The sequence below is a fragment of the Streptomyces sp. NPDC030183 genome, assembly GCF_055573455.1.
In genome coordinates, this window is sequence record NZ_JBVIBK010000020.1 from 1 (window position 1) to 57,671 (window position 57,671).

Here is a 57,671-nt window from a genome sequence, read left to right on the forward strand (position 1 = left end):
TGCGTTTCCGACTCTATCAGATCGTTTTCCGATCCGATTTCCTCGGTGCTTTCCAGGTTCTCGCTTTCGCGTTTCCCTTTCCGGCGGTTCCGACTTTATCAGAAGTTCTGAGTCGGAATTTCCGCCCGGTCCGGGTGGCTCCTGACGCACAGTTGCGCCGGGTTCCCCCCTGGGCGGAGCCGTAAACGTACTGGAGCGGGGCGCCCCGATGCAAATCGAGGGGCCCCGCTCCCAGTCAGGCGCTGACGGAGGGTCAGACCTCAACCACCACAGGCAGGATCATCGGCCTGCGTCGGTAGGTGTCCGACACCCACTTGCCCAGGGTGCGACGGACCAGTTGTTGCAGCTGGTGGGGCTCGACGACCCCGTCCTGGGCCGAGCGCTCCAGGACTTCGGTGATCCGCGGGATGACGTCGCCGAAGGCGGAGTCCTCGATGCCGGAGCCGCGGGCCTGGATGTGCGGACCGCCGGTGATCTTGCCGGTGGAGGCGTCCACGACCACGAAGACCGAGATGATGCCCTCGTCGCCCAGGATCTTGCGGTCCTTCAGGGCCGGCTCGCCGACATCGCCGACCGAGAGGCCGTCGACGTAGACGTAACCCGCCTGGACCTTGCCGGAGATCCTGGCCTTGCCCTCGACGAGGTCGACGGCGACGCCGTCCTCGGCGATGACGATGCGGTCGTGCGGGACGCCGGTCATGGCGCCCAGCTCGGCGTTGGCGCGAAGATGGCGCCATTCGCCGTGGACCGGCATCAGGTTCTTCGGGCGGCAGATGTTGTAGAAGTACAGCAACTCGCCGGCCGAGGCGTGTCCGGAGACATGGACCTTGGCGTTGCCCTTGTGGACGACGTTGGCACCCCAGCGGGTCAGGCCGTTGATGACGCGGTAGACGGCGTTCTCGTTGCCGGGGATCAGTGACGAGGCCAGGATCACCGTGTCGCCCTGGACGATGCGGATCTGGTGGTCCCGGTTGGCCATGCGGGACAGGGCCGCCATCGGCTCGCCCTGGGATCCGGTGCACACGAGGACGATCTCGTGATCGGGCAGGTCGTCGAGGGTCTTGACGTCCACGACCAGGCCCGGCGGGACCCTCAGATAGCCCAGGTCCCTGGCGATGCCCATGTTGCGGACCATCGAGCGGCCGACGAAGGCGACCCGGCGGCCGTACTCGTGGGCCGCGTCCAGGATCTGCTGGATGCGGTGCACATGGCTGGCGAAGCTGGCCACGATGATGCGCTTGCGGGCGCCCGCGAAGACCTGGCGCAGGACGTTGGAGATGTCCCGCTCGTGCGGGGTGAAGCCCGGGACCTCGGCGTTGGTCGAGTCGGAGAGGAGGAGGTCGATGCCTTCCTCGCTCAGCCGGGCGAACGCGTGGAGGTCGGTCAGCCGGTTGTCCAGCGGGAGCTGGTCCATCTTGAAGTCGCCGGTGTGGACCACCATGCCCGCGGGGGTGCGGATGGCCACGGCCAGGGCGTCGGGGATGGAGTGGTTGACCGCGACGAACTCGCAGTCGAAGGGGCCGATGCGCTCGCGGTTCCCCTCCGCCACCTCAAGGGTGTACGGACGGATGCGGTGCTCCTGGAGCTTGGCCTCGATGAGCGCGAGGGTCAGCTTGGAGCCGATCAGCGGGATGTCGGGCTTCTCGCGCAGCAGATACGGGACACCACCGATGTGGTCCTCGTGGCCGTGCGTGAGGACGATGCCCTCGATGTCGTCGAGGCGGTCCCGGATGGACGAGAAGTCCGGCAGGATCAGGTCGATTCCGGGCTGCTCCTCCTCGGGGAAGAGCACTCCGCAGTCGACGATCAGCAGTCGGCCGCCGTACTCGAAGACGGTCATGTTCCGGCCGATCTCGCCGAGGCCGCCGAGCGGGGTGACCCGCAGGCCACCGTCGGGAAGGGGCGGGGGCGAGCCCAGTTCAGGATGCGGATGACTCAAAAGACTCTCCTCACCACGCGCGCCACGTGCCTCCGAGGCACGTGGCGCGCGTGACGTTCGTGCATAAGCAGTTGTGTATGGGGATGCAGGCACTCGCGTCCTGCGTATTCAGTTGTGAAGTCGGTTGCCGCACTGAGCGATGCCAGGTCGCGCCGCGCGAAGTCTGGTGTTAGAGCTGTACCCCGCCGGCAGCAAGATCGATCTTGAGCTGGGCGGTCTCCTCGGGGGAGAGCTCGACCATGGGGGCGCGCAGCGGTCCGGCGGGCAGGCCCTGGAGGGCGAGCGCCGCCTTGGTGGTCATCACGCCCTGGGTGCGGAACATGCCGGTGAAGACCGGGAGCAGCTTCTGGTGGATCTCGGTGGCCTTCTGGACGTCACCGGAGACGTACGCCTCGACGAGGGTGCGCAGCTCCGGGGTGACGACGTGGCCCACGACGGAGACGAAGCCGACCGCGCCCACGGAGAGCAGCGGCAGGTTCAGCATGTCGTCGCCGGAGTACCAGGCGAGGCCCGAGCGGGCGATGGCCCAGCTGGCGCGGCCGAGGTCGCCCTTGGCGTCCTTGTTGGCCACGATCCGCGGGTGCTCGGCGAGGCGGACGATCGTCTCGGTGTCGATGGGGACACCGCTGCGGCCGGGGATGTCGTAGAGCATCACCGGGAGGTCGGTGGCGTCAGCGATGGCCCTGAAGTGGCGGTACAGGCCCTCCTGAGGGGGCTTGTTGTAGTACGGCGTGACGACGAGGAGGCCGTGTGCGCCGACCTGCTCGGCGGCGCGGGCCAGCTCCATGCTGTGGTGGGTGTCGTTCGTGCCGACGCCGGCGATGATGTGGGCGCGGTCGCCCACGGCCTCCAGGACGGCGCGTACCAGGTCCGATTTCTCCGCGTCACTGGTGGTGGGGGACTCGCCGGTGGTCCCGTTGATCACCAGGCCGTCGTTGCCTGCGTCCACCAGGTGGGTGGCGAGCCGCTGCGCGCCGTCGAGGTCGAGTGCGCCGTCCGCCGTGAAGGGCGTGACCATGGCGGTGAGGACCCGCCCGAAGGGGGTCTGCGGAGTCGAGGTCGGAGCCATGGGTAACACGCTACTCGTTGCTCAGGGCGCGGTCTGCCCTAGGGGGCCGGGAAAAGTCAGGACAAATGCGGAGCCCGGCACTGCCTGCTCGGGGGTTCAAGCAGTGCCGGGTCCGTTTGATCAGGCTAGATGAACTTCGCGAAATGCCGCAATACGGACACTTCGCTCGGCTGACCCGTACATCTGTGCCTGGCCGAAACGCGTCTGTCGATCAGGGGGCGACGCGGCCGTTGGCGTTGAAGGCGGCGTACGTCAGCGGCATGAGCTCGGCCCACGCGGCCTCCATCTTCTCGCCGACCATCTCGATCTCCCGCTGCGGGAAGGACGGCACCTTCGCCAGCTCGTGCTGGGTGCGCAGGCCGAGGAAGTGCATCAGCGAGCGAGCGTTGCACGTGGCGTACATCGAGGAGTACAGGCCGACCGGGAGGACCGTACGGGCGACCTCGCGGGCGACGCCGGCGGCGAGCATCTCCTGGTACGCCTCGTAGGCGTGGACGTACGCGTCCTCCGTGATGCGGCCGACCAGCTCCTGCTGCGCCTGGGTGCCCTCGACGAAGACGTACTTGCCGGGGCGCCCCTCCTGGACGAGCTTGCGGGACTCGTCGGGGACGTAGAAGACCGGCTGGAGCTCCCTGTAACGGCCGCTCTCCTCGTTGTAGCTCCAGCCGACCCGGTGGCGCATGAACTCGCGGAAGACGAAGATCGGGGCGCTGATGAAGAAGGTCATCGAGTTGTGCTCGAAGGGACTGCCGTGCCGGTCCCGCATGAGGTAGTTGATGAGGCCCTTGGAGCGCTCCGGGTCCTTCTTCAGCTCGTCCAGGGACTGCTCGCCGGCGGTCGAGACGCGGGCGGCCCACAGCACGTCGGAGTCGGACGCGCTGTGCTTGACCAGCTCGACGGTGACATCGCTGCGGAAGCTGGGCTTGAGATCGTCGGCGGGGGTTTCGGTCACGGCTCGGAGGGTCCTTCCATTGCTGCTCTCGGGCGGCGCCCACTCTACGGCCCGGCACCGACAACGGGCCGGATGGCCTGAGTTGTCCCTGCTTGTGCCGCTCTCGGCCCCTGACGGCCCCCCGAGAGTGGTGGGCCCGGGTCCGGCTCGGTAGCCTCACCCGGCACAACCTCTGCGTGGATTGAGTGAGGATCAGACGTGCCCCTGCCCTTCCTGACCGCCGATCGCGCCTTCGACCAGGCGGTGGACGAGGCGCTGCCGTTCGACGACCGCGACCGCTGGCGGCGGCCCTACCGCCCCGGCCCGTGGCGGGTCGGGGCGGCCGCGCTCCTGCTGCTGCTCGCCTCGTACGTGCTGGTCGCGGCGGTCATCATCACGGCGGCCGGGACACCGCAGGCGGGCGCGGTCTGTTTCGGGGCGGCGCTGTCGATCATCGCCTGTGCGCTGCGGCTGCTGCGGGTCGGCATCTGGGTCAGTGCGCGGGGCGTGCGCCGGGTGGGCTTCTTCCGGACGCGTACGGCGTCCTGGGAGCCGACCGTGTCCGTGCGCACCGTGCAGCAGCCGGTGCGGTGGCTCGGGCTGCCGCGGTCGGTGCAGGGGCAGGCACTGCTCCTTGTGCGCAGGGACCGGGTGCAGGAGTACGTCACACCGCTGATGACCAGCCACAACGCCGACTTCCTGGCACGTACGGAGGCGTTCGACCGGGCGGCCGACACCATCGGGGCGTGGGCGGCGGAGTACCGGCGCGCCGCGTAGTCGACCATACGGGTGAGGGGCCGGTCCGCGGGTGCGGGCCGGCCCCTCGGTCGTGCGCGGGCGGGTCAGGCGGTCCGGATCGGCTTGCCGTCGTGGAGGGCGATGGCACGCTGCATCGCCTTGCGGGCCCGCGGGGTGTCGCGGGCGTCGTGGTAGGCGACGGCGAGACGGAACCAGGTGCGCCAGTCGTCGGGGGCGTCCTCGGTCTCCGCCTTGCGCTGCGCGAAGACCTCGTCGGCCGAGGCACGGTCGATGCGGCCGCTCGGGGTGCGCTTCAACTCGTCGACGGGCAGGCCGCCTTCGGCGTCGAGTTCGGCGGCGAGCTGGTTGGCCTTGCGGACGAACTGGGTGTTCTTCCACAGGAACCAGATGCCGATCGCGGGCAGGACGAGGACGGCGACGCCGAAGGCGATCGTGATCGGCGTGCCGGTCTCGATGAGCATGACCCCGCGGCTGCCGACCAGGACGAAGTAGACGACCAGGACGGCTGCCGTGACGGCGTAGGTGATCTTCGCGCGCATGATGGGTGCCGGCCGATCAGCCCAGGTCGAGGAAGTGCTCGAGGCCGAAGGTGAGGCCCGGGGTCTGCACCACGCGGCGGGCGCCGAGCAGGATGCCCGGCATGAAGCTGCTGTGGTGCAGGGAGTCGTGGCGGACCGTCAGGGTCTCGCCCTCTCCGCCGAGGAGCACCTCCTGGTGGGCGAGCAGACCCCTCAGGCGCACGGCGTGGACGGGGACGCCGTCGACGCTGGCACCCCGCGCGCCGTCCAGGGCGGTCGCGGTGGCGTCCGGCGCCGGGGCGGTGCCGGCGGCGCGGCGGGCCTCCGCGATGAGCTGGGCGGTGCGGGTGGCGGTGCCGCTGGGGGCGTCGACCTTGTTGGGGTGGTGCAGTTCGACGACCTCGACTGACTCGAAGTAGGGCGCGGCGATCTGCGCGAACTTCATGGTGAGGACGGCCCCGATGGAGAAGTTGGGCGCGATGAGCACGCTGGTCTCCGGGGAGCCGTCCAGCCAGCCCTTCAGCTGCGCGAGGCGCTCGTCCGTCCAGCCGGTGGTGCCGACGACCGCGTGGATGCCGTGGCGGACGCAGAAGTCGAGGTTGTCCATGACCGAGGCGGGCGTGGTCAGTTCGACGGCGACCTGGGCGCCCTGTTCGGTGAGGGTCTCCAGCTTGTCGCCCCGGCTCAGGGCGGCGACCAGTTCCATGTCCTCGGCGGCCTCGACGGCCTTGACCGCCTCGGAGCCGATACGGCCCTGGGCACCGAGGACGGCCACGCGCAGCTTGCTCATCTGTCTTGCTTCCTTCTGGGCCTTGTGGGAGGGGTCAGGCGACCGTGTCGTGGAGTCGGGACGCCTGTTTGTCCTTGAGCGGGCCGATCACCGACAGGGAGGGGCGCTGTCCCAGGACGTCGCGGGCCACGGCGCGGACCTCGTCCGGGGTCACCATCGCTATCCGGGTCAGCATCTCGTCGACGGACATCTGCTCGCCCCAGCACAGCTCGCTCTTGCCGATGCGGTTCATGAGCGCGCCGGTGTCCTCCAGGCCGAGGACGGTGGAGCCCTTCAGCTGGCCGATGGCCCGGTCGATCTCGTCGTCGGGCAGACCGTGCTCGGCGACCTGGTCCAGCTCGTCGCGGCAGATCTTGAGCACGTCGTGGACCTGGGAGGGGCGGCAGCCCGCGTACACGCCGAAGAGGCCGCAGTCGGCGAAGCCGGACGTGTACGAGTACACGCTGTAGGCCAGGCCGCGCTTCTCCCTGACCTCCTGGAAGAGGCGGGAGGACATGCCGCCGCCGAGCGCGGTGTTGAGGACGCCGAGGGCCCAGCGGCGCTCGTCGGTGCGGGCGAGGCCGGGCATGCCGAGGACGACATGGGCCTGCTCGGTCTTGCGGCCGATCAGGTCGACGCGGCCCGCCGTGCGGAGGCTGCGGCGGCCCTCGCGCGGGGCGACCGGGGTGGCGTCGGTGCGGGTGAGGGCGCCCGCCTTCTCGAAGGCCGCGCGGACCTGTCGTACGACCTTGTTGTGGTCGACGTTGCCCGCGCAGGCGACCACGAGGTGGGTGGGGTCGTAGTGCTTCTTGTAGAAGCGGCGGATGCGGTCGGCGGTGAGGGCGTTGACCGTGTCGACCGTGCCGAGGACGGGGCGGCCGAGGGGGCTGTCGCCGAACATGGTGTGCGCGAACAGGTCGTGCACGCAGTCGCCCGGGTCGTCCTCGGTCATCGCGATCTCTTCGAGGATGGCGCCGCGTTCGACGTCGACGTCCTCCTCGCGGATGAGCGAGCCGGTGAGCATGTCGCAGACGACGTCTATGGCGAGAGGCAGGTCGGAGTCGAGCACGCGCGCGTAGTAGCACGTGTACTCCTTCGCCGTGAACGCGTTCATCTCGCCGCCGACCGCGTCGATCGCGGACGATATGTCGAGCGCGCTCCGGCGGGAGGTGCCCTTGAAGAGCAGGTGCTCCAGGTAGTGCGTGGCGCCGTTCAGAGCGGGCGTCTCGTCGCGGGAGCCGACGTGGGCCCAGATGCCGAAGGTGGCGGAGCGCACGGACGGCAGGGTCTCGGTGACGATGCGCAGGCCGCCCGGGAGGGTGGTCCTGCGGACGGTGCCGATGCCGCCGGCGCCCTTGATCAGGGTTTGGGTACGGGCGACGGCCCGCGCCTCCGTAGAGGTGCGGGCCGTCGCCTTGGAGCTACGCGACGTCACTTGTCGGCGTCGTCCTTCTCGTCCGAGCCCTCTTCGCCCTCGGTCACGGGGATGAGGGAGAGCTTGCCGCGGGAGTCGATCTCGGCGATCTCGACCTGGACCTTCTGGCCCACGCCGAGGACGTCCTCGACGTTCTCCACGCGCTTGCCGCCGGCGAGCTTGCGGATCTGCGAGATGTGCAGCAGACCGTCCTTGCCCGGGAGCAGCGACACGAACGCGCCGAAGGTCGTCGTCTTCACGACGGTGCCCAGGTAGCGCTCGCCGACCTCCGGCATGGTCGGGTTGGCGATGCCGTTGATCGTGGCGCGGGCGGCCTCGGCGGCCGGGCCGTCGGCGGCACCGATGTAGATGGTGCCGTCGTCCTCGATCGTGATCTCGGCGCCGGTGTCCTCCTGGATCTGGTTGATCATCTTGCCCTTGGGGCCGATGACCTCGCCGATCTTGTCCACGGGGATCTTGACGGTGATGATCCGCGGGGCGTTGGGGGACATCTCGTCCGGCGTGTCGATCGCTTCCATCATCACGTCGAGGATGTGGAGGCGGGCGTCACGGGCCTGCTTGAGGGCGGCGGCCAGGACGGAGGCGGGGATGCCGTCCAGCTTGGTGTCGAGCTGGAGGGCGGTGACGAACTCCTTGGTGCCGGCGACCTTGAAGTCCATGTCGCCGAAGGCGTCCTCCGCACCGAGGATGTCGGTGAGGGTGACGTAGTGCGTCTCGCCGTCGATCTCCTGGGAGATCAGGCCCATGGCGATACCGGCGACGGGGGCCTTCAGCGGCACACCGGCGTTCAGCAGCGACATGGTGGAGGCGCAGACCGAACCCATGGAGGTCGAGCCGTTGGAGCTGAGTGCCTCGGAGACCTGGCGGATCGCGTAGGGGAACTCCTCACGCGTCGGCAGGACCGGGACGAGGGCGCGCTCGGCGAGGGCGCCGTGCCCGATCTCGCGGCGCTTCGGGGAGCCGACGCGGCCCGTCTCGCCGGTGGAGTACGGCGGGAAGTTGTAGTTGTGCATGTAGCGCTTGCGCGTCACCGGCGACAGGGTGTCGAGCTGCTGCTCCATACGGAGCATGTTGAGGGTGGTGACGCCCAGGATCTGGGTCTCGCCACGCTCGAACACGGCGGAGCCGTGCACGCGCGGGATGGCCTCGACCTCGGCGGCGAGCGTACGGATGTCCGTGACGCCACGGCCGTCGATGCGCTTCTTCTCCTTGATGACGCGCTCACGGACCAGGGACTTGGTCAGCGAGCGGTACGCGGCGGAGATCTCCTTCTCGCGGCCCTCGAACTGCGGGAGCAGCTTCTCGGCGGCGAGCGCCTTGACGCGGTCCAGCTCGCTCTCGCGCTCCTGCTTGCCGGCGATGGTGAGCGCCTGGGCGAGCTCGTCCCTGACGGCGGCCGTGAGGGCCTCCAGGACGTCGTCCTGGTAGTCGAGGAAGATCGGGAACTCGCCGGTGGGCTTGGCGGCCTTCGACGCGAGGTCGGACTGGGCCTTGCAGAGGACCTTGATGAAGGGCTTCGCGGCCTCCAGACCGGCGGCGACGACCTCCTCGGTCGGCGCCTCGGCGCCGCCCTTGACCAGCTGGATGGTCTTCTCGGTGGCCTCGGCCTCGACCATCATGATCGCGACGTCGCCGTCCTCCAGGGTGCGGCCCGCGACGACCATGTCGAAGACGGCGTCCTCGAGCTCGGAGTGCGTCGGGAAGGCCACCCACTGGCCGTTGATCAGCGCGACGCGGACGCCGCCGATCGGGCCGGAGAAGGGCAGGCCGGCCAGCTGCGTGGACGCGGAGGCGGCGTTGATCGCCACGACGTCGTACAGGTGGTCGGGGTTGAGCGCCATGATCGTGGCGACGACCTGGATCTCGTTGCGCAGGCCCTTCTTGAAGGACGGGCGCAGCGGGCGGTCGATGAGGCGGCAGGTGAGGATGGCGTCCTCGGAGGGACGGCCCTCACGGCGGAAGAAGCTGCCGGGGATCTTGCCGGCGGCGTACATCCGCTCCTCGACGTCCACCGTGAGGGGGAAGAAGTCGAGCTGGTCCTTGGGGTTCTTGGAGGCGGTGGTGGCCGACAGCACCATGGTGTCGTCGTCCAGGTACGCCACGGCGGAGCCGGCGGCCTGCTTGGCCAGGCGGCCCGTCTCGAAGCGGATGGTGCGGGTGCCGAAGGAACCGTTGTCGATGACGGCCTCGGCGTAGTGGGTCTCGTTCTCCACTAGCGATCTCTCCGTTACTTTGTCGTCTTTTGTCCCGCGCTGTCCGTGTGACAGGGGGACGGTGGCGGAGAAGCGCTCCGTGCGGTGCGGGCCGGTCTTCGATCGAAGCACCCGGGGTTCGCTGCCCCGGGGGCCACTACCGAGGACCGGCGGCGGCGTGGTGCGCTTCTCCTCGTTCGGTCGCGTGCGGTCGTCCGTCGCGGACGGCCTCACACTGAGTCGTACCTATGGCGTTGTGCTACCACACTACAAAGGGGTGGTGACACTCCGCACGTTTCCGCACGTACGGGAAAGTCCGGCACGGGAAAGCCCGGCACGGGAAAGTCCGTACGTACGGCAAAGGGAGCGGCCCCCGATCGTTTCGGGAACCGCTCCCTTCACGGCGTCCTACTTGGCGCCGGCCGCACCGCGGCGGATGCCGAGACGGTCGACCAGCGTACGGAAGCGCTGGATGTCCTTCTTGGCGAGGTACTGCAGCAGGCGGCGGCGCTGACCGACCAGGATCAGCAGACCACGACGGGAGTGGTGGTCGTGCTTGTGGGTCTTGAGGTGCTCGGTCAGGTCCGAGATACGGCGCGAGAGCATCGCGACCTGGACCTCGGGGGAGCCGGTGTCGCCCTCCTTGGTACCGAACTCGGCGATGATCTGCTTCTTCGTAGCGGCGTCGAGCGACACGCGATACTCCTTCTGAGTCTCTTCGGTGCCACCGAGCGCCCCTGGTCTTCGTCTCAGGGGAACTTGTGTGACTCGGGTGGCGGGATCCGTCGGCGCTGCCTCGCGGGGTCCCGGAGGGATGTCCGCAGGGTGCGTACACAGACGGCCGTCACACAGCGTACCAGTGCGGCGGGACGGTCCCTGCCCGGGGCCCGGTCGATGCGAGATGCGTCGATGCGGGTGCGTCGATGCGAGATGCGTCGATGCGGGGTGCGCGGTCAGCCGGTCAGTGACCGGACCTGGGTGAGGACGCCCAGCACCGCCAGGCACAGCGGGATCAGGGTGAGCAGCACGAACGCCTCGGCGATGTCGAGGAGGCGGCCCCAGAAGGGGGAGAGGCCCTTGAGGGGGATGATCAGGCCGATCGCGGTGAGCAGCGCGGCTCCGGCGGTGATGGCGGCCGTGAGCCAGATGGTGCGCAGGTCCAGGGCGCCCCGGTCTGCGTGGAGCGTGAATTCCGTCAGGGCCTCGGCCGGCGGGTTGACCGCGAGGCCGACCAGCAGGAGGGCGAGGGCCGCGACACCGGCGACGAGGGCGCAGACCACCTGCGAGGTGTAGCGGAACAGGCGGGCGCGGATCAGCATGGCGAGCCCGGCGGCGAGGCCGAGCAACCGGCCCCACAGGTCGTCCGAGAAGCCGAGGACGGCGGTGGAGGCGACCACCACGGCGGAGGTGCCGCCGACGAGGCCCAGCAGCATCTCGTGGCCGCGCCGGGCCTGGGCTGCGATCCGCTCGGCGTCCAGGGGCTCGGTGTCCGGGCTCTGGGCGGGGTCGAGGTCGAAGTCCTCGTACGCGGCGGAGCGCGGGGAGGCGTAGCCGATCGGCAGCCGGGCGAAGCGGGCCGACAGGCCGGGGAGGAAGGCGACCAGGCCGATGGCGACCGGGGCGCACACCGCGGCGATGTCGGTCGCGGAGGCGCTGGCGAGGATCGCCACGAAGGTGGCCACGGCACCGACCGCCGCCGCGAAGGTGGTGGCCACGAAGGCCGCGTCCCCGCTGGGGGCGAGCGCGACGAGGGCGACGGAGGCGACCAGCACCGCCACGCAGCCCAGCATGAACTGCAGCTTGCCCGGCCCCTGTCCGGCCGTCGGGTCGACGATTCCCGAGCCCGCGAGGAAGAGCAGGGGCACGGAGGCCAGTCCGATGGCCGCCGCGGCCACCCGGTCGGCGTACACCCGGGCGCGCACGGCCGCGTACGCGGTCAGGAGTACGCCGAGGCCGCCCGCGAGGATCCCGGGCAGGCCGTTCATGTCGTGGCGGACCGGGTCGGCGTACCAGAGCACGAAGGCGGCGAGCAGCAGGAGCAGGGCGCCGCCGATCAGTCCGGCCACGCGCAGCAGGTCGTCGCTCCACAGGTGACGGTCGCGGACCACCGCGGAGGCGACCGCGTCGGAGACGTCGTCGTGGACGGCCGGGGGCAGCGACTCGGCGAAGGGGCGCAGGCTCAACACCTCGCCGTCGAGCACACGTTCGTCAGCGAGCGAGCGGGCGCCGTCGAGGGCGGTGCCGTCGCGGCGCACCAGGTGGTAGCCCGTCGGAGTGCCCACGGGCTGGGTCTGGCGCGTCAGGCGCAGGATTTCCGGATAGATGTCCGCGATGGTGATGTCCACCGGGAGGGCGACGTCGATGCGACTGTCGGGTGCCACGACAGTGACTCGGCAGAACCCGGTCGTCGCGGTCGTACTCACCTTTGCTGACCCCCTGCTTCGCGGATGCGTACGCTGCGGGCGTCACCCTACCGGTAGGTGCCGTCAGTGGTGACAAGTAGGATCCCCGCCTAGCGGAGGGCGACCGTCACCACGGGGGTGTCGGTAGGAAACTGCTCGGCCGCATAGGGGGATTGACTCACCGGTGAGCCAGATCGTCATCAAGCGCCCACCGCGTACCCTGCCGCCTGAAGTGCCCTCCGACGAGCTGCGCCTGGAGGCTCCACCGGAGCTGCCGCGGGGTCAGCAGGAGGGCATGCTGATGCAGATCCTGCCGACGCTCGGCATGGGCTCGTCGGTGGTGTTCTACTTCGCCTCCCCCAACGCCCATCCGTTCATGCGGATCATGGGTGTGGTGATGCTCGTGTCGACGGCCGCGATGGTGATCGCGCAGATCGTCCGGCACCGTCGCGGTACGCAGGGGCAAATGGCCGATGTCCGTCGGGACTATCTCAAATATCTCGCGCAGACCCGGCGTACGGTGCGCAGGACCAGCCTGAAGCAGCGTGACGCCCAGCTGTATCTGCACCCTTCTCCCGAGCAGTTGTGGTCGGTGGTCGCCGAGGGCAGCCGGGTGTGGGAGCGCCGGGTCGGGGACGCGGACTTCGGGCAGGCGCGGATCGGTCTGGGACCGCAGCAGTTGGCCTCTCCCCTGGTGGCTCCCGACACCGCGCCCGTGGACGAACTCGAACCCTTGTGCGCGGGCGCCATGCAGCGGTTCCTCGCCGTGCACGGCCAGTTGGACGGGTTGCCGGTCGCGGTGTCGATGCGGGCGTTCTACCACGTGACGGTGTCCGGGGAGCCGGAGTGCGCCCAGGCCGCGGCGCGCGCGCTGGTCGCCCAGCTCACCACCCTGCACTCCCCCGACGATCTGCTGCTGGCCGTGGTCGCGGCGCCGAGCGCGGTCGGCCGCTGGGACTGGACCAAGTGGCTGCCGCACAGCCAGTTGGACGGGCAGTTCGACGGCGCGGGCACCCGGCGGCTGTTCGGTGACGACCTCGGTGAGCTGGAACAGCTGCTCGCGGCCCGCCTCGAAGGCCGCCCGCGGTTCAGCCGGGACGGCCAGCCGGTCCTGGACCAGCCGCACATCATCGTCGTCCTCGACGGCGGGATCGTGCCCCCGACCTCCGCTTTCGCCGCCGCCGAGGGCCTGCAGGGCGTGACGATCATCGAGGTGGTGCCCGGCGAGCTCGACCAGCCCCGGGGCGGTCTCTCCATCGTCGTACGACCGGACCGGCTGTGGCTGGACACGGGTGCCGAGGTCGCCTACGAGGGCACTCCCGACGGGCTGTCCCTGCCCGCCGCCGAGGCGCTCGCCCGGCAGCTGGCCCCCCTGCGGATGGGTGGCGGGAACGACGACGAGCCGCTGCTCGCCAACCTGGACTTCACCGATCTGCTGGGCCTCGGTGACGCCGCCTCCGTGGATGTCACCCGCACCTGGCGGCCGCGGTCGACACCGGAGCGCCTGCGGGTGCCCATCGGTGTCGGCGAGGACGGCCGGCCCGTGATGCTGGACCTCAAGGAGGCCGCGCAGGACGGTATGGGTCCGCACGGTCTGTGTGTGGGCGCCACCGGCTCCGGCAAGTCTGAGCTGCTGCGCACGCTGGTCCTCGGCCTCGCCGTCACGCACTCCTCCGAGACGCTGAACTTCGTCCTCGCGGACTTCAAGGGCGGCGCCACCTTCGCCGGCATGTCGCAGATGCCGCACGTCGCCGCCGTCATCACCAACCTCTCCGACGACCTGACCCTCGTCGACCGCATGGGCGACGCGATCCGCGGTGAACTCCAGCGGCGCCAGGAGCTGCTGCGCTCGGCGGGCAACTACGCCAACATCCACGACTACGAGAAGGCACGGGCCGCGGGTGCTCCGCTGGAGCCGTTGGCCTCGCTCGTCCTCGTGATCGACGAGTTCAGCGAACTGCTCACGGCCAAGCCGGACTTCATCGACATGTTCATCCAGATCGGCCGCATCGGCCGCTCCCTGGGTGTGCATCTGCTGCTGGCCTCGCAGCGCCTGGAGGAGGGGCGTCTGCGCGGTCTGGACACGTATCTGTCGTACCGGATCGGTCTGCGGACGTTCTCAGCGGCGGAGTCGCGCGCGGCGCTGGGTGTTCCGGACGCCTACCACCTGCCGTCCGTGCCCGGTTCCGGGTATCTGAAGTTCGGCACGGACGAGATGACCCGCTTCAAGGCGGCGTACGTGTCGGGTGCGTACCGCTCCGGTGGTCCCGTGGTCTCCGGGGACCGGACGCCGATCGAGCGCCGTCCCGCGTTGTTCACGGCCGCGCAGGTGCCGGTGACGTACGCGGCTCCGGACCCGGCGGCGCAGAGGCCGGCCCCGGCGCGCCAGGAGGACGACGCCCTGGCGGACACCGTCCTCGACGTCATCGTGCAGCGGCTGGAGGGCCAGGGGGTGCCCGCCCACCAGGTGTGGCTGCCGCCGCTGGACCAGGCTCCGACGCTGGACCAGTTGCTGCCGCCGCTGGCCTCGACGGCCGATCGGGGGCTGCAGGCCGCCGAGTACGCCCGGCTGGGCAGGCTGACGGTCCCCCTCGGTCTGATCGACAAGCCGTTCGAGCAGAAGCGCGAGGTGCTCTACCGGGACTTCTCCGGCGCGGCCGGCCACATGATGGTCGTCGGCGGCCCGCAGTCCGGCAAGTCCACTCTGCTGCGCACGTTGATCGGCTCCTTCGCCGTGACCCACACGCCGCACGAGGTGCAGTTCTACTGCCTAGACTTCGGCGGTGGCGGCCTGTCGTCCCTGTCGGACCTGCCGCACGTCGGCGGGGTCGCCTCCCGGCTGGATCCCGAACGGGTCCGGCGTACGGTCGCGGAGGTCGCGGGCATCCTCAACCGCCGCGAGCAGTTCTTCCGCGCAGGCGGCATCGACTCCATCGGCACCTACCGGCGTCGGCGCGCGGCCGGTGAGCTGCCCGGCGAGGCCTGGGGCGACGTCTTCCTGGTCATCGACGGCTGGGGCAACTTCAAGGGCGACTACGAGGGCCTCGAAGGCATCGTGCACGACATCGCGGGACGCGGCCTCGGCTACGGCATCCACGTCGTCCTCTCCGCCTCGCGCTACATGGAGGTGCGGTCCGCGCTCAAGGACCAGATCCTCGGCCGACTGGAGCTGCGCCTGGGTGACGTCATGGACTCCGAGTTCGACCGCAGGGTCGCGGCGAACGTACCGGCGGGTGTTCCGGGCCGTGGCCAGGTGCCGGAGAAGCTGCACTTCATGACGGCGCTGCCGCGCATCGACTCCTCGTCGGACGCGGACGGCCTGTCGGACGCCACGGCCCAGCTGGTGCAGGCGGTCAAGGGCAACTGGCAGGGTCCCGCGGCGCCGACGGTCCGGTTGCTGCCCCGCCGGCTGCCGGCCGACCAGCTGCCCAAGGGCTTCGAGTTCCCGCAGCACGGCATCGCGATCGGCATCGACGAGGCGAACCTCGAACCGGTCTTCGTCGACTTCGACACGGACCCCTTCTTCCTGGTCTTCGGGGAGAGCGAGTCGGGCAAGACGAACCTGCTGCGTCTGATCGCGAAGCAGGTCGCCGAGCGCTACACGCCCTCGGAGGCCCGGATCGTCGTCGGCGACTACCGCAGGACGATGCTGGAGGCGGTCTCCGAGGAACATTTGCTGGAGTACGCGCCGATGGCGTCCGCGATGAGCGTCCACATGGACGCCATCCGGCAGTTCATGGAGATGCGCGCGCCGAAGCCCGACATCACGCCGCAGCAGTTGCGTGACCGCAGCTGGTGGAACGGGCCGCAGCTGTTCGTCATCGTCGACGACTACGAGCTGGTCGCCACCAACTCCGGGAACCCGTTGTCGGTCCTCGTCGAGCATCTGCCCTTCGCGCGTGACGTGGGCGTCAAGTTCATCATCGCCCGCAACGCGGCGGGGGCCTCGCGCTCCATGTACGAGTCGTTCATGCAGCGGGTGAAGGAGCTCGGCGCGCAGGGGCTCGTCCTGTCCGGCGACCCGATGGAGGGCGACATCCTCGGCAACGTGCGGGCGCGGCCCATGCCTCCGGGGCGGGGCACGTTCGTGTCACGCAAGCGCGGAGCCCCTCTTATCCAGGTGGGCTTGCTTCCGCAACGCCATTAGAGTGGTGAAGAGTGACCAACACTGTTGCGTGAGGCCTTGGTTGACTTGGGTGCGCGAGGCGAACGGGGAGCACGGGGAGGCGGCTGACGTGAGTTCGGACGGGGGCATGGGCGGTGGCGGGGGCGCTCCGGACACCGACAAGTCCTTCGACAGCTTGTACGCCGTGAACCCGCAGATGGCGCTGGACATCCAGCACGACGCCATGAAGCAGTTCAAGAAGCGGGTCGACGACCTGCTGATCGAGCTGGGGAAGTCCGAGGCCGCACCCGACAAGGTCGGTCAGGACCGTCTCACCCGGGCCCAGTTGGGGTCCGCCGAGTTCAAGGAAGCACAGTTCCTCTACGAGTCGTACGCCATCGTCCACGACGAGTTGGAGAACCTCTCCAAGGCGCTCAGCGCGCAGATCGAGGGGGTGGGGCTGGCCGTGCACGCGTCACGGGTGGGCTTCGAGAACCTGGACGAGGACATCAAGGCGCGGATGCGGGAGGTCAACGCGGAGGTCGACAAGTACTACGACGTCGGCCGTGATCCGTATGCCCGGTCGAAGGCGGAGGAGCACGGCACTCAGCAGGGCGATCAGCCGGCCTCGCGGCAGGGAGAGCCGGCCGCGGAGGCAGCGGAGGTCAGCGAAGGGGAGAAGGGCCTGTAATGAGCGAGCAGCCCGAGCGGAAGCAGCCCACGCCCCAGCACACCGACTTCGAGTCCATGACCCACGCGCAGCTCGCTGCGATGCTCGATTCGGCCAACTCCGAGGGCGCCTACGACCTCGCGGCGAAGCTCTCCAAGGCGGCCTCGACGATCACCAAGATCGGCGACGATCTCATGACGTACGTCAAGGGCCTGGAGTGGCAGGGCGAGGCCGGCGACACGTTCCGTGAGTGGGGCGGGCAGACGGCGAGCGCCACGCTCCACCTCGGGGAGTACGCCGAGGTGGCCTCCCGGTGGATGGGCATCGTCTCCCGGGCGATCGCGGAGGCGAAGGCGGTCATGCCGGACACCTCCGAGACCACGGCCGCACAGGCGGACCTCCGCACCGCGCAGAAGTCCCTCGCCGCCACGAAGGCGCCCGGGGCGCGCAACGACCCCGACTCCCGGCAACTGGCCCAGACCGCCCAGTCCGACGCCGCAGCAGCCCAGGGCCGCATCGACGCGGCCCGCTACGAGGCGGCACAGCAGATGCGGAAGCTGGCGCAGACTTATCAGCAGTCGGCGGCGCAGGTTAATTCGGTTACGCCGCCTACGTTTTCGCCGCCGGCGAACCACATGGGCCCGGAGGCATGGGTCGACAATCGCATTCGAGATGAATCGATCACTACCTTCCCCAGTGGAAGTAGCAAGGGGACAGGTTCGTCCGCCTCATCCGGCTTCAACAGCCGGGAACGCGAATTTACTTCGCAGTCGACCCCAACAGTGCCCGGCAATAGGCGAACTTCTCTTTCCGACCCGGTCACCATGGATCTTGACGGCCTGAACACACTCCCGAAATCTACGGGGCCAGACCTCATCCAACCCCCGACTGTTCCCGGCGGCTCAGAACGTCCCGATACACGTATTCCCTCGCAGCCGGTCGGCATCCCGCCCTTCAACAGCAACAGAGGCGGCACTGGTCCGACTGCCCCTGGCCGCGTTCCGTCGGCCACTCGGGCACCGTTCCTGCCTGGCCAGGGCATGGCCAACGGTCCTGCTCGCATGCCGCGAGAGACGGGGATCGTTGGGGGCCGCCCTGTGCCTCCCGTCTCAGGCCGTCCAACTGGGTCCCTTCCGAGGGGAACCGTCATCGGTGAAGGCACTCAGGGACGTACGGCGATGGGGCGTGGCATCACCCCCGGTATGCCTGTCGGAGGCAATTCCGGTGGCGGACACAGCAATGCTGCACCTGGCCGGCGTCTGGCATCTGAGACCGGCGGAATGATCGGCAACCGTCCGACTCAGCCTGGCAACGGCGGAGCGCGTCCCTTCACCCCAGGAGGAACTGGTCTCACTCGGCAAGCTGGCAACACCGCGCCGACGCAGGCCTCCAGGCAGCGTCATGATGGGGCCACTGCGCACGCAGCCAATTCGGCATCACTGCGACGTGATCCTCGTCAAGGTGATCGCCCCGACTATCTCATCGAGGACGAGGAGACCTGGCAGCGAGGAAATCGTGGCCCACTGCCGCCGGTTGTGGACTGACTCCTCGTTCGGTTGCGACCCTGGAAGGCACATGCGAACCAGCAGTAAGCAAACATGGCGACCCGTGTCGGCAGCCGCAGGTGCCCTGGGCCTGCTGCTGGTGGGCATCACCGCAGCTCCTGCGCATGCTGACTCGATTCGCTCCCGGCAATGGCACCTCGATGCCATGCACGCTGATGAGATGTGGAAGACCAGTAACGGGCGTGGAGTGACCGTCGCCGTCATCGACTCCGGCGTCGATGACGGTTTGGCCGACCTCAAGGGCCAGATTCTTGAAGGTAAGGACTACTCGAATCAGTCCGGCGACGAACACACAGACCATGAAGGGCACGGCACCGGCGTGGCCGCCCTCATCGCGGCCACGGGTGCGCGGGGAGCGCTCAACGGCTCCTACGGCCTTGCCCCAGGGGTGAAGATCTTCCCAATGCGTATGAGGTATGCCACCGAAGACTACGGAAAAGTGGATGTAGGAGCCGAGTACTCCAGAAAGATGACGGAGGCGATCCGATTCGCGGCGGACTCCAAGGCTCAGATCATTAACATTTCCATGGCCCGTGCCGACAGTCCAGGGATGCAAAACGTCGGAACCCCAGAACTCGCCGCAGCTGTGAAATACGCCCTCGGTAAAGGAAAGCTGATCTTCGCTGGTGTCGGCAACCGCGGAGACAAGGACAACCTGCCCATGTACCCAGCCGCCACACCTGGCGTCATCGGTGTGGGATCGATCGATGAAAAAATCGAACGAAGCTCCTTCTCGCAATGGGGGTCGCAGGTCGACCTCGCTGCCCCCGGAGAGAAGATGGTCCATGCGTGCCTAGGAAGCACTCAAGTCTGCAACTCCGACGGAACCAGCGACGCCGCTGCCATCGCCTCCGCCTCCGCCGCCCTCATCTGGTCGAAGCACCCCTCCTGGACGAACAACCAGGTTCTGCGGGTCCTGATCAACACGATGAAGGGCAACGAGAAAAAGTGGACCTGGAACAACGCCATCGGTTACGGCATTGTCCGTCCACGCATCGCGCTGCAGAACCCTGGTGACCCCGGGCCCGCCGATGAGTGGCCGCTCCCGGACCTCGCCGCCGCCGAAAAGCCGGCATCTCCCTCGCCTTCTCCCTCGGCTTCGAAGGCCGGCGGTGATGCTTCCGGCGATAAACAGGACAAGACCAGCGAGCCTGCCCCCACCCGTTCCGAATCGGATCAGGACAACATGCTTCTCTGGATCGCCATGGGTGTTGGCGCCGCGGCTGTCCTCGGCGCGGCGATCGCCTTCCTCGTTGCCCGTGGTCGTCGTGGTCGCGGCGCAGTCCCGCCCGCTCACCCACTGCCACCCACGTACAACCAACCTCTCCAGCCCCCTTACCCCGCCTTCGGGCCACCGCAGGGGAACATCGTCGGCCCGCCCTCTGAGAGCGGGGGCAGGCCAGGTCAGCCCTCCTGACCACGGCAGCACGATGGGAACAACGGTGTCATTCGAAGAAGCGTGGTGTCAGGCGCGTACTGCCGCTACCACACGGCAAAACGCAACCATGCGGCTGAACCAGGCAGCCGCCAGCGGCGGAGGGAACAGCGGCGCATCCGACTACAAGGTCACCTCACCAAAACCTCAAAGCGGTCGGTAACGAGGCCACAGGAAATCACCCACCGGCTTGCGGTTGACGGGTTTCATGCCGGAGCCCAAACGGACAGGGCGGCACAGAGCTTGGCCGCGCAGAAGTTCAAGACGGGGTCTGCCCTCTGGACAGCTTGGGACACATGGCGCTGCCAGGTCGAAGCCCTGTTGAGCGCTTGCGCGCACATCCACAATCATCTGGAAGACACGGTCATCAACCACCGGGATCATGAAGAGGAGCTGGCCACCAACCACTCCTCGGCAACGCTCGACAAGCACTTCAGAGGAACGCGCCAAGGCAATCGCCGAAACCACATAATGGGTCAAGTTTGGAACAGGGGCGGTCATCGCAGGTGGCGTAGTGGCATTTACCGGTGGATTCGGCACTGCTGCTGCCCTCGCCCCACTTGCAGTGGAGACAGTGGGTGGCGGCCTCTCCACTTACCTGGGGATGGAGACCGGCGACCTGGACGAGCAGTACGAGAAGGGTGGCCGGGAACTCATCAAGGAGAAGTCGGACAAGCTGAGCGATGAGGCGCTCCTCATGGGGGAAGGCAACGCACAAAAGCCCAAGGAAGCTTATGTCCAGGCTCCTGGATGGAGTCAGGAAAATCGCAACTTCCTGAAAAAGGAACTAACGAAATACATCAAGGATAGTCGTTCACACGCCAGAGACGATATCCTCCCTGACCCCTATGAAAAGGAAGACCGATGAGGTCCACTGCGAGACTCGCGGCGATCACGGCTGCGTTCGTGGCTGCCATCAGTGCCTGCTCGGAAGAAGCAGAAAACACGGCTGGCAGCGGGCTCCAAGTTGAGGGTGTTTGCGACTCGTTCGCCAGCGACTCGACTGCCGCCGCTGCGCTTGCAGAAGTATCTGGCACCGACACCTTCAATCAAGACGGGCCGGAGCCCGAAAAGATCCTGGCATCACTTCGGGCTGCCGACGGCGAACTGCAAAGTGGCGAAATCTCGGGGTCATCCTTCTGCAGACTGCAGTCGCCAGCTGACGGGAAAACAATCCTCTCAGTCAACTTCCGAGAGGCGCTTACTGTCGACCAACCCGATATGGAAGACGAGAAACATTTCACCTTCTACAGGACTGGAGAGTCTGCCCTCGCATCGGACCGTACCGCTTCCCTCTACTTCCGCTGCCGAATGAAAGAATCGAACGATTCCATCATTATCAATGGCAGCCTGGAGCGGGAGAATATGGTGGATGCACCCAAGAAAAATCTCTCCCGCGATCACATAATTCTACTGAACGCGGCCGCGTACAAAGTCGCAACTGAGTTGGGCTGTAAGGATTCGGGGCTAACTACCGGGGCACCGATAGCGACTTCGGGAGTCTACGCCTGGGGCAACGTCCCATTCACGGACGGCGGTCACGGGCCCTAGCCGGACACGCCATTCGCATTCCGCTGGGGACGTAAAGAGTGGTCATACCATGGGAATACCACCGCCCCTCGCACATCCCAGTGGTCTATCACCCTGCTCGGCCTCGTCCGGGGTCGGCCGATCTCCTGGGCAAAGAACACCGACGCGGCCTTATGGCCGTAGCCGCGTACGTCAGCGGCTACGCCGGATCCAGCACGGGCTTCGCGGGGAGCCCGCCGTTCTTCTCGCAGCGTAGTTCCTTGGCCATAGCCAGTGAAAAGGAGTGGGCCACGGTCGCGTAGGCGTCCTTCAACGCCTTGATGTCACCCTCGGGTTCATGAAATGGATCCCGGTGCTCCACGCCGATCACGATATGGGCCGCATCCGACGAGTCACCCAACTTGTCGCTCTTGCATGCGAACTGAACGTACGCCTTGTCCGCCGCCGCCAAGGCCTCCTCCCCCATCTTCAGCACGGTGAACTCCGGGGCCGCCGGCCCGTCCGTCGAGGCGCTGTCGGCCAGCCTCCAAGTGATTCTGAGCTCGAAGTCCGGTGTACCGAGGGGCGTATACACGCGACAGGCGTCCCCGCGATACGTCATGGGGTCCCCGAACGCCATGGCCAGGTTCGACGCGGCCTGCGCGACGGTGTACTGCTCTCCCGACGCCTCGAAGCGCGACGACCCCGTGATCACCTTCAGCGCTCTGGCGGCGTCGGCGGACATGGCCCTGCCACCGCAGAGTTGTGTCCCCGCCACGACCTTGTAGTCCTTCGGAAGGCCGTCGTCATCTTCGTCTCCTCCACAACTGGTGGCCCCGAGATACAACAAGCCGGCTATGGCCGCGGCGAGGAGTCCCCCGCGTACCGACCTGCGATTGATCACTGTCCGCATCCTCACGTGTCCTCGGCCGTCCACCGGCCTCAGCCGGTCTCCGGGTCGTTGCCCTGCTGGTTCTCCCGGTCGTTGCCGACCCCATAGCCGATCACCATCGATTCGCGTAGGTCCCGCGCGAACGGGTTCTTGAGAGGTTCCGCGACGTGACGCTCCAGGAAATCCTCCATCGGAGCTTCGGCCATGCTCTCGCCGCCGGAGTAGATCGCCGTCCTCTCCTCCCTGGTGAGCTCCTCCATCTTCTCCTTGTGCTCATCCACCGACTTCTCGGACATGTCGCCGACCATCTGACCGATGACCTGTTCGGCAGCACCGGCGGCGGTATCCGTCGCCAGCGGGATGAGCACCGCGGCCGTGCCCACGGCCGCGGTCGCGGGTAGGAAGGCGACGCCCGCCGCGATGCCCACCGCAGCCCCGAACTGGACCCAGCCCGCCCGCTTGGCGACCGCCTTCTCGTAGTCCTCATGGGTCTTGAGGTTCGTCGCCTCCACCTGGTCGGCCCGGGACTGGTCGAGCATGCCCTGTACCTCGGCACCCACGAGCACGGCCGCCCTGGCAGCGCCCTCGTTGATCTTTCCGTCCGGGCCGACTGTTCCTTCCAGCACGCTGCGGGTGTAGACCTGCTCCGCGGCCGAGACCGTCGCGTACGCGTCCGGGTGCTGACCCAGGGTGCTGAGGAAGCCCCGGACGATACTCCGCCCGTTCCCGTCCCCGGTGTCCGCGAAGTCGATATGCCCGTCCGGGTTCTTACCCGGCGCGAACACGCTCTCCGGGTGGTTCTTGTCCAGCGCCCAGTTGATGTCGTCGATGTAGCCGCCGCCCATGACGCCCAGGCTGTCGGACAACGCCTCGTGGTGCTCTTTCAGCAGACCGGGGTCCGCGCTGTACTTCTCCATGACCTTCTGCATGATCGCGGCGTTGTCCGCGTCCCGCACCACATCGGCGTCCGGGTGCCCGGCCGGGTAGCCGAGGGTCGCTGCCTCCAGGGCGCGGCCGAAGGCGTCGGGCATGTGGTTGAGTGATTCCTTGAGTTCCTTCTCGTCGAGCGAGTTGACGTCGGGAAAGGACTCCCATTTCTCGTTGCCGAAGAAATCGAAGTAGTTGTCGATCTCCGTGCCGTACTTGTCCTTCCCAAGGTCGGCCGTGGCACCGCGGTCGACCGTGCCGTCCTCGTTGAACGCGGTCGGCGGGTCGGTGAAGAACTTTTTCGCCGCTTCCGGACTGTTGCCGAGCGCTTCCAGCATGGCGGTGGCCGGGTCGTAGCCGGCCCCGTTCACGCCGGAGGGGTTGAACGGGTTCTTCAACGGACTGTTCACCGCCTTGTTCCCGGCGAACATGCCCGGGTCCTTCGCGTGCAACTGCGCCACGTGTTCGGCGATCGGGTTGAGGAACTTCGCTTCGTAGTTCCCGTACCGCATGATCCCGCCGAGCAACTGGTATCCGAACGGGCCGCCGTAGTCGTGCTTGGACAGCGGAATGCGCTCCGTACCCAACTTGCGTAGCTCCGGGCCCCACTTGTCGGCGAACTGCTTGTCCTGGGAGGCGGTGGCCAGGTTGAGTCCGAGATTCTCCTGGAGCTGCTGGACGTCCTTGAGGCGCTGCGAATCGACCTTGTTGTACTCGTACGTGTCCATGGAGAGCTGGCCGAAGAACGCGAGCGACTTCTCAGGGCCGAGCTTCTCGTAGAACCCCTTGGCGAACTCCACCGACTTACTGTTGTCCTTCAGCAGCTCGTTGAGCTCCTGCAGTTCGTCGTGTGTGAGGTCCCGGCCCTTGCCGGCCAGAACGGCGGCGCGGGCGGCTTCCTCCTGGTCCAGCTTCGTGTACGTCGGGGCGCTGAAGTCCTTGCGGTCGGTGACGTTGGCATCAAGCGTGTTCTTGAGGGTGAGGTCGGTGTCGTTGCAGTTGTCGACGATCAGGTCGATCCTCTTCTGCCACGATTCGATGTTCTGCTTCTCCTCGCGCAGAAGGTCGCTGTAGTCGGGGTCGTGCCGCGCCCCGGGAATTCCGGACAACGGGTTCCGCGCCGTCACCTTGCCCTTGCCGTCCACGTGGATACCGGCCGCGGGCCCCTCGTGGTCCCGAATGTTGATCAGGTCGTCCTTGGCCTTCTTGATGGCCGCGTGACCCTCTTCCAGGATCAGCTTCACGCCCCTGGCCTCGGCGGCGGCGTCCGCGAACTCCTTGGCCGTCTTGCCGATGAACGCCTTGGTGACCCCGGCGTTGACGCCCTCCCAGGACGCCTTGTCCGCCTTCGCCTTCATCCCGTCGGTGGCGTCGGTGGCGAGCTGGTCCAGCTTCTTGGCCATCGTCGACCAGTCGTCGACGGCGGTCTTCAGCTTGGCCACCGGGGCGTCGATGATGTCCTCGTACTTCAGCATGCCGCGCGCTCCCCCGAGCCCTATTTCATGTACTTGGTGAGCTCGGCCACCCGCGTCAGATCCCCTTCGATCTTCACCTCGTCCTTGGCGTGCTGGGTTTTGCTGTAATCGAGGTGGTTGGAGATCTGCGAGCAGGCGTCGAGCAGTGTCCTCAGGTGGGTCTGCCAGTAGTCGTGCACCTTCAGCACGGCCGAGCCGCTCACGAAGTTCCCGTTGGTCAGCGCCGTCGCCGCGTCGAACGTGGCGGGACGGGCCAGGTCACCGTCCTTCGCCAGCCTGCCCAGCAGGTCGTACGCCTCGTTGCCGATGGCGCCGAGGTCGTCCCGATTGACCACCAGGTCGGGCCCGCCACCGCCTCCGCCGCCTTCGGCCGCAACCCTGTTGAGCTGCATGGCAGTCCGCTCGGCCGCCGCCGCCCGCAGTTCAGCCCATTCTTGCTCGAACATCACGAATTCCCCCAAGTCCATCCGGGCAGGGCACACCACCATGCTCGCGCGGCCACCGACCTGATCACCTGTCTCTGATCAACCGAGCACTGGCCACAGCACCACAGGGGAGGCAGCGCGTCCCGCCGCCTCCCCACCCCTCAGCCGTGTTTCAGCTCATCAGCATGCGGATGCGCTTCGCGCCGTCCAGGTCCGTGCCCTGGTAGCCGATGACCGACCTGTCCAGGAGGCTGGCGATGACCTGGAGCTGCTGGGCCATGGCCTGCATCTCGGTGGTGTTCTTGCGCTGGATGTCTCCGTACGCCGTCTTCGCCTCACCCTCCCAGGTCTCGGCGACGCGCTTGACCTCCTGCATGAGGACTTCGAGTTCCTGCGTGAGGTCCGTGGCCGTCTTACGGACGTCGCTCGCCGCCTGGGTGACCGTGGCGTAGCTGATCGCTGTGCGGTCGAATCCGGTGCTCATCGTGGGTCTCCTCCGTGGCTCAGGCGAGGCTGGTGATGCTGTTGCGGGTGGTGTAGGTCTGCCCGTGCATGCTGGCGTCGGCCTGGGCCTGGGACTCCGCGGAGTTGTCCACCTTCCGGATTTCCGCGATGCGCTCCTGCTCGTGCTCCTCGAACCCGTTGACGGCCATGCGCATGACCTCTTCCAGGTCGACGAGGTTGTCCTGGAGCTTCTTGAGGTGGACGTTCACCTCGCGCTGCACCCTGTCGTACTCCTGGCTCGCCGCGCCCTGCCAGCCGCCCTGAATCATGTCCACGACGGTGTTGAGTGAGGTCACACGACGGCTCACCTCGACGTGGAAGTTCTGGATCTTGTTGGCAAGCGCGATGAGTTGGTCGTTCTCGCGTTTCTGGTCCGCCGAGATGTCACTCACAGGTTCTGCACCCTCCTCTTGAAGTGACGGCGGTATCGACCGCCGCGACGCGTCCATCGAGGCCGGACGCCCAGATGGTCCAGGCGGGCAAGAATCACCGCGAACGCCACGCGACGCGCGGCCACAGCGTCACACCGCCCCCGTGCCGTACCACCCACGTGATTCCGCATGTGATACCGCATGCCACTTTAGTCACTTGACGTGATGCTTCCAACTGCAAAGGGTCGACAGGGCAGTTCAGACGAGGATGGAGGTGCGAATCGCGGAGGGTGACCCGTTCCTGTTTCGTCTGTCGGTCACAGGTGTGTCACCGCGCAAGTACTGTGAGTCCGTAGTTGGTTCGTACGTCGGGAAGGGACCGCGCCGTCATGGCCGATGGGCTGGACAAGGACGCCGAGAAGGAACTCAGGGAACGTAAGGAGCGCGAGAAGGACGAGTTGTACGCGCTCGACATCTCGGGGGTGGAGTGGCACAGCGCGCCCGGCACCGAGGAGCACGAGGAGCGGGTGGAGATCGCCTACCTGCCCGGGGGTGCCGTGGCCATGAGGTCCTCCCTCGACCCGGACACCGTCCTGCGGTACACCGAGGCCGAGTGGCGTGCCTTCGTACTCGGTGCGCGGGACGGGGAGTTCGACCTGGAGCCGACTCCTCACAACGGCGGGCTCGACCACCTCGGTGAGGCGAGGGGTTAAGGGGTCGAGGCCTCTCCTGCCTCTGCAGCCCGCCGGGCCCGGTGCTCGATGCGCGTCGGGCCCGGCCGGTCATCTCACGCATCGGTCCCCCGGTGCCGACGGCGGCTCACGCGTCGGTCCCCCGGTGCCGACGGCAGCTCACGCGTCGGTCCCCCGGTGCCGACGGCAGCTCACGCGTCGGTCCCCCGGTGCCGACGGCGGCTCACGCGTCGGTCCCCCGGTGCCGACGGCGGCGTAGATCGCGGAGTACGACGGCCGTGCCGGCGATGACCGTGACCACGGCGGCGGTGAGGCCGAGGACGTACGTGGCGTAGCGCTCGTCGCGTTCGTGCGGGGTCTCTGCGAGCGAGAAACGGGCGGTGTCGGGGGCCGGGGCCTTGGAGACGCCGGGGTCGGGGGTGGGTGAGGAGGGCGGATCGGCGAGGTCGGAGTCCTGGACGGCACGCACCGGGTCGACGATGCCCCAGCCGACGAAGTTGTCGTGGCCGTTGACGGCGCGTTCGGCGGTCTGTTCGATCTGGGTCACGATCTGGGCGGTCGTCCAGTCCGGGCGCTTCTCCTTGAGGAGCGCGGCGACTCCGGCGACGAACGGGGCGGAGAAGCTGGTGCCGTTGTCGGTGCACTGGCCGCCGCCCGGGACTGTGGACACGATGTCGACACCGGGGGCCGCTACGCCCACGAACTCTCCCGCCTGGGAGAAGGAGGCCCGTTCGTTGTTGCGGTCGGAGGACGCCACCGCGAGGACGCCGGGGAAGGCGGCCGGGTAGGTGTTCTTGTACGTGCCGTCGAGGCCGTCGTTGCCCGCAGAGGCGACCACGACGACTTTCCGGGCGATGGCGGCGCGCACCGCCTGCGCGAGCCGGGACGTGCCGGACAGGGGTTTCGTCGTGTCCTGGGAGATGTTGATGACGTCCGCGCCCTGGGCCACGGCGTACGTGATCGCCTCCGCCATGGAGTCCGAGTCGCCGCTGTTCTCGGCGTCGTTCTGGCGGATCGGGATGATCGTGGCGTTGGGTGCGAGGCCCACGAAGCCGGTGTCGTCGTGTGGCCGGGCCGCGATGATGCCCGCGACCTTCGTGCCGTGGCCCTCCCGGTCGTTCGTCGGATCGGCGCCCTTGCCCTTGGCCAGGAAGTCGCGTCCGGCCGCCTTGTCGACGGCCCCCTTCAGCTGCGGGTTCCTGTCGTCCACCCCGGTGTCGATGACCGCGACCCGGACACCCTTGCCCTTGTCGGTGCCCTGCCACAGCTCGTCGAGGAGCACCCGCTGCAACGCCCAGGGGGTGCCCTTGACCGGCTTGGCGGGGAACGTGCACTCACCGCTGCCGTCCAACCGCACGGGGGGCGCCACCGCGGCGGGCGGGCCGAGTCCGGGCCCAGCCGACTCGGTCACCGCGCCGGACAGGCCGACCGGCCCGGAATCGGGCGGTGCGGTGGTGCTCAGCACGGCCAAGGGCATGGCCAGGAGCACGGCCGCCGCGGCCGGCAGGGTTGTCTTCTTCGGCGACACCTGTACGTCGCTCCTGTCCTTCTGTCGTGTGAAGCCGCTGCGAGGGGGGGTGCGTCGCGGGTGTGGTACGTCGCGGGCACGCGGTGCGATGGGGACGGGGTCGCCCTCAGGAGCCCTGCGGCTGGCGTGCGCTGTTGGTGTCGAGTCGAGGGCCCTTGGCCAGGAACTCCGACCAGACCAGCGGGACCTTCGCCGGGCGGACGTTCTGGTAACCGAGCTTCACCTGGGCCTCGCTCGGCTCCGGCGTACCGTCCGACGTCTTCTGCTTGCCGTCCGCGCCGACGCCTGACCGCTCGCTGTCGCTGTCCCCGTTCGCCTGGACGGCGTACCTCAGGCCGGTGTCCGTCACCAGGAAGAGCGAACCCGAGTCGCTGTCGGTGCCCTGGATCTGCGTGTAGAGGAGTCCCGTTCCCGGGGTGACGTACGTGCTCGTGCCGCCCTCGGCGATCTCGGCGGGGTACTCGGTGCCCGCCCAGGTCTGCAGGGTGGTGTCGTTGTCCTCGTCCACGTCCCGCAGGACGCTGCACACGGTGTTGCGGCCGGAGTCCGCGGAGGCCGAGTTGACCATGGTGGCGCGCCGCGTCGGCCAGTTGTCCGGCTGGCCGGCGAAGGAGGCTGTGTCAGCGGTGAAGTCCTGGAGGCCCACCCGGGCGGCCTCGCTGTTCATGTTGAGGACGGCGGTCCTCGGCGAGTTGATCAGCAGCCAGGCGGTGAACTCGCTGACGGGCTTCACCTGGCCCGGCAGTACGACGTGGTACTTCTCGCCCGAGCCCGTCCGTGTCACGAGCACCATGCCGACCCGGTTCTCGTCGTCGGAGAGCTGGCCCTGGACACCGGCCGGGGAGCCGACGCCGGAGGGGAGTTCGGGGAACGAGATCGGATCGCCCTTGTGCAGGGTGTCGATCCATTCCTTCGTGACGAGCTGTGGCTGCTGGGAGCCCACGAGCGCCTCCGTCAGCTTCCTGTCGTCCGCTTCCGTGGCCGCGACCGGCACGGGGTACGCCTTCCCCGCGGCGTCCACCAGATAGCGGTCCCCGGCGCGGGTCCTGACGTACAACACCTCGCCGCCGGAGAGGCGTTCGGAGCCGTCCGTCCTCTTCAGGTCCCGGTCGGCGAGGACGAAGGTCGCCTCCTGGACCGTGCTTCCCTTGCCGCCGGGCTGCTCGCACACCGCCCACCGCTTGGCCTTGCCCGCCTCGTCGGCGGTCGGCAGCCGGTCGGGGGCGTAGGGGATGCCGAGGATCGGGCCGCGGGGCGGCTTGCCCGAGTCGAGGATCTTGTCGCTGATCTGGACGACCTGGTAGTCGGCGCCGTTCATGAGCAGCCGGGCGGAGGCCAGGTTGAGGACGGGGTGCAGGCGGGTCGTCCCGTCCGTCTTGAGGACGACGTAGCGCGTCGTGGACTGCTTGCCCACGATGACCCGGGTTCCGGGCTGGTTCCAGTCCTTGGGGGCGGTGGGCTGGAACATCCCCCAGGCCCCGAAGACGCCCAGAGTGACGGCGCCCGCGATCAGGCTGGGCACGACGGCCCGCAGCGGCTTGGGGGCCCCTTCCTCCGAACCCCAGGGGGACGGCTGGAGAAAGGCCGCGAGCGTACGTCGCTTCGCGAACGTGTAGGCGTTGAGTTCGTCCCGCCGTGATGCCATGAGTGCCTGCTTCTCCCCGTACCGCGTCCCGGGGGCGACGCCCCCGCCCTCCGCTGTGAGACCGGCCCCCACTATGCCCGTTGAACCCGTGCGCTTGTGGGGCGGGTAGGGTTCGTCCCACATCGAGGCCGCTGCCGAGTGGGGCGTTTCAGGTGACTACGGGGGGTTTGCAGCAATGGCTTCCGCAAGCCGGACGCGATCACGGTCGCGTACACAAGCGGCCGACCCGCGTTCCGCTCATGCCGCTCGTACCGCTCCTTCCGTCGCCCCCTCGGTCCCGCCCGCGGTGACGGCGCCTTCTCCCAGTCCGTTCGCACCGCATCTCAAGGCGGGGTCCGGGCACTTCGGGGCGTTCCGGTTGCAGCAGTTGCTGCTGGTCGAGGCGGCCGCCGCGGTCCTGCTCGTCGGTTGGGCGGTGCACCCTCTCGTTCTCGTGCCCGCGGTCGTCGTCGCGATCGTGCTCGTGCTGCTCGCCGTCGTACGTCGCAGGGGGCGCTCGCTGCCCGAATGGCTGGCCACAGCACGGGCGTTGAAGTCACGGCAGCGCAAGGCGGCCGAGACGGTGATACCGCCCGGGACCGAGCCGGGACTCGCGCCGGCGGTCGAGTGCGACCCGACGCTGCGCACCTACGCGTTCGGCGGACGGGACCGGCGCGCTGTCGGGATCATCGGAGACGGCACGTTCGTCAGCGCGGTGTTGCAGGTCGAGGCGGACGCGACGGCGTTGCGAGCCGACCGGAGCCGACAGCCCTTGCCGCTGGGCCTGGTGCGGGACGCGCTGGACGTGGACGGGATCCGGCTGGAGGGGGCGCAGATCGTGCTGCACACCCAACCGGCGCCCGCGATCCAGTTGCCCCAGCAGTCGGTGGCCGTCAGCAACTACGCGCCGCTCCAGGCCCAGACGGGTACGCCGGCCATTCGGATCACCTGGATCGCACTGAAGCTCGACCCGGAACTCTGCCCGGAGGCCGTGGCGGCGCGCGGCGGCGGTCTCCTGGGTGCGCAGAAGTGTGTGGTGCGGGTCGCGGACCATCTGGCCAGCCGACTGACCGGCGCCGGGTTCCGTACGACCGTGCTGGACGAGCAGGAGTTGATAGCCGCCGTCGCCACTTCTGCCTGCGCCAATCCCCTCGTGACGGCCGAGGCGGGACGTACGGAGACTCCGCAGCGGCGGACCGAGGAGTCGGGGCGCAGCTGGCGGTGCGACAACCGCCGACACACGACGTACTGGGTGCGACATTGGCCGCAGTTGGGCGGTCGGGGTCCGCTGCTTCCGCAGCTTGTGGGGCAGTTGACGGCCGTGCCCGCGCTCGCGACCACGTTCAGTCTGACCGTGACGCGCGGCGTGCGGCAGGAGGTGACGGTCACCGGGCATGTGCGGGTGACCGGCCGCAGTGACGACGAACTCGTCGCGGCACGGCGGTCGTTGGAGCAGGCGGCCCGGCAGGCCGGGACCGGCCTCGCGCGGCTCGACCGTGAACAGCTGCCGGGTGTCCTCGCCACTCTGCCCCTGGGAGGTGTCCGCTGATGAGCATGGCCGGTACGAATACGAGTACGGGTATGGGTACGGGTCCCTACGCAGCCCCCGGTTCCAGCGCCGCCGCCCCCGGTTCCGCCGGTCCCGCTTCCGCCGGTCCCGGTCCCGTGGGGCCCGTCCCGGCCGCCGCCGGCTCCGTCGCGCCGGAGCCGTCCCTCGGCGGGCGGATGCGCGAGCGGCTGCGTTCCGGGTTCGGGCTGATCGGGCCCCGGCACGGGCGGCACGCTCTGTCGGTCGAGCAGTTCGACTCGCTCGCGTTGCCCGTGGGGGACGACGGCGTCGTCATCGGCGTCGACGCCGAGAGTCGTCCCGCGGTCCTCGGCATCAATCGTCCGACCCCCTACGACGTCGTCCTGATCGGCGGGCTCTGGACCGCCCAGGTGCTCGCCCTGCGCGCGGCGGCCACCGGCGCGCGGGTCGCCGTGGAGACCGGGCGGGCGCAGTCCTGGATGCAGTTGGTGCACGCCATGGGTGGTGGTCAGAACGGTCTGGCCGTGTACGACGTCGGGCGGGTGCCGCCGCAGGGCGCGTCGGCCGCCGGGCCCGTGCTGGTCGTGCGTGACTGCGGTATGCGGCCGCCACGCGGTCGGGTCGTCGCCGGTCCCTGGCAGTCCGTACTGACGCTGCTGCCGTACCTCAGCCCGGTGGCTCCCCGCCTCATCCGGCAGGCCCGACTCGTCGGCGCCCAGCGGGTGTCTCCTGACGAGGCGGCGGAGTTGGGGCGCACCATGGGCCTGCCCCGGGCGGCCGTCGAGTCGTTGCCGACGCTCGCCGACGGTGTCACCCTCTGGAGCGCCGACCGTGACCTGCAGTACGTGATGACCCAGCCGACCGACGCCGAGATCGGGTTGCTGGGTACGCCTCGGCGAATGGACTGACAGATACAGCCCCGAAGGGGTCCGGGGGCGTGGACTGACGGATACGGCGACAGCGGCGTTCCAGTCCCGTAACCGTTCGGTCGCCTTACCCTTTCGAGTCGTTCACCCACAACCGTCGGTTCGCTGGCAATCGTTGGGGATATGTGCGTCATCTCAGGGCAGGCCGTGACGCTGCGGGCGGATGCGGAGCGGGTGACGGGCCTGCCGTGGTGACGCCGGTGGTGATTAGGCTGGGACCGGGGCGCACATCACGACGATACGGCTCGAACAACCAGAACGGTCGGCCCCCGGCACGGCTTTGAGGGTGCCCGACCACACCAGGAGGAATTGTGAACAGCGATCGGAACGGGATCCGCGGGGGCTGGGCCACACCCGGCGATGACCAGTCCGACGCGGAGTCCGCCGTCGAGGCGACGGGCGAGTTCACCATCGATTACGCCCCGCCTGCCTGGTACACGCAGAACGCCTCGCCGCAAGGGACCGGTTCGGACCCGGGGTCCGGGACGGGGACGAACGTGGGGGCCGGTGCGGGTGCCGATGCCAGTGCCGGTGCGAGTGCGGGTGCTGGTGCGGGAGGAGCCGCTCCGGCGGCCGGGCCAGTGACACCTCCGCAGGCCCCACCGGTCGGGCCGCCCGTGAGCATGGCGCGTACGGCGTCGGACGGCGCCTCTCCCCCGCCATGGCCCCCGGTGGCCGCAGCACCCATGCCTGGCCCGGCTCCCGCGCAAGCACCCACTCCTCTTCCCACTCCCGCACCTGCTCCGGCCGACATCGACAGCGGTGACATCGACAGCGGTGACATCGACAGCGGCGCCACCATGCGGATCTCCGCCGCCGCGCTGAAGCGTGACATCGCGGGGGTGGCCACGCCTGGGGAGGTCGCTGCCGCTGCGCCCGGTGGGGCGGCGGAGGCTGCCTCGGACGCGAACGTGGTCGTCGAGGGGGCTTCGGGCACCGGTGCGGATGCCGGTGCCGCTGCTGGTTCCGGTGGTGCGGCGCTGGCCGGGGACGCGGGTGCTGGTGCGGAAGCACCCGAGGTCCAAGCCGAGGCTGAGGCTGAGGGTATGACGGTCATCGGCGCTGGTGACCTGGATGGTGACCGTGGCGCCGAGGGAACCGCGGAGAGCGGTTCGGGGGCCGACGGTTCGGTGGGCGCTGCCCAGGCCCAGGGCCAGGAGGGTGCCACCAACGGAGCCGGGGGCGACGCCGAACCAACCGACGCGGTGGAGGGCCAGTCCGAACCGGGTGATGTGAGCGCCGAGGGCTCGGCAGGTGCCGACGCGTCCGGCGGGGATGGCCCGAGCGGAGAGAACGCCGAGGCTGCGACGGCCTCTGAGGTGCCCGGCGAAGCGGGGGGCGCGGAGGGCGAGCAGCCTGGTGCCGCCGTTGCCTCGGAGGCCGCCGGAGAGGCCGAGCCGGGGAACGCCGCCGCTCCGCAGGACGCCGCCCCGCAGGTGCCCAGCCCTGGCGCCGGCGAGCCCGCCACCACCACCCCTGTCATCGCGAACGCCGAGGGCACGACCCCGCAGGACGCACCGCCCTCGTCCGCCTCGCCGGACGTCTCCGGTGTCGTACCGCAGGCTCCTCCCGCATGGACTCCCCCGCCGGCCCCGCAGGGCGGGCTGCCGCCGCTGCCGCCCGCGTACCAGCCCGCCGCGCCCACACCGGCCGGGCAGTGGCCCGCGTCCGCGCCGTCGGGCCCGGCCGCGCAGGCGTTCCCGGAGACCCCGGATCCCGCGCAGTCGGCGGCCCCGCAGCAGCCGATCCACCCGCAGGCCCCGCAGGGTGCGCCCGCGGCGTGGGGCGACACGGCTGGTACCACGCCGGAAGCAGCCGGTGCGCCGGGCACGCCTGCCGCACCTGGGACACCGGCCGCGCCAGGAGCACCGGCTACCCCTGGCACACCGGCCGCGCGCGGAGCACCGGCTACCCCTGGCACACCGGGCACGCCTGGTGCCCCGGCGGCGCAAGGGACGCCTGCCGTTCCGGGGATGCCTGGGACCCCGGGTGCTCCGGGCGCTCCGGGCGCCTTTGGCACGCCAACGCCCCCGCAGGCCCCGAACGACGCACCGCCTCCGGCGGGTTACGGCTTCCCGCAGCCCCCGGCCCACCCCGGCCAGCCTGCCCAGCCCGCCCCCGGTTACGGCTTCCCCCAGCCTCCGGCCCACCCCGGCCACCCCGGCCACCCCGGCCACCCCGGCCACCCCGGCCACCCCGGCCACCCCGGCCAGGTTGCCGCCGGATACGGCTTCCCGCAGCCCCCGGCCCACCCCGGCCAGCCCGGCCACCCCGGCACCCCCGCGGCCCCGACGCCCCCGGCGCAGCCCGTGCCCGGATACGGCTTCCCGCCCGCGGCCTCCACGCCCCCGCAGGCGCCGGTCCCTCAGCAGGGCGGCGGTTACGGCTTCCCCCAGCCCCAGCAGGCCCAGGCCCAGCCGGGCACCCCGAACACCCCCGGCGGCGCCGGCGACCCCGGCAACCAGAACACCCCCGGCGCCCCGGCGGCCACGCCCACCCCGAACACTCCGCAGCCCCCGGCCCCGCCCGCCGGCTACGGCTTCCCGCACCCCGGCACGCCCACCCCCGGCGGCCCCGACGCCACCGGCACTCCCGGCGTGCCCAACCAGCCCCACGGCCCCGCCCAGCCGCACGCCCCGATCCCCGGTCAGCCCGGTCAGCCCGGTCCGGCAGGCTACGGCTTCCCGCAGCCCCCGGCCCAGCCCGGCGCCCCGGGTCACCCCGGTCAGCCCCAAGCCCACGCGGGCAACCCGGCCGCACCCGGCGCCCCCGTCGACCCCCGTACCGGCGCCGCCTGGCCGCAGGCCGTCCAGCACGATCAGCGGCAGCCGACCAACCCCGGTGTCGCGCCGCTCGGTTACACGGCGGCGGTGGAGCTGTCCTCCGACCGGTTGCTCAACAGCAAGAAGCAGAAGGCGAAGAGCAGCCGGTCGGCGTCCGGCGGTGGACTGTTCAAGCTCGGCGGCAAGAAGGAGGAGGCCGAGCGGCAGCGGAAGCTGGAACTCATCAGGACCCCCGTCCTGTCCTGCTACCGCATCGCGGTCATCAGCCTCAAGGGCGGCGTCGGCAAGACCACGACCACCACCGCCCTCGGCTCCACGCTCGCCAGCGAACGGCAGGACAAGATCCTCGCGATCGACGCCAACCCGGACGCGGGCACCCTCGGCCGCCGGGTCCGCCGCGAGACCGGCGCCACCATCCGCGACCTCGTCCAGGCGATCCCGTACCTCAACTCGTACATGGACATCCGGCGGTTCACCTCCCAGGCCCCGTCCGGGCTGGAGATCATCGCCAACGACGTCGACCCGGCCGTCTCCACCACGTTCAACGACGAGGACTACCGGCGTGCGATCGACGTGCTCGGCAAGCAGTACCCGATCATCCTGACCGACTCGGGCACGGGTCTGCTGTACAGCGCGATGCGCGGGGTGCTGGACCTCGCCGACCAGCTCATCATCATCTCGACGCCGTCCGTCGACGGCGCCAGCAGCGCCAGTACGACACTGGACTGGCTCTCCGCGCACGGATACCAGGACCTGGTGGCCCGCTCCATCACGGTCATCTCGGGTGTGCGCGAGACCGGCAAGATGATCAAGGTGGAGGACATCGTCCACCACTTCGAGACGCGCTGCCGCGGCGTCGTGGTCGTGCCGTTCGACGAACACCTGGCGGCCGGCGCGGAGTTGGACCTCGACATGATGCGCCCCAAGGTGCGGGACGCGTACTTCACGCTCGCCGCGATGGTCGCCGAGGACATCGCCCGGCACCAGCAGTCGCACGGCCTGTGGACGTCCGACGGCAACCCGCCTCCGGTGGCCGCCCCGCCGCTGCCGGGCCAGCCCGTCCCGGGCCAGCCGTACCCGCCGCAGCAGGGCCGGCCCTATCCCGGACAGCCGTACCCCGGTCAGCCCTACCCGGGCCAGGCCCCCCAGCCGGGCCAACCTCCCCAGACCCACCCCGGCCAGCCCCACCCCGGGCAGCCGCTCTACGGCCACCCGGCTCCCGGCCAGCCGTACCCGCCCCAGCAGGGGCAGACCCCGCCGCCCACCGCGCCCCCGCAGCAGTAGCGGGAGCAGGTTCAGGGGCAGACCGGAGCAACGGAAAGGCCCGTACCGTCCTCGACGGTACGGGCCTTTCCGTATGCGGCTACTGGCCTTCGTACGCCGCGATCAGCTCACGGCACTTCTTCACGTCCTCCGCCATCGCCACGAGCAGCGCCTCCAGCGACTCGAACTTCGCCTGCCCCCGCACGAACGCGAGGAAGTCGACGGCGACATGGAGCCCGTACAGATCGAGGCCGACCCGGTCGATCGCGTATGCCTCGACCGTGCGCTCGGTGCCGTCGAACTGCGGATTCGTGCCGACGGAGATCGCGGCCGGCATGGCCTCGCCGTCGACGTGCAGCCACCCGGCGTAGACGCCGTCCGCGGGGATGGCGGTGTGCGGGAGGGTCTCGACGTTGGCCGTGGGGAAGCCCAGCTCACGGCCGCGCTGGGCGCCGCGTACGACGACGCCCTCGACCCGGTGGGGGCGCCCCAGGATCTCGTGTGCGCCCTCGACGTCGCCCTCGCCGATCAGCCGTCGGGTGAGGGTGGACGAGAAGGGCTCGCCGCCGCCCGCCTCACCGGTGACGTACAGGTCGACGACCTCCACGTCGAAGTCGTACGTCTTGCCCTGCTCGGCGAGGAACACCACGTCACCGGCGGCCTTGTGGCCGAAGCGGAAGTTGGGGCCCTCGACGACGGCCTTGGCGTGCAGCTTGTCGACCAGGACCTTGACCACGAAGTCGGCCGGCGACAGCCGCGAGAACTCCGTCGTGAAGGGCAGCACCAGCACCGCGTCCACGCCCAGCTGGGCCATCAGTTCGGCGCGGCGGTGGTGCGGGGCGAGCAGCGGCGGGTGGGTGCCGGGGCGCACGACCTCGCTGGGGTGCGGGTCGAAGGTGACGACGACGGAGGGGACGCCCAGCTCGCGGGCGCGTTCCACGGCGTGCCGGAGGATCAGCTGGTGCCCGCGGTGCACCCCGTCGTAGGAGCCGATGGTGACGACGCTGCGCCCCCAGTCCTCGGGGATGTCCTCCAAGCCACGCCAGCGCTGCACTGTGACCGCTCCTTGTCGAACCTGTGTCCGTGGTTGCCTCTACGCAGGTCTAAGGGTGCCATGCCCGCGGGCGTCGGCCCGCATCGGCATCCGGCCTGTGACCCGGAGCACGGTGGAGTCACCCCCATCAGGCGGGCACCCGCACCCCCGGTTCACCCGCCAGGTTCTCGATCATCCGGCGGGTGCTCGGCCCCACCACGGCGGCCCATTCCTGCGGTGTACCGCTGAGCCAGCCCGCCACCAGCTCCGCGAAGCCGGGGATGTGGCGGGCGAGGTCGACGAGCGCCCAGTCGAAACGGGTCGCCCCTTCGGGCGTACGGACGAGGAGCAGGCCGACCCGGTGCACCAGCTCCCTGGTGTCCGCGGCGTCCGCCTCGGTGGTGCCGCCGGTGGCCACGCGGGAGGCGGCGACGGCCCGCAGCAGCGCGTCCAGGACGGACGGGTCGCGCTCGGTCGCGAGCAGCAGGTCGAGGAACTCGCGGCGCAGCGGCCCGGAGGAGACGGTCCCGGGTTCGGCGAACACGGCCGCGAGCGCCGCCCGCACCTGGACGGGCCCGTCGACGATGAGCGCGCTGATCAGCGGGAACAGCACGGCCCGGGTCCCCGGACCATGCTCCAGCCGACGCTCGACGTACGCGGCCGCGTGCCCGGCGGTGTCCGGGCGCAGTTCGACGATCTCCCGGACGAGGCCGCTGACGCGCCGGGCCAGGGCGGGGGTGGTGATCTCGGCGAGGGTGCGCAGGGCCGCGCCGTCGGCGCCGGGTGCCCGCAGCCGGGTGCGGAAGGCGTCGAGCACCGGGCCGGGGTGGCTGGGCAGGGCGGCCACCAGCGCGCTCGCGGGCAGCCGTGGATCGCCCGCCGCGAACCGCTCCAGCGCCTGCGGCAGATACCGGTCCCTGGTGCCCGGGTCGCGGACGAGCAGTGCGAGCGCCCCGCTGTGCAGGGTGAGGTCGGCGGGGCGGGCCAGCAGGGTGAGGGCGGCGTGGCGGAGCAGCTCGCGGTCGGCGTCCGTCCGCGCGTGGGGCGCCGTCCGCAGCGCGTACGACAGCGCCGCCACCCGGCGCGCCGGTCGCTCGTCGCGCGCCCACCGGTCCACGGCCCGGCACACGGCCGGCGGCTCCTCCTCGGCCAGTACGGCGAGCAGCTCGTCCCCGCGCCGGTGCGCACTGTCGACGAGCACCTCCGTGAGGTCGTCGAGGGCACTGTGCCGATGGGTGTGCAGCAGCGCCTGCGCGGCCGTGGCCACGGTCGCGTCGGGTGTGGCGACCAGCGGGGTGTCGTCGTGGAACCAGCGGGTCAGATGCGGTTGCACAGCGGTGGGGTCGGCGGCGAGGAGGCGGGAGACCGTGTCCAGGTAGCGGATGCCCTGGCCGGTGGCCGGGTCGGCGACGACAAGGTGTCGCAGCAGGTCGAACCGTTCCGGCTCGGGCAGCGGCAGCGCCTGCCAGAAGCCGGGACCGAACTCCTCGGGTACGCCCCGGCCCTGGGTGCGCCAGGCCCCGATCCGCTCGGCGAGGAACCGCAGGACCCTGGTGTACGGCGTCGCGTCGGGCACCCTCAGCAGGACGTCGGCGAGGAGGTGGGTGGCCCACCAGGTCGGGTCGTCGGGTGCCGTACGGCCCGGCGGCAGCAGCGCGTCCAGGGCGTCCAGCAACTCCTCCAGCCGTCCGGCCAGTTCGGTCGGCCCCTGTTGACGGCCGAGCAGCAGCAGGGCGTGGACGACGGGGCCGATGCGGTGCCGGGGCACGGGGAGGTTGCGGGTGGCCCGGCGTGCCTGGCGCCGGACGCGTGCCTCCGAGGGCATCGTGCCCCAGCCGCGGCGGGCCTCGGCCTGCGCGATCCAGCCCCGGTGCACCAGCGCGTGCAGGGCGGCGTCGAGGTCCAGATGGGCGCCCTGGATCCAGTCGGCCAGCTCCTCGTGCGCGAAGCGGTAGCCCTCGCCCGCCGGGACGAGCAGCCCTTCGGTGAGCACGGCCGAGGCCCAGCCGGTGGTACCGCCGAGCCGCCGACCCGGCACGGGGCCCCAGGGGAACACCGCCTCGAACGCGGCCCGGTCCAGCTCGCCCTGCCCGGGCCCGAGACACCGCCGCGCCGCCTCGTGCACCTGCCCGGAGACCTGCGCCGCCAGCCGCCGTACGGCCGTCCCGCGCATCCCGTTGGCCGCGGCGAGCCGTACGGCGATGCGCAGGCACATCAGGTCGAGATAGGCACCGAGCACGTCGTGCCGGTCCGGCACCCGAGCCCTCCCCACCTGCCGGGAGCCACCCGGTGCTCCCCCGTTCGCGCTCCCGCTCGCGGGTTCGGCCGGGTCGGGCGGTCCGGCGAAGGCGCCATCCTCGCCGGGCCGCCCGGCGCCCCGCTCCGGCAGCGCCGCCCGTACCTCCGACAGGAGGCGCAGGGTGAGCGGATGCCGGGCGTCGGCTGCCGCGAGCGCTCCTTCCGGGATCCCGTACCGCAGCCGTGCCCGCCGTGCCTCGCCGTCGGTCAGCTCACCGAGCCGTACGCACGGCGGCAGGTACCTCCCCTCTCCCCCGGGCCCGCTCCCGTGGAGCGCCTCCGCCGGGAACTGCGCCCCCGCCTGCTCCCAGTACTCGGCGCGGCACGCCACCACGAGCCGCGCCCCGTTCGCCCGCAGCCACGCGACCGTCCCCTCGGTCCACTCGGCCAGCCGGTGCGCGAGGGCGGGCGGCATCTCCTCGGGCCCGTCGAGCAGCAGCACCAACGGCCGCCCCTCCTCCGCCGCGAGCCGGGCGAGCCGCTCGGGCCGGATTTCCCCCAAGGCGCCGTCGTACCGCCCGCCCGGCACCGCCTGCTCGGCCACGGAACCGAACAGTTCGCCCGACCCCGCGAAGGAGCCGGCGGACGTGGCGGACGCGGCCGACGCAGTGGACGCGGCGACGATCCGCCCCGCCCGTTCCAGCGACCGTCGTGCCGCGTCGGCCACCGATGTGTCGTCGGCGAGGAGGTCGGCGCCGCGGAGCCACAGGGTGGGCGTGGGCTCGGGCTCACGGGCACGTCGGGCGGCCAGCGCGGCGAGGGCGGTCGTACGACCGCTGCCGGGCGCTCCGACGAGGCCGAGGACGGCGGCGGGGCCGTCGGTGAAGCCGGCGAACTCCCTGCTGACATCGGCACGTTCGACGGGTTCGGCGGGGACCGCCGTGGTGGGCCCGGCCAGTGGCCGGGGCCCGTCGGACCCCACGGTGGTGGCGGTCAGCTCCAGTACTCCCGCGAGATTCAGGTCGGTGCCGTAGGCCGGGACGGTCGCCGCGTTGCGCGCGAGGAGGTCGGCCAGCGGTTGTTCGGCCCGCCAACCGCGCAGGGGCACGGCGAAGCCGGTGGACCGGTGGGGTGCCTCCAGCGCGGTGCCGAGGACGCCCACCACCGCACCGGTGGTCATGTCGAGCACGGGCCCGCCGGCCGCTCCCCCGCCCGGCCGCAGCGCCTCGCTGCCCGCCGTCCCGATCGCCAACTCCAGGGCGCCGGGCAGGAGGTGGAAACCGTCCGTCGCGGTGTAGGTGACGTCCGCAGTGCCCAGTACCCGTGCCTCGCGCCAGCCGCCGGCGGCGATGCGGACATAGGCGCCGACCTCGACCTCGTGGCACAGCGAGAAGGGCAGCGGGTCGACGCGGAGCCCCTCGGCGCGGATCAGCGCGAGATCGAGGGCGGGCAGCGGGGTCACCGCGTCCGAGGTCACCACGCGGGTGCGGTCCCCGGTGGTGTGCAGCACGATTCGGGCCAGCCCGTCCACCGCCTCGTGGCTGGTGACGACCGTGCCGTGGTGATCGGCCACGAAGCCCGTGCCGCGCGGCCGTCCCGCCGGATCGGCGACCCGCACCAGGACCTCGTCCCGCGCGGCCCGGCCGTCTCCCGTCGACCGACGGCCCCGTACCGCCATCCCTGACCTCCCCGTCGTACCTCTGTTCCGACGGTAGGCAAGCGAAGATCAGCAGGACAGGCCGCTCGGCGAACGCGCCCCCTTCCGCTCCCTCGGTTCACTCCGAGCGCCTGCACGAAGGGGTGAATAGAGGTGGGCGGGTGGATACACCTCTGGGTGGGGGAACCGAGGGGGGACCGTGGAGCGGCGGGAACAGCGAACCCCGTGACCGTCGCTCCACGCTCACCGGAAGGCGCGCCCGGGCCTCAGCCGAAGACGGCCAGGCTCTTGGCCTTGCCCTTCAGGTTCTCCACCAGGGCCAGGAAGCGGCCGTCGGCGTCGAAGACCGCGACGGGACCGGCGCCCGCGTACTCCTCGGGCATCTCCAGCCGCACACCGTTCAGCAGGAGCCGGGCCCGCCTGGTGTCCACGTCCCAGCGGGGGAACGCGGCGGCGGCCGCCTCCGCGATCGGCATCACGGTCAGCTCCTCCTGGAGCTGGTCGAGGGTCCGGGCCGAGTCCAGCTTGTACGGCCCGACACGGGTCCGGCGCAGCGCGGTGAGGTGGCCGCCGACACCGAGGCCGGCGCCCAGGTCGCGGGCGAGGGCCCGGATGTACGTCCCGGACGAGCACACCACCGACACCACCAGGTCGAGGACGGGGGTGCCGTCCTCGGCGACGGCGTCGCGGATGTCGTACACGGCGAAGGAGGAGATGGTGACGGGCCGGGCGGGGATGTCGAAGTCCTCGCCGTCCCGGGCCCGCTTGTACGAGCGGACCCCGTTGATCTTGATGGCGCTGACCTTGGACGGCACCTGCATGATGTCGCCGGTCAGCTTGGCGATCCCGGCGTCGACGGCGTCGCGGGTGACCTTCGACGCGTCGACCGACGCCGTGATCTCGCCCTCGGCGTCGTCGGTGACGGTGGTCTGCCCGAGCCGGATGGTGCCCAGGTACTCCTTCTCGGTGAGCGCGAGATGGCCGAGGAGCTTGGTGGCCTTCTCCACACCGAGGACGAGCACGCCGGTGGCCATGGGGTCCAGGGTGCCCGCGTGCCCGACCCGGCGGGTCCGGGCGATGCCGCGCATCTTGGCGACGACGTCGTGCGAAGTGAAGCCCGACGGCTTGTCGACGATGACAAGTCCGTCGGGCGTGGTGCTCTTCTGGCGCTGCTGGGTCATTCGGCGGCGTCGTCCTCGTCGTCGCCCGGCTTCTTGTACGGGTCGGCGTCACCGGCGTACTTCGCGCCCGAGGCGCTCTCGCGCACCTTGGCGTCCGAGGTACGCGCCTTGTCGAGGAGGTCCTCGATGGTGCGGACGGTGTCCGGGAGGGCGTCGGCCACGAAGGTGAGGGTCGGCGTGAACTTCACGCCCGCGGCCCGGCCGACCTCGGAGCGGAGGATGCCCTTGGCGCTCTCCAGTCCGGCGGCGGCCGCCGCCCGCTCCTCCTCGTCCCCGTACACCGTGTAGAAGACGGTCGCCTCCCGCAGGTCCCCGGTGACCCGGGTGTCCGTGATGGTGACGTGGGAGCCGAGCCGCGGGTCCTTGATCCCGCGCAGCAGCTTCTGGGCCACCACCTCTCGGATGAGGTCCGCCAGCCTCTTGGCGCGCGCGTTGTCGGCCACTGGTCCGTCTCCTAGCTTGTTCTGCGTTGCCGCTGTTTCTTGAATTGTCCCCGCGATCCGACTCGGTCCGGCGCCACGACCGGACTAGTCGTCGTCGCCGTGCAGCCGTCGTCTGACCGAGAGCAGTTCCACCTCGGGACGACCGGCGACCAGCCGCTCGCACCGGTCCAGTACGTCCGTCAGGTGCCCCGTGTCACCCGAGACCACCGCCAGCCCGATAACGGCCCGGCGGTGCAGATCCATATGGTCGACCTCCGCCACGCTCACCGCGAACTTCCGCTGGAGCTCGGCCACGATCGGGCGGACGACGGAGCGCTTCTCCTTCAGCGACCGTACGTCGCCGAGCAGGAGGTCGAAGGACAGAGTCCCCACGTACATGTGTGTAGCCGGTTAACCCGCCGGGCCGGGGTAGATGGCCTGCGCCGTGTCCGGGCAGGAACATCTGAACCGTACCCCGAACCTGCGGTGTGACTCGACGGGATATCGGGCGCCCAGGGGGTCGGGGGGTGCGGATCCTTCGGCGAGGTGCGGGTGGGTGGGGGTTGTTCGCGCAGTTCCCCGCGCCCCTGAAGGCTTGGGCCTGCGGCCCGCCTTCATATGAAAAGCACAGGGCGCAGCCCGTGCTTTTCACGGGCGCGGGGAACTGCGCGACAAGCCACATCCGACCGGCAGTCTCACGACAACCGATCCACCCCCTCCAAAGAAGGGGGCCCGGGGGCCGCAGCCCTCGGAAAACGGCCACACCGGCCGGCGGTGCCATCGCACCCCCGGCCGGCATGAACCTCGGCTTACGCCCGCGGCTTCTCCCGCATCTCGTACGTCGCGATGACGTCGTCCACCTTGATGTCGTTGAAGTTTCCGAGGTTGATACCACCCTCGAAGCCCTCGCGGATCTCGGTGACGTCGTCCTTGAAGCGACGCAGACCCTCGATGTTGAGGTTCTCCGCGACGACCTTGCCGTCGCGGATGAGGCGGGCCTTGGTGTTCCGCTTGACCTCGCCGGAGCGGATGAGAACACCCGCGATGTTGCCCAGCTTGGACGACTTGAAGACCTCGCGGATCTCCGCCGTACCGAGCTCGACCTCTTCGTACTCCGGCTTGAGCATGCCCTTGAGGGCCGCCTCGATCTCCTCGATCGCCTGGTAGATGACCGAGTAGTAGCGGACGTCCACACCCTCGCGCTCGGCCATCTGCTGCGCACGCCCGGCGGCGCGCACGTTGAAGCCGATCACGATGGCGTCGGAGCCCATCGCCAGGTCGATGTCGGACTCCGTGACCGCACCGACACCGCGGTGCAGGACGCGGATGTCGACCTCTTCGCCGACGTCCAGCTGGAGCAGGGAGGACTCCAGGGCCTCGACGGAACCAGAAGCGTCACCCTTGATGATGAGGTTGAGCTGCTGGACCTCGCCGGCCTTGAGCACCTTGTCCAGGTCCTCGAGCGAGACGCGGCGCGTGCGCTTGGCGAACGCGGCGTTGCGCTCACGGGCGGCGCGCTTCTCGGCGATCTGACGGGCCGTACGGTCCTCGTCCACGACGATGAAGTTGTCGCCCGCACCCGGGACGTTGGTGAGACCCAGGACCTGCACCGGCGTCGACGGGCCCGCTTCGAGCACGTTGTTGCCGTTGTCGTCGTGCATGGCACGGACGCGGCCGTACGCGTCGCCGACCACCATCGTGTCGCCGACCCGCAGCGTGCCTCGCTGGACGAGGACCGTCGCCACCGCACCACGGCCGCGGTCGAGGCGGGACTCGATGGAGATGCCCTGCGCGTCCTGCTTCGGGTTGGCCCGCAGGTCGAGCGAGGCGTCGGCGGTCAGGATGACCGCTTCCAGCAGCGAGTCGATGTGCAGACCCTGCTTGGCGGAGATGTCGACGAACATCGTGTCGCCGCCGTACTCCTCAGCCACCAGGCCGTACTCGGTCAGCTGACCGCGCACCTTCGTCGGGTCCGCGCCCTCGACGTCGATCTTGTTGACCGCGACGACGATCGGGACGTCGGCCGCCTTGGCGTGGTTGAGCGCCTCGACCGTCTGCGGCATGACGCCGTCGTTGGCCGCGACGACCAGGATCGCGATGTCCGTCGACCGGGCACCACGGGCACGCATGGCGGTGAACGCCTCGTGACCCGGGGTGTCGATGAAGGTGATCTTGCGCTCTTCGTCGTTGACCTCGGTCGCCACCTGGTAGGCACCGATGTGCTGGGTGATGCCGCCGGCCTCGCCCGCGATGACGTTCGTCTTGCGGATGGCGTCGAGCAGTCGGGTCTTACCGTGGTCGACGTGACCCATGACGGTGACGACCGGCGGGCGGACGACCAGGTCGTCCTCGTCGCCCTCGTCCTCGCCGAACTCCAGGTCGAAGGACTCGAGCAGCTCGCGGTCCTCCTCCTCCGGGCTGACGATCTGAACCGTGTAGTTCATCTCGTCGGCGAGGAGCTGGAGCGTCTCGTCGGAGACGGACTGGGTCGCGGTGACCATCTCGCCGAGGTTCATCATGACCGCGACGAGCGACGCCGGGTTGGCGTTGATCTTCTCCGCGAAGTCGGTGAGCGACGCACCGCGCGACAGGCGAATGGACTCGCCGTTGCCGCGAGGCAGCATCACGCCGCCGACCGACGGGGCCTGCATGGCCTCGTACTCCTGGCGCCTCTGCCGCTTCGACTTGCGACCGCGACGCGCCGGACCGCCGGGACGGCCGAAGGCGCCCTGCGTGCCACCACGGGCACCCGGACCACCGGGACGACCGCCGAAGCCGGGACGACCGCCGCCGCCCGCACCCGGACCACCGGGACGACCGGCGAAACCGCCGCCACCACCGGGAGCACCGGGACGACCGGCGAAACCGCCACCGCCGCCACCGGGACGACCGGCGAAGCCGCCGCCGCCCGGACGACCACCGCCGCCACCGGGACGACCGCCGCCACCGGGACCACGGCCGCCGGGACCGCCACCACCGGGGCGCGGGCCGGCAGCGGGACGCTGCGGCATCATGCCGGGGTTCGGACGCGGGCCGCCGGGGCCGCCGCCGGGACGGGGACCGCCCTGCGGACGGGGCATGCCACCGGGCGTCGGACGGGGACCGCCCGGAGCCTGGGGACGCGGACCGCCACCGGCCGCACCCTGCGGACGGGGGGCCTGGCCGGGAGCCTGCGGACGCGGGCCGGGGGCACCGGGGCCACCGGGACGCGGCGCACCGCCGGGACGGGGCGCCTGCGGGCGGCCCATGCCGGTGGAGCCACCGGAGGTGAAGGGGTTGTTACCCGGACGCGGACCGGCCGGACGGGAACCGCCGGGCTTGGGCGCACCGGCGCCGCCGGGACGCTGACCGCCGGGGCGGGGCGCCTGGCGCTCGCCGCGCTCCTGGCCGGGGCCGGCCGGACGCTGCTGGCCACCGGGGCGCGGGGCACCGGGGCCGGGACGGGCGCCCGGACGCGGGGACGGGGCGGCCGGGGCCGACGGGGGCGCCTGGAACTCGGGCACGCTCGGGGCCGGGGAGGCCGGAGCGGGCTTCGGCGTCGGCGGCTTCGGGCCGGGCACGGGGCGCGGACCCGGGGCCGGCGCCGCGGGCCTCTCCGCGGCGGGCGGCTTCGGAGCCGCCGGACCCGGACGCGGGGCGGCCGGACGGGCGGCCTGCGCGGGAGAGGGGGCCGCCGGACGGGCCGGGGCGGCCTTGCGCGGGGCGGGCTTGCCGCCACCGCTGCCCTGCTGGAGGGCGTCAGTCAGCTTGCGTACTACAGGCGCCTCGATCGTCGAGGACGCCGAACGGACGAATTCACCGAGCTCTTGGAGCTTGGCCATGACGACCTTGCTCTCAACCCCGAACTCCTTGGCGAGTTCGTATACCCGGACCTTAGCCACTTCGCTCCTTTTAGGTCCGGGTTGACGCCGGACCGTCGCTACTTCATGGGCGTACTCATCGCGTGCTCATCGAGTGCTCATCGCAATCTCGACCTACTTCCAACTCGCGGGGTACCAGGGCCGCACGGAGGTTCCATGCGACGCTTCTTACTGTGTTGCCTGCTCGACGGTGCGGCGCAACGCCACGGTGTCGAGCGGTCCCGGGGCGCGGAGCGCCCGCGGGAACGCCCGGCGGCGAACCGCCAGGTCGAGACAGACCAGGGCGGGGTGGATGTACGCACCCCGGCCGGGCAGCGTACCGCGATGATCGGGGACGCATTCGTCCTCGATCGCCACGACGCGCAGCAGGTCGGTCTTGGCCGCTCGCTGCCTGCACCCCACACAGGTGCGCTCAGGGCATGCGCGGGCACGCGTCCGGCCAGACACTGCTAAGTCTACCTCCCCGCACCGACCTCACCCCTGCGGGGCAAGAATCGAACGGTTGTTGTCGTGATCTAAGCGACCTGCGGCTTGGATCTATTCCCGATCATGCGCCGACCGCCCCTCCGAGGCTATTCGGACGGCTGCTCGGTGTCCGGGTGGATGTCGATCCGCCAGCCGGTGAGACGGGCGGCGAGGCGGGCGTTCTGGCCCTCCTTGCCGATCGCCAGGGACAGCTGGTAGTCGGGGACCGTGACCCGCGCGGAGCGGGCCGCGAGGTCCACCACCTCGACCTTGGAGACCCGGGCCGGGGAGAGGGCGTTGGCGACCATCTCGGCCGGGTCGTCGGACCAGTCGACGATGTCGATCTTCTCGCCGTTCAGCTCGCCCATGACATTGCGCACACGGCCACCCATGGGGCCGATGCAGGCGCCCTTGGCGTTCAGGCCCGAACGGGTGGACCTGACGGCGATCTTCGTTCGGTGACCGGCCTCACGTGCGATGGCGGCGATCTCGACGGACCCGTCGGCGATCTCCGGCACCTCCAGCGCGAAGAGCTTCTTCACCAGATTGGGGTGCGTGCGCGAAAGGGTGACGGACGGACCGCGTACACCCTTCGCCACCCGAACGACGTACGACCGGAGCCGCATGCCGTGCGGGTACGTCTCGCCGGGGACCTGTTCCTGCACGGGCAGGATGGCCTCCAGCTTGCCGATGTCGACGAGCACGTTCTTCGGGTCGCGGCCCTGCTGGACCACGCCGGTGACGATGTCGCCCTCGCGGCCGGCGTACTCGCCGAGCGTCGCGTCGTCCTCCGCGTCCCGCAGACGCTGCAGGATCACCTGTTTGGCGGTGGTGGCGGCGATGCGTCCGAAGCCCGACGGGGTGTCGTCGAACTCGCGTGCCTCCTGCCCCTCCTCCAGGTCCTCGGGGTCCTCCTTCGCCCACACGGTCACATGGCCGGTCTCCCGGTTGAGCTCCACGCGCGCGTGGCGGCGGCTTCCCTCGGTGCGGTGGTAGGCGATGAGGAGGGCCGCCTCGATCGCCTCGACGAGCAGGTCGAAGGAGATCTCCTTCTCCCGCACCAAGCCCCTGAGGGCACTCATGTCGATGTCCACGGCTACGCCTCCTCCTCTTCCTTCATGTCCTTCTTGTCCTTGCGGTTGAACTCGACCTGGACGCGGGCCTTGTCGATCTCGTCGAAGGCGAGCCTGCGGGTGGTGGCCTTGCGGCCCTTCACTCCGGGCACCTCGACGTCGAGGCCGTCGTCGTCCACGGTCAGGATCCTGGCGATCAGTTCCCCGCCCTCGCGGAGTTGGAACTTCACCAAGCGGTCCACGGCCCGGCGGTAGTGGCGGTGCTCGGTGAGGGCGCGCTCGGCGCCCGGCGTGCCGACTTCCAGGGTGTACTCCGCCTGGCCCATCGCGTCCGTCTCGTCCAGCTTGGCCGAGAGCGCGCGGCTGACGTCGGCGACCGCGTCCAGATCGGCGCCCTCGTCGGAGTCGACGACCACTCTCAGCACCCGCTTGCGGCCGACCGCGTCCACGGCGATCTCTTCGAGGTCCAGACCCTGGGAGCGTACGAGGGGTTCCAGCAGCTCTCGCAGCCTCTCGCTCTGGGTGGTGCTCATCCGGGTGACTCCTCGGCCGCGTGTGCTGTTGTGGGTAGGGCGCGTGTCAGGTCAAAGGGTAGCCGCTCCGCTGGGGTGTTGCCGTCCGCCCGCGCGCCCGGGGGGTGTGGTCCGTTGGCGCGAGCGGGTTGTCCGCGGCCCGTCGGGCGCTTCCGCACGCCCCGCGCGGGGCGCGGCCGGGTAACGTGATCACACCGCTCTTTTGTTCGTACGACCCCCCTAGGACGTCTGCTGTGTCGTTCAGCCCGCCGTCGCGTGCCCAGTCGGGGCCGCGCAGAAGGAGTTTGCTCGCCGGGGCCGCGGGTCTGGGCCTGCTCGTGGGGTGCTCGTCGGGGGGTGAGGGGCCGGACGACGCCGGCGCGAGGCCCTCGGCGGCGGAGAAGGCGCGGGCCCGGGCGGCGCGGGACAGTGAGGCGCTCGTGGAGCGGTACGACGCCGTGATCGCCGCCCATCCCGACCTGGCCGGGCTGCTGACGCCGCTGCGGGCGGAGGCCGTCCGCCACGCGGAGGCGTTCGGGGGCGGGAAGCGGGCGGCGAAGCCCTCGGCGTCCCCCTCACCGTCGGCGTCCCCCTCACCGTCGACGTCCGTATCCCCGTCAGGGTCGGTCTCCGCCTCGCCGTCCGGTGGGTCCGGGGCCGTGCCGGCCGAACCGAGGGCCGCGCTCGCCGGGCTGGCCTCGGCCGAGCGGAAGCTCGCCGACCGGCGGGGCAAGGCGTTGCTGGAGGTGCCGGGTGAGCTGGCCCGGCTGATGGCGTCGGTCGCCGCGGCGGGGGCCGGGCACGCGTACATGTTGACGGAGGGTGCGAAGTGAGCGGCGCGGAGCTGAAGGCGATGCAGGCGGCGCTCGGGGCCGAGCACGCCGCCGTGTACGGGTACGGGATCGTCGGCGGGAAGATCGGTGACGCGCGGCAGGGCGAGGCACGGGAGGCGTACGACGCCCATCGGGCCCGGCGGGACCTCCTGACACGGGCGGTTCGGGACCTCGACGGCAGGCCCGCCGCCTCGGCCGCCGCGTACGCGCTGCCCTTCCCGGTGACGGACGCGGACTCCGCCGTCCGGCTCGCCGTGGAGCTGGAGGAGCGGGTGGCCGGGGTCTACTCCGACCTGGTGCGGGCGGCGACGGGTGAGCGGCGGGCCTCGGCCGCCGAGGCGCTGCGGGAAGCGGCGGTGCGGGCGGTCAGGTGGCGGGGCGGAAGCGTAGCCTTCCCTGGTCTCGCCGAGCGGGCGGCCGGTGCCACCGCTTCGGCGGCACCGCGCACCTGAACACGGCCTGGAAGGGAACGACTCGCACATGACGCGCAAGGCTTTCGAGGCTTTCGAACCGCCGCAGCGGCTTGTGCGAGCGCTCGCCGAGACCCGGCAGGGCGGCGGCGACGGCGCCCAGGAGTGGCTGTCACAGCTGCCCCGTCTCCTCCAACAGGCCCTTGATCTACGCGAGTTGACCGTCGAGCGGGTGCAGGCTCCCGGCGGCCGCAGCAGTGTGGTGCTCCTCGTACGGCAGATCGACGGCACCCCCGCCGTGCTGAAGCTGGCGCCCGAGCGGGCGCGGCCGGAGAGCGAGCGCGCGGCGCTCGCCCACTGGGACGGGCGCGGGGCGGTGCAGTTGCTGAACCCCGGCGACCGTGAGGGCGTGCTGCTCCTGGAGCGGCTGCGTCCGGACATGTCCGTGCGGTCGCTGCCGGAGGCGAAGGCACTGCTGGAGGCGGCGGCCACGCTGCGGCGGCTGTGGGTCGAGCCGCCCGCGACCCATGTGTTCGAGACCGTGGGCGAGCGGACGGGGCGTCAGGCGGAGGCGATGCGTGCGAGCGCCGAGACCGACGGCGAGGTCCGGGCGCTGGTCGAGGCCGCTGTCGCCGCACGGGAGGAGTTGCTCACCGCCGCTCCCGAGGAGCGGTTGCTGCACGGGACGTTCCGGCAGAGCAAGGTGCTGGCCGGGGAGCGGCTGCCGTGGCTGGCGGTGGGGCCGGATCCGGTGGTCGGGGAGTGCGCGTTCGATCTGGCGCGGCTGGTCCGGGACCGGGTGGAGGACCTGATCGCCTCGCCGTCGGGGGCGGCGACGACACGGCGGCGGGTGCGGAAGCTGGCCGACTCGCTGGACGTTGACCAGGAGCGGCTGCGGGGGTGGACGCTGTTCCGGGCCGTGGAGTCGGGCGTGCGGGCCCGGCGGGTGGGCCGGCCGCGCGACGCCGAACTGCTGCTGGAGTTCGCCGGCTGGCTCTGAGGTCACCCTCGGGGGGGCGGGGAGCCGCGCGAACGGCCCCCACGCTCCCCCTCCTCCGTACGGAGCCCGGGTCAGGCGGTGGTAAGCCGGGCGATCGCCTCGTCGACCGTCAGCTCCTCGCGCTCACCGGTGCGGCGGTCCTTCAGCTCCAGGACGCCCTCGGCGCTGCGGCGGCCCGCGACCAGGATCTTCGGCACGCCGATCAGCTCGGAGTCGGTGAACTTCACGCCCGGCGAGACTCCGGCGCGGTCGTCGACGAGGACGCGCAGACCGGCGGCCCGCAGCTTCTCCGAGACGTCCAGGGCGAGTTCGGTCTGCAGGGCCTTGCCCGCCGCGACGACGTGCACATCCGCCGGGGCGACCTCGGCGGGCCAGCACAGGCCCTTGTCGTCGGCGGTCTGCTCGGCGAGGGCGGCGACCGCGCGGGAGACGCCGATGCCGTACGAGCCCATGGTGACGCGGACGGGCTTGCCGTTCTGGCCGAGGACGTCGAGCTTGAGGGCGTCGGCGTACTTGCGGCCGAGCTGGAAGATGTGGCCGATCTCGATGGCACGGTCCAGCCTCAGGCCGGTGCCGCACTTCGGGCACGGGTCGCCCTCCTGGACGACCACGACGTCGACGTACGCGCCGACCTCGAAGTCACGGCCCGCGACGACGTTCTTCGCGTGCGTGCCCTCCTTGTTGGCGCCGGTGATCCAGGAGGTGCCGGGCGCCACCCGCGGGTCGGCGACGTACGTGATCTTCTCCCCGAGGCCCTGCGGCCCCACGTAGCCGCGGACCAGCTCGGGGTTGGCCACGAAGTCGTCCTCGGTGACCATCTCGACGGCCGCCGGGGCGAAGTGCGCCTCGACCTTGCCCAGGTCGACCTCGCGGTCACCGGGGACACCGATGGCGACGATCTCGCCGTCGACCTTCACGAGGAGGTTCTTCAGGGTGGCGGAGGCCGGGACGCCGAGGTGGGCGGCGAGGGTCTCGATCGTGGGGGTGTCGGGGGTGGGGATCTCCTCGACCGCGGGCACGCCCTCGGCGTCCACCGGCTTCAACTCGTAGGTGATCGCCTCGGTGTTGGCGGCGAAGTCGCAGTGCGGGCAGTCCGCGAAGGTGTCCTCGCCGGCGCCGGCCGGGGCCAGGAACTCCTCCGACTTGGAGCCGCCCATCGCGCCCGCGGTGGCGGCGCAGATGCGGTAGTCGAGGCCCAGGCGCTCGAACACCTTCTGGTACGCCTGGCGGTGCAGGGCGTACGACTGGGCGAGGCCCTCGTCCTCCAGGTCGAAGGAGTAGGAGTCCTTCATCAGGAACTCACGGCCGCGCAGGATGCCGGCGCGGGGGCGGGCCTCGTCGCGGAACTTCGTCTGGATCTGGTAGAGGATCACCGGCAGGTCCTTGTAGGAGGACGCCTGGTCCTTCACGATCAGCGTGAAGATCTCCTCGTGGGTGGGGCCGAGGAGGTAGTCGCCGCCCTTGCGGTCCTGGAGGCGGAACAGCTCCGGGCCGTACTCGTCCCAGCGGCCGGTCGCCTCGTAGGGCTCCTTCGGCAGCAGGGCGGGGAGCAGCACCTCCTGGGCGCCGATCGCGTCCATCTCCTCGCGGACGATCCGCTCCACGTTGGCGAGGACCCGCTTGCCGAGGGGCAGCCAGGTCCACACGCCGGCGGCGGTGCGGCGGACGTAGCCGGCGCGGACCAGCAGCTTGTGGCTGAGTACCTCGGCGTCCGCCGGGTCGTCGCGCAGCGTCTTCGCCATCAACTGGGACATGCGCTGGACCGGTGCGTTCGCCATGGTTCTCGTACTCCTGCTGCGGATCGGTTGATGGCAGGAGGTTAGCCGGGGGGCGGGGGGCCGTGGAAATCCGGCGGCGAAGGGCGGCGACGGGAGGGCGGCTACCTGCGGCGCAGGGGCAGGGGGGCGCCCATGACGGCGTACGGCCTCGGGGCGCTGGGGAAGAGGACCTGGCGGGCGAGGTCCTCGTAGCCGAGGGAGCGGTACAGGCCCCGGGCGGGGCTCTCGATGTCGATCGCGGAGAGGATCGAGCGGGGCTCGGTCGCGCTGTCGGTGATGGTGGTGATCAGGGAACGGCCGACGCCGCGGTTCTGGTAGGCGGGGTGGACGTGCAGTTCGGTGATCACGAAGGAGTCGTCCAGCCAGTCCTCGTGGCCCCGGGCGCGGAGGTAGGGCTCCACGACGGTGGACCACCAGTGGGTGCGGTCGTTGGGCATGCCGTAGACGAAGCCGACGAGGCGGCCGCCCGCCGTGGCGCCGAGTGCCCTCGCTCCGGCGTAGGTCATGTGGCGCAGGACGATCTGGCGGCGTACGGCCACCTCGTCGGGGCCGAGACCGAACGCCACGGCTTGGACGGCGAGCGCCTCGTCCACGTGGGCGGACAGGTCCAGGGGGCCGATGACGAGGCTCATGTTGCGGATGCTACAGGGGGGTTCGCATGCTCTGGGGGGTGCCGGTCGTATGTGGCCGGCCGCGCGCTGCCCGCGGCCCCGGCTCGGCCGTGCCGGTTCTCGTCAGAAGAGGACGCTCATGAACTCGCCCACTTCCTGGAAGCCCACCTTGCGGTAGGTGCGCCGGGCCGCCGTGTTGAAGTCGTTGACGTAGAGGCTGACCAGCGGGGCCACGTCGGCGAGGGCGTAGCGCAGGACCGCGGCCATGCCGGGGGCGGCCAGGCCCCGGCCGCGGTACTCGGGGGCGACCCAGACGCCCTGGATCTGGCAGGCCTGGGGGGTGGCGGCGCCGATCTCGGCCTTGAAGACGACCCGGCCGTCGGCGTCGAGGCGGGCGAAGGAGCGGCCGGAGCCGACGAGTTCGGCGACCCGGGCCTGGTAGAGGAGGCCGCCGTCCCCGGCCATCGGGGAGACCCCGACCTCCTCGGTGAACATCGCCACGCACGCCGGCATGATCGTTTCCATCTCGTCCTTGCGGATCCGGCGGACGTACGGGTCGGGGGTGACCTCGGCGGGGTCGGGCAGCCGGTCCGTCACCATCAGCGGCTGGTGCGCGCGGACCTCGCGGGCGGGGCCCCAGCTGGGCTCCAGCAGGCGCCAGAGCTGGGCGGTGGGTTCGGCGGGGCCGACGACGGAGGAGCAGCGGCGGCCGGCCCGGCGGGCGCGGTCGGCGAAGGCGCGGACGGCGCGCGGGGTGGCGCAGATGGGGACGAGGTTGGCGCCGGCGTAGCAGAGGGAGGTGAGGGAGCCGTCCTCGTACCAGCCCCACATCTCGCCGCCGAGCCGCCAGGGGTCCAGGCCGGCGACCTGGACGCGGGACGTCACGAAGGCGTTCGCGACGGGCTCGCGGTCGAGGACGGCGAGTGCGGCGTCCAGGTCACTCGGTTCGAGGACCCGGGTGGTGGTCTGGGTCAACACGTGCGGGGGCCTCACCCTTGGTCTGCGCTGATTTCCGCACGATACCCTGCGGGGCTGTGGCCGGTCGCCCCGGTGGCTGCGCCACGGGACCCTGCGGGGCTGCAGCCGGTCGCCCCGGTGGCTGCGCCACGGGCCGGGTGCCTACTGGCTCGGGGATGCCTGGGCTTCGGCGGGCGCGGGTGCGTTGGGGCTTGGCGCGCCGTTCCCCGCACCCCTTCAAGGCGCGGGCGGCAGTCCGCGCACCCGCCGGGCGCCCACCGGCTCGGGAGCGCCTCGGCTTCGGCGGGCGCGGATGCGTGAGGGCTTGTCGCGCCGTTCCCCGCACCCCTTCAAGGCGCGGGCGGCAGCCCGCGCACCCGCCGGGCACCCACCGGCTCGGGAGCGCCTCGGCTTCGGCGGGCGCGGATGCGTGAGGGCTTGTCGCGCCGTTCCCCGCGCCCCTCAAGGGGCCTGCGGCCCTTGAGGGGTTGGTGCGCGGGCTATCGTCAGCCCGCTACCGCCACCGTCGGCTCGCCCGAGGTGATGCCGGCCTTTTCCATCTCCTCGGCGATCTTCATGGCCTCTTCGATGAGGGTCTCGACGATCTTGGACTCGGGGACGGTCTTGATGACCTCGCCCTTGACGAAGATCTGGCCCTTGCCGTTGCCGGAGGCGACGCCGAGGTCGGCCTCGCGGGCCTCGCCGGGGCCGTTGACGACGCAGCCCATGACGGCGACGCGGAGGGGGACCTCCATGCCGGTGAGGCCCGCGGTGACCTCCTCGGCGAGCTTGTATACGTCGACCTGGGCGCGACCGCAGGAGGGGCAGGAGACGATCTCCAGGCCGCGCTGCTTGAGGTTGAGGGACTCCAGGATCTGGTTGCCGACCTTCACCTCCTCCACCGGGGGCGCGGAGAGGGACACCCGGATCGTGTCGCCGATGCCCTCGGAGAGGAGCGCGCCGAAGGCCACGGCGGACTTGATCGTGCCCTGGAAGGCGGGGCCCGCCTCGGTGACGCCGAGGTGGAGCGGGTAGTCGCACTGGGCGGCGAGCTGGCGGTAGGCGTTGACCATGACGACGGGGTCGTTGTGCTTGACCGAGATCTTGATGTCCCGGAAGCCGTGCTCCTCGAAGAGGGACGCCTCCCACAGGGCGGACTCGACCAGGGCCTCGGGGGTGGCCTTGCCGTACTTCTGGAGGAGGCGGCGGTCGAGGGAACCGGCGTTGACGCCGATGCGGATCGGGGTGCCGTGGTCGCTCGCCGCCTTGGCGATCTCCTTGACCTTGTCGTCGAACTGCTTGATGTTGCCGGGGTTGACGCGGACGGCGGCGCAGCCGGCCTCGATCGCCGCGAACACGTACTTCGGCTGGAAGTGGATGTCGGCGATGACCGGGATCTGCGACTTCTTCGCGATGACGGGCAGGGCGTCGGCGTCGTCCTGCGTCGGGCAGGCGACCCGGACGATCTGGCAGCCGGAGGCCGTCAGCTCGGCGATCTGCTGGAGCGTGGCGCCGATGTCGGACGTACGCGTGGTCGTCATGGACTGGACCGACACCGGTGCGTCCCCGCCGACCGCCACGGACCCGACCTGGATCTGCCGGCTCTTCCGGCGCTCGGCGAGCTTGGTCGGAACGGACGGCATGCCGAGAGAAATCGCAGTCATCTGCTGTGCAACCCCAAGTTGTGGATCAGGACCGGGTCCCGGAACAGGCGGGCTCCAGGCTTCGAGATTACGGCACGGGCATGGGCCTGAGCACATCACCGTCCGTAAACCCACCCGTTGGGGAGACGCGCTGTGGAGTTCGGGCCCGGCCGGACGGGCCGCCGGGTACGACCGCGGCCGGGCACCGCTCCATGAGGGTGCCCGGCCGCCGTGAACGCGGGGTGGCTACGAGATGCGCACCGGGTTCACGAGGTCCGCGATGAGGACCAGCAGCGTGAAGCAGATGAAGACGCCGGCCACCACGTACGCGACGGGCATCAGCTTCGCCACGTCGAAGGGGCCGGGGTCGGGCCGGCGGAGCACCTTGGCCGTGTTCCGGCGCACCGACTCCCACAGCGCGCCCGCGATGTGCCCGCCGTCGAGCGGGAGGAGCGGGAGCATGTTGAACAGGAAGAGGGAGAGGTTGAAGCCGGCCAGCAGGATGAGGAAGCTGGCGAGCTGCTGGGTGGCGGGGATGTCCATGGTGAAGATCTCGCCGCCGACGCGGGCGGCGCCGACCACGCCCATGGGCGAGTCCGCCGCGCGCTCGCCGTCGCCGAAGGTGGCGTCCCACAGGGCGGGGATCTTGGCGGGCAGCGAGATGAGGGACTCGACGCCGTTCTCCATCATGTCGCCCATGCGGTCCACGGACTGCCCGAAGGAGAGCGGGACGATGTCGGCGGCCGGGGTGAAGCCGAGCCAGCCGGCGGAGACGAACTTGTCCTCGACGTAGCCGCCCTGGCCGTCGGTCTGGGCGACATCGTTCTTGATGAGGGTGGGCGTGATGTCGACCTGCTTGCCGTCGCGCTCGACGGTGAGGGTGACCTTCTTGCCGGGGTTGTCGCGGATGTCGGCCTGGAGGGTCGACCAGTCGGTGACGGGGGCGCCGTCGAACGCGACGATCTTGTCGCCGGGCTGGAGGCCGGCGGCCTTGGCGGGGGCCTCCTTGTCGCCGTCCTTGCACTTGGTGCGGTTCTCGCTGGCGGAGATGACGCAGTCGGAGACCTTGCTGACCGTGGTCGTCTGGGTCTTGGCGCCGAAGGTCATCATCACGCCGACGAAGATCACGACGGCGAGGACCAGGTTCATGAAGGGCCCGGCGAACATCACGATGACGCGCTTCCACGGCTTGCGCGTGTAGAAGAGGCGCTCCTCGTCGCCGGGCTTCAGCTCCTCGAAGGACGCCTCGCGGGCGTCCTCGATCATCACGCGCCACGGGGAGGTGGAGCGGCTCTCGACGCGGCCGTCGGCGCCGGGCGGGATCATGCCGATCATGCGGATGTAGCCGCCGAGCGGGATCGCCTTGACGCCGTACTCCGTCTCGCCCTTGGTGCGGGACCAGAGGGTCGGGCCGAAGCCCACCATGAACTGGGGCACGCGGATGCCGAACATCTTGGCCGTGGAGAAGTGGCCCAGCTCGTGCCAGGCGATCGAGAAGGCCAGGCCGATCACGAAGACCACTATGCCGAGGATGAACATCAGGGTCGTCATGCACGGGCCTCCGCGGTCGTCCGCTCGGTGGGTTTGCCTGGGGATCCTGTCAGTTCACGGGCGCGGGCGCGCGCCCAGGTCTCCGCTTCGAGGACGTCCGCCACCGTCAGGGAAGTTCCCGTCGCGGGGGTGCCGTGCTCCTCGACGACCCGGGTCACCGTCTCCATGATCGCGTCGAACCGGAGCCCGCCGTACAGGAACGCGTCGACGC

At 70.4% G+C, this 57,671-nt stretch carries 45 protein-coding genes and 1 pseudogene (1 of these 46 running past the window's edge); 15 read left to right on the forward strand and 31 right to left on the reverse strand.

All coding sequences use genetic code 11. The annotated features are described in order from the left end of the window. Positions 1–253: 253 nt before the first annotated feature. The 3 genes from ACZ4Z2_RS23835 to thyX all read right to left on the reverse strand — a co-directional run bounded on the left by ACZ4Z2_RS23835 (position 254) and on the right by thyX (position 3,960). A complete protein-coding gene (locus tag ACZ4Z2_RS23835; RefSeq protein ID WP_468078675.1) occupies positions 254–1,939 on the reverse strand; it encodes a ribonuclease J in 1,686 nt (561 codons plus the stop codon). A gap of 169 nt (positions 1,940–2,108) precedes the next feature. Continuing rightward, complete coding sequence (gene dapA, locus ACZ4Z2_RS23840) at positions 2,109–3,008, reverse strand: 4-hydroxy-tetrahydrodipicolinate synthase (protein ID WP_468078676.1); 900 nt, start codon at positions 3,006–3,008, stop codon at positions 2,109–2,111. 211 nt (positions 3,009–3,219) lie between these two features. Then, positions 3,220–3,960: an FAD-dependent thymidylate synthase gene (gene thyX, locus ACZ4Z2_RS23845; RefSeq protein WP_468078677.1), complete on the reverse strand. Its 741-nt coding sequence runs from the start codon at positions 3,958–3,960 to the stop codon at positions 3,220–3,222. A 198-nt stretch (positions 3,961–4,158) separates the two neighbouring features. Here thyX and ACZ4Z2_RS23850 point away from each other — a divergent pair, with 198 nt between their 5' ends. Next, the gene (locus ACZ4Z2_RS23850) at positions 4,159–4,716 is read left to right on the forward strand and encodes a hypothetical protein (protein ID WP_468078678.1); all 558 of its coding nucleotides are present in this window, start codon (positions 4,159–4,161) and stop codon (positions 4,714–4,716) included. Positions 4,717–4,781: 65 nt separating this feature from the next. On the opposite strand, the gene ACZ4Z2_RS23855 is transcribed toward ACZ4Z2_RS23850, so the two are convergent. From ACZ4Z2_RS23855 to eccD, 6 genes are all read right to left on the reverse strand, one after another. Then, entirely contained in the window at positions 4,782–5,237 is a 456-nt protein-coding gene (locus ACZ4Z2_RS23855) for a hypothetical protein (protein ID WP_468078679.1), read from the reverse strand. A gap of 16 nt (positions 5,238–5,253) precedes the next feature. Further along, entirely contained in the window at positions 5,254–6,006 is a 753-nt protein-coding gene (gene dapB, locus ACZ4Z2_RS23860) for a 4-hydroxy-tetrahydrodipicolinate reductase (RefSeq protein WP_468078680.1), read from the reverse strand. A 34-nt stretch (positions 6,007–6,040) separates the two neighbouring features. Further along, positions 6,041–7,420, reverse strand: a complete 1,380-nt coding sequence (locus tag ACZ4Z2_RS23865) for a M16 family metallopeptidase (protein WP_468078681.1) — start codon at positions 7,418–7,420, stop codon at positions 6,041–6,043. Next, positions 7,417–9,633 carry a polyribonucleotide nucleotidyltransferase gene (locus ACZ4Z2_RS23870; protein WP_468078682.1) on the reverse strand — a complete coding sequence of 739 codons (2,217 nt, stop codon included), beginning with the start codon at positions 9,631–9,633 and terminating at the stop codon, positions 7,417–7,419. Before ACZ4Z2_RS23870 ends, ACZ4Z2_RS23865 begins: the two co-directional genes overlap by 4 nt. A gap of 387 nt (positions 9,634–10,020) precedes the next feature. Then, on the reverse strand, positions 10,021–10,308 hold the full coding sequence (rpsO, locus tag ACZ4Z2_RS23875; RefSeq protein ID WP_030583699.1) for a 30S ribosomal protein S15: 288 nt from the start codon (positions 10,306–10,308) through the stop codon (positions 10,021–10,023). 257 nt (positions 10,309–10,565) lie between these two features. After that, positions 10,566–12,035 carry a type VII secretion integral membrane protein EccD gene (gene eccD / locus ACZ4Z2_RS23880; protein ID WP_468078683.1) on the reverse strand — a complete coding sequence of 490 codons (1,470 nt, stop codon included), beginning with the start codon at positions 12,033–12,035 and terminating at the stop codon, positions 10,566–10,568. A 163-nt stretch (positions 12,036–12,198) separates the two neighbouring features. Between eccD and eccCa the strand changes: the two genes are divergently transcribed. From eccCa to ACZ4Z2_RS23910, 6 genes are all read left to right on the forward strand, one after another. Continuing rightward, positions 12,199–16,161: a type VII secretion protein EccCa gene (gene eccCa, locus ACZ4Z2_RS23885; protein ID WP_468078684.1), complete on the forward strand. Its 3,963-nt coding sequence runs from the start codon at positions 12,199–12,201 to the stop codon at positions 16,159–16,161. A gap of 106 nt (positions 16,162–16,267) precedes the next feature. Further along, positions 16,268–16,810, forward strand: a complete 543-nt coding sequence (locus ACZ4Z2_RS23890; protein WP_468078807.1) for a hypothetical protein — start codon at positions 16,268–16,270, stop codon at positions 16,808–16,810. After that, the gene (locus ACZ4Z2_RS23895; protein WP_468078685.1) at positions 16,810–18,333 is read left to right on the forward strand and encodes a WXG100 family type VII secretion target; all 1,524 of its coding nucleotides are present in this window, start codon (positions 16,810–16,812) and stop codon (positions 18,331–18,333) included. The genes ACZ4Z2_RS23890 and ACZ4Z2_RS23895 overlap by 1 nt, the downstream gene beginning before the upstream one ends. 31 nt (positions 18,334–18,364) lie before the next feature. After that, positions 18,365–19,771 carry a type VII secretion-associated serine protease mycosin gene (gene mycP / locus ACZ4Z2_RS23900; RefSeq protein WP_468078686.1) on the forward strand — a complete coding sequence of 469 codons (1,407 nt, stop codon included), beginning with the start codon at positions 18,365–18,367 and terminating at the stop codon, positions 19,769–19,771. 532 nt (positions 19,772–20,303) lie between these two features. Further along, positions 20,304–20,657: a hypothetical protein gene (locus tag ACZ4Z2_RS23905; protein ID WP_468078687.1), complete on the forward strand. Its 354-nt coding sequence runs from the start codon at positions 20,304–20,306 to the stop codon at positions 20,655–20,657. Further along, positions 20,654–21,340, forward strand: coding sequence for a hypothetical protein (locus ACZ4Z2_RS23910; RefSeq protein WP_468078688.1), 687 nt, complete (start codon positions 20,654–20,656; stop codon positions 21,338–21,340). The genes ACZ4Z2_RS23905 and ACZ4Z2_RS23910 overlap by 4 nt, the downstream gene beginning before the upstream one ends. A 178-nt stretch (positions 21,341–21,518) precedes the next feature. Here the strand turns inward: ACZ4Z2_RS23910 and ACZ4Z2_RS23915 are convergent, their stop codons facing one another. The 5 genes from ACZ4Z2_RS23915 to ACZ4Z2_RS23935 form a co-directional block, all read right to left on the reverse strand. Continuing rightward, entirely contained in the window at positions 21,519–22,211 is a 693-nt protein-coding gene (locus ACZ4Z2_RS23915) for a hypothetical protein (RefSeq protein ID WP_468078689.1), read from the reverse strand. A 29-nt stretch (positions 22,212–22,240) separates the two neighbouring features. Beyond that, complete coding sequence (locus ACZ4Z2_RS23920; RefSeq protein ID WP_468078690.1) at positions 22,241–24,592, reverse strand: hypothetical protein; 2,352 nt, start codon at positions 24,590–24,592, stop codon at positions 22,241–22,243. A gap of 20 nt (positions 24,593–24,612) precedes the next feature. Continuing rightward, entirely contained in the window at positions 24,613–25,041 is a 429-nt protein-coding gene (locus tag ACZ4Z2_RS23925) for a hypothetical protein (RefSeq protein WP_468078808.1), read from the reverse strand. Positions 25,042–25,189: 148 nt separating this feature from the next. After that, complete coding sequence (locus ACZ4Z2_RS23930; protein WP_468078691.1) at positions 25,190–25,501, reverse strand: WXG100 family type VII secretion target; 312 nt, start codon at positions 25,499–25,501, stop codon at positions 25,190–25,192. 19 nt (positions 25,502–25,520) lie between these two features. Continuing rightward, the gene (locus tag ACZ4Z2_RS23935) at positions 25,521–25,913 is read right to left on the reverse strand and encodes a WXG100 family type VII secretion target (protein ID WP_468078692.1); all 393 of its coding nucleotides are present in this window, start codon (positions 25,911–25,913) and stop codon (positions 25,521–25,523) included. A 368-nt stretch (positions 25,914–26,281) separates the two neighbouring features. Here ACZ4Z2_RS23935 and ACZ4Z2_RS23940 point away from each other — a divergent pair, with 368 nt between their 5' ends. Further along, complete coding sequence (locus ACZ4Z2_RS23940) at positions 26,282–26,605, forward strand: DUF397 domain-containing protein (RefSeq protein WP_468078693.1); 324 nt, start codon at positions 26,282–26,284, stop codon at positions 26,603–26,605. Between the two features lie 202 nt (positions 26,606–26,807). Here ACZ4Z2_RS23940 and mycP (ACZ4Z2_RS23945) read toward each other — a convergent pair whose 3' ends face one another. Beyond that, on the reverse strand, positions 26,808–28,061 hold the full coding sequence (gene mycP / locus ACZ4Z2_RS23945; RefSeq protein ID WP_468078809.1) for a type VII secretion-associated serine protease mycosin: 1,254 nt from the start codon (positions 28,059–28,061) through the stop codon (positions 26,808–26,810). Positions 28,062–28,218: 157 nt separating this feature from the next. Then, on the reverse strand, positions 28,219–29,757 hold the full coding sequence (eccB, locus tag ACZ4Z2_RS23950) for a type VII secretion protein EccB (protein ID WP_468078694.1): 1,539 nt from the start codon (positions 29,755–29,757) through the stop codon (positions 28,219–28,221). Between the two features lie 175 nt (positions 29,758–29,932). Here eccB and eccE point away from each other — a divergent pair, with 175 nt between their 5' ends. The 4 genes and pseudogenes from eccE to ACZ4Z2_RS23970 all read left to right on the forward strand — a co-directional run bounded on the left by eccE (position 29,933) and on the right by ACZ4Z2_RS23970 (position 36,257). Beyond that, a complete protein-coding gene (gene eccE, locus ACZ4Z2_RS23955) occupies positions 29,933–31,285 on the forward strand; it encodes a type VII secretion protein EccE (RefSeq protein ID WP_468078695.1) in 1,353 nt (450 codons plus the stop codon). 32 nt (positions 31,286–31,317) lie between these two features. Beyond that, positions 31,318–32,172, forward strand: a complete 855-nt coding sequence (locus ACZ4Z2_RS23960) for a hypothetical protein (protein ID WP_468078696.1) — start codon at positions 31,318–31,320, stop codon at positions 32,170–32,172. A 329-nt stretch (positions 32,173–32,501) separates the two neighbouring features. After that, positions 32,502–32,630, forward strand: a pseudogene (locus tag ACZ4Z2_RS23965) (SCO5717 family growth-regulating ATPase); the annotation flags it as partial. A 606-nt stretch (positions 32,631–33,236) separates the two neighbouring features. After that, positions 33,237–36,257 (forward strand): MinD/ParA family ATP-binding protein, encoded by a 3,021-nt coding sequence (locus ACZ4Z2_RS23970; protein ID WP_468078810.1) that lies wholly within the window; start codon positions 33,237–33,239, stop codon positions 36,255–36,257. Positions 36,258–36,336: 79 nt separating this feature from the next. On the opposite strand, the gene ACZ4Z2_RS23975 is transcribed toward ACZ4Z2_RS23970, so the two are convergent. The 9 genes from ACZ4Z2_RS23975 to rimP all read right to left on the reverse strand — a co-directional run bounded on the left by ACZ4Z2_RS23975 (position 36,337) and on the right by rimP (position 48,698). Further along, complete coding sequence (locus ACZ4Z2_RS23975) at positions 36,337–37,290, reverse strand: bifunctional riboflavin kinase/FAD synthetase (RefSeq protein WP_468078697.1); 954 nt, start codon at positions 37,288–37,290, stop codon at positions 36,337–36,339. A 127-nt stretch (positions 37,291–37,417) separates the two neighbouring features. Beyond that, positions 37,418–41,185 (reverse strand): trypsin-like peptidase domain-containing protein, encoded by a 3,768-nt coding sequence (locus ACZ4Z2_RS23980; RefSeq protein ID WP_468078698.1) that lies wholly within the window; start codon positions 41,183–41,185, stop codon positions 37,418–37,420. A gap of 245 nt (positions 41,186–41,430) precedes the next feature. Then, entirely contained in the window at positions 41,431–42,345 is a 915-nt protein-coding gene (truB, locus tag ACZ4Z2_RS23985; RefSeq protein WP_468078699.1) for a tRNA pseudouridine(55) synthase TruB, read from the reverse strand. Next, on the reverse strand, positions 42,342–42,788 hold the full coding sequence (gene rbfA / locus ACZ4Z2_RS23990; RefSeq protein ID WP_468078700.1) for a 30S ribosome-binding factor RbfA: 447 nt from the start codon (positions 42,786–42,788) through the stop codon (positions 42,342–42,344). Before rbfA ends, truB begins: the two co-directional genes overlap by 4 nt. A gap of 84 nt (positions 42,789–42,872) precedes the next feature. Then, positions 42,873–43,166, reverse strand: coding sequence for a DUF503 domain-containing protein (locus ACZ4Z2_RS23995; protein ID WP_055543214.1), 294 nt, complete (start codon positions 43,164–43,166; stop codon positions 42,873–42,875). 410 nt (positions 43,167–43,576) lie between these two features. Continuing rightward, positions 43,577–46,648, reverse strand: coding sequence for a translation initiation factor IF-2 (gene infB / locus ACZ4Z2_RS24000; RefSeq protein WP_468078701.1), 3,072 nt, complete (start codon positions 46,646–46,648; stop codon positions 43,577–43,579). 147 nt (positions 46,649–46,795) lie between these two features. Further along, on the reverse strand, positions 46,796–47,074 hold the full coding sequence (locus ACZ4Z2_RS24005; RefSeq protein WP_468078702.1) for a YlxR family protein: 279 nt from the start codon (positions 47,072–47,074) through the stop codon (positions 46,796–46,798). Between the two features lie 125 nt (positions 47,075–47,199). Then, complete coding sequence (nusA, locus tag ACZ4Z2_RS24010) at positions 47,200–48,186, reverse strand: transcription termination factor NusA (protein ID WP_468078703.1); 987 nt, start codon at positions 48,184–48,186, stop codon at positions 47,200–47,202. Between the two features lie 2 nt (positions 48,187–48,188). Beyond that, positions 48,189–48,698: a ribosome maturation factor RimP gene (gene rimP / locus ACZ4Z2_RS24015; RefSeq protein ID WP_468078704.1), complete on the reverse strand. Its 510-nt coding sequence runs from the start codon at positions 48,696–48,698 to the stop codon at positions 48,189–48,191. Positions 48,699–48,982: 284 nt separating this feature from the next. Between rimP and ACZ4Z2_RS24020 the strand changes: the two genes are divergently transcribed. Genes ACZ4Z2_RS24020 through ACZ4Z2_RS24030 form a run of 3 tightly spaced genes read left to right on the forward strand, consistent with a single transcriptional unit; the run spans position 48,983 to position 50,920 of the window. After that, positions 48,983–49,510, forward strand: a complete 528-nt coding sequence (locus ACZ4Z2_RS24020) for a hypothetical protein (protein WP_468078705.1) — start codon at positions 48,983–48,985, stop codon at positions 49,508–49,510. Next, the gene (locus ACZ4Z2_RS24025; RefSeq protein WP_468078706.1) at positions 49,507–49,962 is read left to right on the forward strand and encodes a ferritin-like domain-containing protein; all 456 of its coding nucleotides are present in this window, start codon (positions 49,507–49,509) and stop codon (positions 49,960–49,962) included. Before ACZ4Z2_RS24020 ends, ACZ4Z2_RS24025 begins: the two co-directional genes overlap by 4 nt. Positions 49,963–49,990: 28 nt before the next feature. After that, positions 49,991–50,920 (forward strand): aminoglycoside phosphotransferase family protein, encoded by a 930-nt coding sequence (locus ACZ4Z2_RS24030; RefSeq protein WP_468078707.1) that lies wholly within the window; start codon positions 49,991–49,993, stop codon positions 50,918–50,920. A 71-nt stretch (positions 50,921–50,991) separates the two neighbouring features. Here ACZ4Z2_RS24030 and ACZ4Z2_RS24035 read toward each other — a convergent pair whose 3' ends face one another. The 6 genes from ACZ4Z2_RS24035 to dxr form a co-directional block, all read right to left on the reverse strand. Further along, positions 50,992–52,698: a proline--tRNA ligase gene (locus tag ACZ4Z2_RS24035; RefSeq protein WP_468078708.1), complete on the reverse strand. Its 1,707-nt coding sequence runs from the start codon at positions 52,696–52,698 to the stop codon at positions 50,992–50,994. A 101-nt stretch (positions 52,699–52,799) separates the two neighbouring features. Beyond that, positions 52,800–53,330 (reverse strand): GNAT family N-acetyltransferase, encoded by a 531-nt coding sequence (locus ACZ4Z2_RS24040; RefSeq protein WP_468078709.1) that lies wholly within the window; start codon positions 53,328–53,330, stop codon positions 52,800–52,802. A 102-nt stretch (positions 53,331–53,432) separates the two neighbouring features. Further along, positions 53,433–54,287: a GNAT family N-acetyltransferase gene (locus tag ACZ4Z2_RS24045; RefSeq protein ID WP_468078710.1), complete on the reverse strand. Its 855-nt coding sequence runs from the start codon at positions 54,285–54,287 to the stop codon at positions 53,433–53,435. Positions 54,288–54,772: 485 nt separating this feature from the next. Continuing rightward, a complete protein-coding gene (ispG, locus tag ACZ4Z2_RS24050; RefSeq protein WP_468078711.1) occupies positions 54,773–55,930 on the reverse strand; it encodes a flavodoxin-dependent (E)-4-hydroxy-3-methylbut-2-enyl-diphosphate synthase in 1,158 nt (385 codons plus the stop codon). Between the two features lie 225 nt (positions 55,931–56,155). Continuing rightward, the gene (locus ACZ4Z2_RS24055) at positions 56,156–57,460 is read right to left on the reverse strand and encodes a M50 family metallopeptidase (protein WP_468078712.1); all 1,305 of its coding nucleotides are present in this window, start codon (positions 57,458–57,460) and stop codon (positions 56,156–56,158) included. After that, a protein-coding gene (gene dxr, locus ACZ4Z2_RS24060; RefSeq protein WP_468078713.1) for a 1-deoxy-D-xylulose-5-phosphate reductoisomerase crosses the window boundary here: on the reverse strand, positions 57,457–57,671 show its 3' end. It continues 1,060 nt past the right edge of the window; 215 of the gene's 1,275 nt are visible here — the last part of the coding sequence; its start codon lies beyond the right edge, outside the window; it ends in the stop codon at positions 57,457–57,459. The genes ACZ4Z2_RS24055 and dxr overlap by 4 nt, the downstream gene beginning before the upstream one ends.

Bases quoted from the DNA above. Each gene is read 5' to 3' on its own strand.
- dapA (WP_468078676.1), bottom strand. From the start codon at position 3,008: ATGGCTCCGACCTCGACTCCGCAGACCCCCTTCGGGCGGGTCCTCACC.
- ACZ4Z2_RS23855 (WP_468078679.1), bottom strand. From the start codon at position 5,237: ATGCGCGCGAAGATCACCTACGCCGTCACGGCAGCCGTCCTGGTCGTC.
- dapB (WP_468078680.1), bottom strand. From the start codon at position 6,006: ATGAGCAAGCTGCGCGTGGCCGTCCTCGGTGCCCAGGGCCGTATCGGC.
- ACZ4Z2_RS23890 (WP_468078807.1), top strand. From the start codon at position 16,268: ATGGGCGGTGGCGGGGGCGCTCCGGACACCGACAAGTCCTTCGACAGC.
- ACZ4Z2_RS23895 (WP_468078685.1), top strand. From the start codon at position 16,810: ATGAGCGAGCAGCCCGAGCGGAAGCAGCCCACGCCCCAGCACACCGAC.
- mycP (WP_468078686.1), top strand. From the start codon at position 18,365: ATGCGAACCAGCAGTAAGCAAACATGGCGACCCGTGTCGGCAGCCGCA.
- ACZ4Z2_RS23910 (WP_468078688.1), top strand. From the start codon at position 20,654: ATGAGGTCCACTGCGAGACTCGCGGCGATCACGGCTGCGTTCGTGGCT.
- ACZ4Z2_RS23915 (WP_468078689.1), bottom strand. From the start codon at position 22,211: ATGCGGACAGTGATCAATCGCAGGTCGGTACGCGGGGGACTCCTCGCC.
- ACZ4Z2_RS23920 (WP_468078690.1), bottom strand. From the start codon at position 24,592: ATGCTGAAGTACGAGGACATCATCGACGCCCCGGTGGCCAAGCTGAAG.
- ACZ4Z2_RS23930 (WP_468078691.1), bottom strand. From the start codon at position 25,501: ATGAGCACCGGATTCGACCGCACAGCGATCAGCTACGCCACGGTCACC.
- ACZ4Z2_RS23940 (WP_468078693.1), top strand. From the start codon at position 26,282: ATGGCCGATGGGCTGGACAAGGACGCCGAGAAGGAACTCAGGGAACGT.
- mycP (WP_468078809.1), bottom strand. From the start codon at position 28,061: ATGCCCTTGGCCGTGCTGAGCACCACCGCACCGCCCGATTCCGGGCCG.
- eccB (WP_468078694.1), bottom strand. From the start codon at position 29,757: ATGGCATCACGGCGGGACGAACTCAACGCCTACACGTTCGCGAAGCGA.
- eccE (WP_468078695.1), top strand. From the start codon at position 29,933: ATGGCTTCCGCAAGCCGGACGCGATCACGGTCGCGTACACAAGCGGCC.
- ACZ4Z2_RS23960 (WP_468078696.1), top strand. From the start codon at position 31,318: ATGGGTACGGGTCCCTACGCAGCCCCCGGTTCCAGCGCCGCCGCCCCC.
- ACZ4Z2_RS23970 (WP_468078810.1), top strand. From the start codon at position 33,237: ATGACGGTCATCGGCGCTGGTGACCTGGATGGTGACCGTGGCGCCGAG.
- ACZ4Z2_RS23980 (WP_468078698.1), bottom strand. From the start codon at position 41,185: ATGGCGGTACGGGGCCGTCGGTCGACGGGAGACGGCCGGGCCGCGCGG.
- truB (WP_468078699.1), bottom strand. From the start codon at position 42,345: ATGACCCAGCAGCGCCAGAAGAGCACCACGCCCGACGGACTTGTCATC.
- ACZ4Z2_RS23995 (WP_055543214.1), bottom strand. From the start codon at position 43,166: ATGTACGTGGGGACTCTGTCCTTCGACCTCCTGCTCGGCGACGTACGG.
- rimP (WP_468078704.1), bottom strand. From the start codon at position 48,698: ATGAGCACCACCCAGAGCGAGAGGCTGCGAGAGCTGCTGGAACCCCTC.
- ACZ4Z2_RS24030 (WP_468078707.1), top strand. From the start codon at position 49,991: ATGACGCGCAAGGCTTTCGAGGCTTTCGAACCGCCGCAGCGGCTTGTG.
- ACZ4Z2_RS24035 (WP_468078708.1), bottom strand. From the start codon at position 52,698: ATGGCGAACGCACCGGTCCAGCGCATGTCCCAGTTGATGGCGAAGACG.
- ACZ4Z2_RS24040 (WP_468078709.1), bottom strand. From the start codon at position 53,330: ATGAGCCTCGTCATCGGCCCCCTGGACCTGTCCGCCCACGTGGACGAG.
- ispG (WP_468078711.1), bottom strand. From the start codon at position 55,930: ATGACTGCGATTTCTCTCGGCATGCCGTCCGTTCCGACCAAGCTCGCC.
- ACZ4Z2_RS24055 (WP_468078712.1), bottom strand. From the start codon at position 57,460: ATGACGACCCTGATGTTCATCCTCGGCATAGTGGTCTTCGTGATCGGC.